This window comes from Kocuria sp. ChxB (assembly GCF_044359605.1).
Taxonomy (GTDB): Bacteria; Actinomycetota; Actinomycetes; order Actinomycetales; family Micrococcaceae; genus Kocuria; species Kocuria rhizophila.
In genome coordinates, this window is sequence record NZ_CP121123.1 from 2176485 (window position 1) to 2234155 (window position 57671).

Below are 57671 nucleotides of genomic sequence, written 5' to 3' on the forward strand. Positions count from 1 at the left end.
CATGGTCGACCTGCCGCAGCGTGTGGGGCATGGTGCGGGCGGTGTCGGCGATGATGAACGCGTCTCTGGCGTCGGTCTTCGATCTTCCCGGATACAGGTCTGCTGCTTTTCGCATAGCTAACCCGGGAAGATACGCCACAGCGCAGCCGGTGTCTCTGGCCACCGCGATCGGCAACGCCCCGATGGTGTTGGGCTGGTCCACGACCATCAGCACCTCACCACGCTCCTGCAGGCTGGTGAACAACTCCCGCAGCTGGGTCTCGTCCTGCGGGAGGGGTTTGTCGAACAGTTTGTGCCCGGTCGCATCCAGCGCGCACCCGTGGTGGGCGGTCTTGCCCACATCCAGGCCGATGATTACCGCGAAACGGTTCTCCATGATGAGCCTCCTTGGCGCACCATCGCTGGTCGCAGTCTTGACACCCGATGCCGGCACCCACGTTACGAAGAGACCTCGCCACCACGGCGGCGGGCCGTGTCCCTATCAGCGGTCAACGCGTGTCTCTCGACCGGGCGGCAACACCCCCCGGACCATCAATGGCAGGGCAACAAAGCCATACCCGGCCGAGCGACCAGACCCCCGACCATCGGAGGCACTCACAAGGTAACGGGGCACAGGCTTCGAGCGGATCTGATCCGCGCCGGTTGCCGGCGTGTGCGTCCGCTGCGCCCACACCGGCCCGTTCGGGGGAACGGGCCGGGGCGCAGCGGGCGCATCACGTTAAGGTGCGCCGCGCGCCCGCCATCTCCTCGCGACCGCTGCTCGACGCCGTGCCGTCGCCGCTCGTTGTGCGTGTCCGGACCCCCTGCGACACTGCAGCACATGACTCCGTCCGAGCCGTCCACCCCGTCCGATCTGCGAGCCCGTGCCCTGGGGCACCTGAGAGACCTCACGGGCAATCCGTCCGCGGACTTCCACCCGGGCCAGTTCGAGGCCGTCTCGGCGCTGGTGGAGGGGCACCGGCGGGCTCTCGTGGTGCAACGGACTGGTTGGGGAAAGTCCGCCGTCTACTTCCTCTCCGCGCTGCTCATGAGGACGCAGGGCTACGGGCCCACGCTGATCATCTCCCCGCTGCTCGCGCTCATGCGGGACCAGGTCTCGGCCGCCCAGCGTGCCGGGGTCCGAGCGGCCGCGATCTCCTCCGCCAATCCCACCGAGTGGGCGGAGATCTCCAGTGCCCTGGACCGCGGTGAGGTGGATGTCCTGCTGGTCTCGCCGGAGCGGCTCAACAACCCGCGGTTCCGGGACGAGCAGCTGCCTCAGCTCATGGACCGGCTGGGGCTGCTGGTCGTGGACGAGGCGCACTGCATCTCGGACTGGGGCCACGACTTCCGCCCGGACTACCGGCGGATCAAGGACATGCTGGCGCAGCTGCCGGACTCCGTGGCGGTGCTGGCCACCACGGCCACCGCGAACGAGCGCGTGATCGAGGACGTCAGGGAGCAGCTGGGGGTGGGCTCCGGGTACGGGGGCGAGGTGTTCACCCTGCGCGGTCCGCTGTCCCGCGCGTCGTTGCGGCTGGGGGTGCTGCGCCTGCCCTCCACCTCGGCGAGGCTGGCCTGGCTGCTGGCCCATCTGGACGAGCTGCCGGGCAGCGGGATCATCTACGCCCTGACCATCGGTGCGGCGGAGGACACCGCCCAGGCCCTCACGGACGCGGGTCACCGCGTGGCCGCCTACACGGGCCGCACCGACGCCGCGGAGCGGGAGGACCTCGAGGCGGCGCTGAAGGACAACCAGGTCAAGGCCCTCGTGGCCACCTCCGCGCTCGGCATGGGTTTCGACAAGCCCGATCTGGGCTTCGTGGTGCACCTCGGTGCGCCGTCGTCCCCCGTGGCCTACTACCAGCAGGTGGGGCGTGCCGGGCGCGCCACGGACACCGCGGACGTCCTGCTGCTCCCCGGGCGCGAGGACCGGGACATCTGGGAGTACTTCGCCACCGCGTCCATGCCCACCGAGGAGAAGGCCACCGCCGTCCTCACCGCACTTGCGGAGCACGGCGGGCCGCTGTCCGTCGCGGCGCTGGAGCCCCGCGTCAACATCAAGCGCTCGCCGCTGGAGCTGCTGCTCAAGGTGCTCGCCGTGGACGGAGCCGTGGAACGCGTGGGCGGGGGATGGCAGAGCACCGGCAGGCCGTGGCACTACGACGCTCCGCGGTACGACCGTGTGGGCCGCGCCAGGGAGGCCGAGCAGCGGGCCATGCTGGACTACCAGGTCACGGACGGGTGCCGCATGCAGTTCCTCACGCGCCAGCTCGACGACCCCTCGGGGGAACCGTGCGGGCGGTGCGACGTGTGCGCGGGGCCGTGGTACCCCACCGACGTCGATCCCGAGCTCTCCTCCGCGGCGGATGCCGCCCTGCACCGCGCCGGTGTCCCCCTCGAGCCGCGCGCCCAGTGGCCCACGGGAATGGAGCGTCTCGGCATCCGTGTGAAGGGCAAGATCCCGGAGACGGAGCGCGCGGAGCGCGGTCGCGCCGTGGCGCGCCTCACCGATCTCGGCTGGGGGGCCCGGCTGCGGGAGATCTTCCGCGCGGACGCGAACGGGCAGCCGGTGGACTCCCAGGTCACCAGGGACCTCGGACGGGCCGCCCTCACGGTGCTGTCGCAGTGGGACTGGCAGCAGCGGCCCACGGCCGTGGTGGCCATGCCGTCCCAGTCCCGACCGCAGCTGGTGGACTCCCTGGCACGGGGCATTGCGTCGGCGGGCCACCTCCCGTTCTGGGGCGCGCTGGAGCTGAATCCCGACGTCCCCCGGGGCAGCCACGGGGGCAACAGTGCCTACCGGCTTGCCGAGGTGTGGGACCGGTTCACCGTTCCGCCGGACGTGACGGAGCAGCTCAGCGCTTCGGGGCGTCCCGTGGTCCTGCTGGTGGACGACCTCGTGGACAGCCGCTGGAGCCTCACGGTCGCGGCGCAGCAGCTGCGGCTGGCCGGTGCTGAGGCCGTGCTGCCGTTCGTGCTCGCGGCACAGGGCTGAGCGGTTTGAGTGCCCGACCGGGCCGGGGCCGCCGCCCGTTACCTTGTGAGTGCCTCCGATGGTCGGGGGTCTGGTCGCTCGGCCGGGTATGGCTTTGTTGCCCTGCCATTGATGGTCCGGGGGGTGTTGCCGCCCGGTCGAGAGACACGCGTTGACCGCTGATAGGGACACGGCCCGCCGCCGTGGTGGCGAGGTCTCTTCGTAACGTGGGTGCCGGCATCGGGTGTCAAGACTGCGACCAGCGATGGTGCGCCAAGGAGGCTCATCATGGAGAACCGTTTCGCGGTAATCATCGGCCTGGATGTGGGCAAGACCGCCCACCACGGGTGCGCGCTGGATGCGACCGGGCACAAACTGTTCGACAAACCCCTCCCGCAGGACGAGACCCAGCTGCGGGAGTTGTTCACCAGCCTGCAGGAGCGTGGTGAGGTGCTGATGGTCGTGGACCAGCCCAACACCATCGGGGCGTTGCCGATCGCGGTGGCCAGAGACACCGGCTGCGCTGTGGCGTATCTTCCCGGGTTAGCTATGCGAAAAGCAGCAGACCTGTATCCGGGAAGATCGAAGACCGACGCCAGAGACGCGTTCATCATCGCCGACACCGCCCGCACCATGCCCCACACGCTGCGGCAGGTCGACCATGACAACGAGGTCCTCTCCGCGCTGAAAGTCCTCGCCGGGTTCGACGAGGACCTCGCCCACGAGACCACCAGGGCGTTGAACCGGATCCGTTCGCTGCTCACCCAGATCCACCCCGCACTAGAACGTGTCTTCCCCGGCGGGACCCTCTCCACCGACCTCGTGCTGGAGCTGCTAGAGAAGTTCGGAGGCCCCACCGGGTTCACGTCCGCTGGGCGGGCGGGTTTTGAGGTTCGCTCGTTCCCATTCTCGCCGCGATCCCTCTGCGCTGGTCGAGAAGATCTTCACGGCGCTGAGCGAGCAGACCGTGACAGTGCCGGCGACCGCGGCGGTCGAGCTCGTGATCCCCAGGGTGGCCGGGCAGGTCAAGGAGTTGAAAGCGCAACGGGCCACGGTCGCCCACGAAGTCGAGGCCATGCTGGAGGACTTCCCTCTCGCCTCGGTCTTGATGAGCATGCCGGGGATCGGCATCAAGACCGCAGCCCAGATCCTCCTCGCGATCGGCGATGGCACCGGGTTCGAGACCGCGGGCCACCTGGCCGCGTATGCGGGCATCGCCCCGATCACACGGCGATCAGGGACGTCGATCCGTGGTGAGTTCCCCGCTCGTTCGGGCAACAAACGATTGAAGAACGCACTGTTCTACTCCGCGTGGATCGCCTCGAATCGCGACCCGATCTCGAAGGCCTACTACGATCGCAAACGAGCCGAAGGAAAACGACACAACGCCGCCGTGATCTGCCTGGCCCGTCGTCGTTGCAACGTCATCTTCGCGATGCTCCGCAACGGCACCTACTACCAACCACCCACCGCCCCTACCCCCGAACCAACCGCTCTCGCGGCTTGACTCGGAACATAGGGACACCCCCCCCGGAGTGTCCCCAGCTCGGGTTCCGGATACTGAATTATCCTGACGGCATGGCCCAGCACTCAGGTGATCCGCTCGTGGAGATCGTCATTCCCGTCCACTCCACATCACGTCCCATCGAACGCGCCGTGTCCTCCGCGCTTCGTGCGAGCCGAGGAGCCCGCCCGGGGCAGTGCCGCGTGACGGTGGTGGCGCACCACGTGTCCGCTGACGAGGTCCGGGCCGTCCTGTCCGCTGAGCAGCGCGCAGCGGTCACGGTGATCGAGTGCGAGGACCGTGGGAGCACGGCGGCGGTGCCCCGCAACGAAGCCCTTCGCCGCACCAGGGCACGCTACATCAGCTTCCTCGACAGCGACGACACCCTCGACGCGGGCGCGGTGACCCGGTGGCTCGGGATCGCCGAGCGCAGGGGCAGCGACCTCGTGATCCCCTTCCAGCACCACACGGGCCATCGAGTGGACATCACCCCCATCCTCCGCCCGTTCCGCAGCTCCCGTCTGGACCCGGTGAAGGATCGGCTGAGCTACCGCAGCACCGCCTTCGGTCTGGTGAGGACCGCCGTGGTGCGAGAGTGCGGACTGGAGTTTGACGAGTCGGTCGCCACGGGGGAGGACCAGTCCTTCGTCGTCGGGCTCTACGCCACGGCGGAGCGCATCGACTACGCGCCGGGCGGGCCAGGACTGCTGATGCATGCGGATGCCGCAGACCGGGTCTCGGGCCAGGTGGTTCCGGTGCGCCGGAGCGTGGAGGCCACCCTGCGACTCGAAGCCCAGCCGTGGTTCGCGGCTGCGCCGTCACTGCGGAGGTCGTACATTCTCAAGTGCCTCCGCGTGAACTGCTGCCCCGCGGTGGAGTCTGCGGTGCGGTCGGAGGAGTGGGACGAAGCGCGTGCTGAGACCGTCCTCCGAACGGTGAACGACCTGCTGGCGCTCGCTCCCGGTGCGGAGGGGTGTCTCTCCCGCGCCGACGTCGAGGTGCTGCGTCTGCTGCGCCATGGAGCGGACCGCGTGGACCTGCTGGGTGCCCTGGCCGCCCGACGGCGGTTCGCAACCCCCGCTGCCCTGCTCACCGAGGACCCCCGGCGGGTGCTCGACCGGCAGGCTCCGATGCGTATCGCTGCGGCCAGTGCCGTGCAGATCCTGCGCTACCGAGCCGGACGACGTCGCGGTCCCATCGCCCGACAGCCACACCGGGGAATGCCCTGACAGGTGCTGAGGCCAGGAGACCTGAGCAACCGCGTCGAGCCTCGCCGACCGTCACCGGGGCTGCAGCTATTCCGCTCGTTGAAGGGTGCCCGGCGCGACTCAGGAGCGACGAGTCCTGCGGCGCAGCTGCGTGACGCGCGGAGCGAGGTCCCGCCAGGAGAGGGCACACCAGGCCGCGAGGAACAGGACGGTGACGAGCACGTGCGATGCCAGGCTCGCGTGGTCCTTCTCGAACCAGAGTCCCAGGAGAACCAGTGCGTAGCCCGACACCACGCGCAGCATGAGTCCCGTCCAGGACATGCGGTCGTGGATCCACACGATCACCAGAGGGCCCAGGGAGCTCACCAGGCAGCCCACCAGGTAGCCCAGGGCCGCGGCCATCACCCCCAGTTCGGGGCCCCACCACAGGATGGTTCCCACGCCCAGCAGCAGGCCCACGGCGTTGCACGCGGCGAGGGCGCGCACGCCCCAGTTTTCGCCGCCGTTGAGTCGCGAGTTGGAGGCGTTGAAACTCGTGGCGGAGACCGCGAAGAAGAGCACGATGAGCAGAGGAGCGGCCTGGGTGAACTCTGCGGCGCGCGCGCTGTAGAGCAGGTGGATGATGGGCTCCGCCCACAGGATTCCCACCCCGAACACGGGCAGGAACACGAGCACCATGATCCGCAGGATCGAATCCAGCTGCCGGCGCATGCCGGGGAAGTCCCCGGCCGTGAACATGCGTGCCACCGCCGGCGCGAGCGCCACCAGCATGGAGGAGGACAGCATGCTCGCGGGCGTGGCGATGCTGACTGCTGCGGAGTACTGACCCACGGCCGAGGCCGTGTCGTAGTGCTTGCCCATGATCATGGAGAGCTGCAGCAGCCCGGAGGCCGTGAGGATGTTGATGGCCGCCCACACGGTGAACGTGTTGATCTCCCGCTTGAGCGGTCGGGGCAGAGGCCCGCCGGAGGTGCGGGGCCAGCCGGGGATCGCGTAGATGAGGTACCCCAGGCTCAGTGGGAGCAGCAGCAGGGGAGTGAACCCTCCGAGCAGGACCAGCAGCAGCAGGGTGAGGGTGACACCCGAGCTGATGCAGTCCCACACGGCAGTGGTGACGAACTGGTTGTTGCCGGTACGCACTCCACGCACAAAGTTGTAGGCGGACAGTGCGACCACCAGCAGACCCGCCGAGACCGCGTAGGAGGGTGGCAGGTGCAGAGACCACGTGGCCACCCCAACCGCCACCACGGCCAGCACGGCGGTGGCCAGCGCGGCGGTCCGGGACGTGTAGACCGCCACGGAGAGCTGCTCCTCGCGGTGCTGCTGTCCGCGCGCCATGGCGATGAACTTGGAGGCGGCGTTGCCTGAGGCCTGTGGCCACAGCAGCACGAGGAACAGCGCCAGGGAGATCGCCAGGTTGACCTGACCGAGGATCTCGCTGCCCAGCATGTTGCCGATCAGCAGGCTGTAGCCGAACCGGGACAGCCCCTGGACGAACACCGCCACCACGGTCAGAGCGAAGGACGAACCGATGGGGTTGTCCCTGTTCTCGTGGTTGGGAGGAGGGAAGAGGATCTTCCGCCACCGCCCGGTGGGTCTGGGCTGTGCTGGGGGCGTGGTCATCACGGGGAGTCTAGTTCACGGGTGCGCGTGTGCCGGTGGTCGGGCGGGAACTGAGAGCGCGTGGATAGAGTGGGCGCATGCGAATTCTGGTGGTCTCCACGTGGTACCCCGATCGGGACGCGCCGTTCCGCACGCCGTTCGTTCCCAGGCACGTTGCCGCCATCGCGCGCGACCACGAGGTGCACGTGGTTCACATCCGGCTCCTCGACCACGGCGCCCCGTGCGAGGAGAGCTGGGACGGAGTGGGCGTCACCCGGGTGGGCCTGGATCCCCGCCACCCCATGAGCGTGCTCCGGACGCTGGGGGTGCTGAGGACCTGGGCGTCGCACGCGGACGTGGTGCACACCATGGCGCTGTCCTCCGCGCTTGTCGCCGCGTCCCTGGCATGGTCCAGGCCGTGGGTGCACACGGAGCACTGGAACGGCGTGATCTTCCCCGAGCACGTTCATCCGGTCTGGGAACGGGTGGCCTGGTTGCGCCACGTGCTGCGTCTCCCCGACGCAGTCACGGGGGTGAGTTCCCTCATGACCAGCACGTTGGAGCGTTTCGCGCGTCCCGGCACCGTCCAGCGCATCGGCAATGTGGTGGAGCACAGCGAACTGGTGCCGCCCAAAGCGGCTCAGCCCTTCGCGCTGATGGCAGTGGGAGCCGCCACGGAGCACAAGGGGGCCGAACTCGCGGTGGAGACGGTGGCCTGGTTGCGGGACCGCGGCCACGACGCCTCTCTGGTGTGGGCGGGAGACGGTCCTCGTCGTGCGGCGGCCCTGGAGCGGGCCGCGGAGCTGGGAGTCGCCGACCACGTGTCGTTCCCCGGATTCCGCAGCCCCGAGCAGCTCTGGCAGCACTTCGCGGAGTCGTCGGTGTTCGTGCTGCCCTCCAGATCAGAGACCTTCTGCGTGGCGGCCGCGGAGGCACTCGCGGCCGGCCGGCCGGTGGTGATGGGCGATCAGGGGGGTCAGCGCGACTTCATTCGCCCGTCCAACGGTCGAATGGTGCCCACGCGCAGCGCTGAGGCCTTCGGCTCCGCCGTTGTGGACCTCGTGTCGGACCCCGGCACCGAGCCCCCCCAGGCGCTGGCGGACACCATCCGCCGGGAGTACGGGCGCGATGCCGTCGCGGACCAGCTCACCGGGCTCTACCAGGAGGTCACGGACGGCACGGTCGGCCGCCGCCGCAATAGTCGTCGGGCTCGAGGACGTTGACGCTTTGACCCGGCACTCTCGGGCCCTATAGTCTTGACACCGTTGTTTTCCTGGACTCAGTCCAGGGTTGACAGCGTGGAGACGTGCCAGAGCGGCCGAATGGACTTCACTGCTAATGAAGGGCTCGGATTAACCCCGGGCCGGGGGTTCAAATCCCCCCGTCTCCGCATTACGAGAAGGCCCCTGCCTCTCCGGGAACACCCGGGGGAGCAGGGGCCTTTCGCATACCCGGGCCGGGCGGTGCGCTCAGGCGACGTCGCCCGTGCGGGAGAGCTCCCTGGGCTCGCCGCGGCGCATGAAGAACGTGAGCACCAGGACGAGGGCGCCGATCACCGTGGCCGTGACGAACGCGGCGTGCACGCCCGGGATGGAGTCCGTGACCGTGGTGCCGTCCGGGCGCTGAGAGACCACCGTGCCGGCCTGCAGCACGCCCACGAGCAGTGCGGTGCCGGCACCGCCGGCCACCTGCTGCAGCGTGGAGAGCATCGCCGAACCGTGGGAGTACAGGTGCGGCGGCAGCGGGTTCAGTCCGGAGGTGAAAGCCGGGGTGAAGATCAGTGCCAGCCCCACGGACATCGCGATCTGCAGCGTCACGATCCACCACACGGGGGTGTCCGCCTCCAGGCGGGAGAACCCGAACATCACGAGGGTCAGCAGAGCGGCACCCGGAACGGTCAGAGGGCGGGGTCCCCACGCGTCGAAGAGCCTGCCGACCACGGGGCCCAGCAGACCCATCACGAGGCCGCCGGGGAGCAGGATCAGCCCGGTCTCCAGGGTGTCCAGGCCACGGCCGGTCTGGAGGTAGAGGGGCAGCACGATGACCCCGCCGAACAGCGTCATCATGCCGAGGGCGAGGACAGCCACCGAGACAGTGAACTCCCGGTAGCGAAAGGTCCTCATGTCCAGGAACGGCTCGTTGCGCCGCTGCAGGCGCGTCTGGCGCCACACGAACAGACCCACCAGCACCACGCCCAGCGCAAGTACGGTGGCGCCGCCCGCGGCGGACGAGAACCAGCTCGGGTCGGACCCGGTCTCGGAACCGGCCGCGCCCACGGCGGAGAGCCCCTGCACCAGGGAGCCGAAACCCAGCACGGACAGCACCACCGACGGCAGGTCCAGGCGAAGGGTGCCGCGCTCGCTCACGTCCTTGAGCCGCAGCAGCCCGATCGCCAGGGCCAGCAGGGCGATGGGGAGCACGAACCAGAAGATGGTGCGCCACGGGAAGTGGGCCAGGATCAGGCCCGAGAGCGTGGGCCCGAGGGCCGGAGCCACGGAGATCACGATCGACACGTTGCCCATGACCACACCGCGGCGCTGACGGGGCACGAGCATCAGGATGGTGGTCATCAGCAGGGGCAGCATGATGGCGGAGCCGAAGGCCTGGACCACGCGGGCGAGGATCAGCACCCCGAAGCTGGGGGTCACCGCCGCCAGCAGGGTGCCCAGGGCGAAGCTGCCCATGGCCAGGGCGAACACGGCGCGGGTGCTGAAGCGTTGCAGCAGGAACCCGGTGGTGGGGATGACCACCGCCATGGTGAGCATGAAGGACGTGGTGACCCACTGGACCGTGGCGGCGCTCACGGACATGTCCTCCATGATGTGCGGCAGCGCCACGTTGAGAACGGTCTCGTTGAGGATCACCACGAACGCGGCCACGAGCAGCACCGCGATGGTCGCGGTGGCTCCGGCGGCTGACTGCGGTCGTTCTTCGGCCTGTGCGGCAGAGGACATGGGGGAGCTCCGAACGGTCTGGGGAGGTGGTGCCCGTCCGCAGGGGAGACCGGCGGGGGCCGCGCAAGCATAGCGGCGTGTCCGCGCAGCGGCAAGGCTGTCACACGTTCACGGGAGAACGCGAGCCGCCGGGCGCTGCGCACCGTCCGGGGGTCACGAGCGGGGCGTCGTGCGCGGTCTGGTGGGCGGCGTGCCGCCCGCCCCCCCGTCACAATTCGGACGGCACCGTGTTTGCTCCCGCATATCGATGCACATGGATACACTCCAAAACAGCACCAGGTCCACTCCCGCCCGCTCGGGTCCGCGGCGTACCGGACCCGGGCCGGAGCAGGAGGAACGGGCATGGGCAGTGCACGAGTGCGGGGTTGGATCGCGGCGGGAGTGTCGCTGGCAGTGATCGCCGCGGCAGTACCGGCGGCTGCGGCGCCCCCGGATGGAGCGGCGTCGTCGGGAGAGCAGGCCGCGCAGGCGCAGCCGGCGGTGACCGGGGGAGTGGCCACCCTGGGCCGGGGGTCGGCAGGGCAGGGCCGTGTGCTCCCCGAGACGGACCGGTTCGTGGTGGAGTACAAGGAGGGCGTGCCCCGGGAGCACCGCAGTGCCGCGCTCGCTCAAGCCTCGCAGACCGCTGACGTCCCGCGGGCGGAGACGGTCCGGGCCACGGGCAGCGGTGAGGATGTCGTGGAGACGGACACCATGCTCTCCCCTGCGGAGCAGAAGGACATGGTGGCCGCTATCGAGGCCAACCCTGCCGTGGAGTCCGCGGAGCCCGACCAGATCGTGGTGGGGGCGCTCGCCGCGACACCTCCCGCCACCCCGAACGACACGAACTGGAACTACCAGTGGGGCCCGCGCAACATCGGCGTGCCGAACGCGTGGTGGCAGGGCACCGGTCAGGGCGTGGTGATCGGCATTGCGGACACTGGCCAGATCAACCACCCGGACCTCAACGCCAAGACGGTGCCCGGCTACGACTTCCTCTCCGACACCTACCACTCGCGGGACGGCAACGGGCGTGACGCGAACCCGCAGGACCAGGGGGACTGGAGCCCGGGGCGGCCGTCCTGGTGGCACGGTTCGCACGTGGCGGGCATCGCCGCCGCGCAGACGAACAACAGGATGGGCATCGCCGGTGTGGCCCCCGACGCGAAGGTCCAGCATGCCCGCGTTCTCGGGGCGGACGGCCGCGGGTACGTATCGGACATCGCGGACGGCGTGATGTGGTCTGCGGGCATTCCCATCCCGGGAGTGCCCCGGAACACGAACCCGGCCAAGGTGGTCAACCTGTCGGAGGCGTGGGACTCCGGTAGCTGTCCCGCGGTGATGCAGAACGCGATCAACCGGATGCACAAGATCAACGTGCCGCTCGTGGTGGCGGCCGGCAACGCGGCCAAGAGCGCGAACCTGGCCGCGCCCGCCAACTGCGGGGGCGCCATCGTGGTGGGGGCCACGAATTCCCACAACCAGCTCACCGGATACTCCAACTGGGGGCCGATGCTCGACGTCGTGGCTCCGGGGGGAGACGCGGGCGCCCCCATCTGGTCCACGGTCAACACGGGCACCTACTCGATCGGCAAGCCGAGCTACGGAGACCTCAGTGGAACCTCCATGGCGGCCCCGCACGTGGCCGGGGTGATCGCGATCATGAAGGAGCGGAACCCGGATCTGGGCGTCGAGGCCATCCGGAGCACTCTTCGCAGCACCGGCACCCCCGTGAACGGCTACCGGAAGGTGAACGGCTATGCGGCGGCGCGAGCCGTGCCCAAGGCCAAGCCCACGGTGCGCGGCGCCATTGCCACCTATTACAACGCCCACGGCGGCGCTGCTGCCATGGGTGCACCCACCACGGGGGAGCAGAGCACGGGAACGGGCGGGGTGGTCCAAAGTTTCGTGAAGAACGGCCGCACCACGCGGATCTACTGGTCTCCCGGCACAGGAGCGCACAGGGTGGACACCTGGACGGGGATTGGTGCGCGCTACGTGAAGCTGGGCGGACACGCAGCACTCGGGCTGCCGCACAAGGACGAGCAGCCCACCGCCACGGGCGGGGCCTACCAGAGCTTCGTGGACCCGCAGACCCGGCGTGCCACCAAGATGATGTGGAGCAAGGCCACCGGCGCGCAGCCCGTGGTGGAGACGTCAGCCATCGGGCAGCGGTGGTCCCGCGACGGCTACGAGGCCGGTGCCGGCTACCCCACCTCACCCGAGGTGAAGACCTCAACGGGTGCGTACCAGCGCTTCCGCAACGTGAAGACCGGTGAGACCACGCAGTACACCTGGACACGGAGCACGGGGAAGGTGGTCCGCATCGCCGTCCGCTGACCGCCCGCAGAACGGCCCGGGGTGCGGCTCGGGCGCCTGACTCCGGGATGAACCTGCCCCGCCCTGCCCGTCGATATCCTGGACGGCATGGGTATACAGCAGCGCGTGGTGGTGGTGGGGGCCGGTCCCCGTGGTCTGTCGGTCGTGGAACGGCTCGTGGCCCGTTCGGCGCACACGGGGGACCGCGTCCACATCGACCTGGTGGATCCCTTCCCTCCTGGCCCGGGGCACGTGTGGCGCACGGACCAGTCGGACGTGTTCCTCATGAACACACCCTCCCTGTTCCCCACCGTCATCGCGGCACCCGGGGCCCTGGAGGTGCCCTCGCCGGAACCGCTGCGGGGGATGAGCTTCGAGCGGTGGCGCCGCGGCGTCGTCGCCGGGGAGATCACGCCCGTGACGCCGCTCTCGCCGGAGCAGAGCGCGGCGCTCGCGGAGCTCACCCCCCAGGGCTACCCGCCGCGCGCCGTCTACGGGCGCTACCTCGAGTGGGTGTTCGCCACGCTGCAGGAGAACCTCCCGGACACGGTGCGCCTGCAGGTGCACCGCGGAGAGGCCGTGGACGCGTGGGTCCGTTCCGAGGGCCGGCACCGCTACGCGGTGGAGCTGTCGGGCGGGCTCGTGCTCCCGGCGGACGCGGTGGTGCTCGCCCTGGGCCACCTGGACGCGCACCTGCGCCCGGCGCAGAAGGACCTGGTGGACGGGGCCGCCGAGCACGGCCTCACGTACTGGCCGCCCACCGTGCCCGCGGACGCCTTCTGGTCCGAGCTGCCGAGCGGTGAGACGGTCCTGGTGCGCGGCATGGGTCTGAACTTCTGCGACGCGCTGGCGCGGTTCACCGAGGGCCGTGGTGGCTCGTTCGACACCGACCCGAACAACCCCGAACGGTTGGTCTACCACCCCTCGGGGCGCGAGCCGAAGATCGTGGCCGGGTCCCGGCGGGGCACCCCCTACCGCGCGAAGCCCGTGCTGCAGGGCTACTACGCGCAGTCCCTCCAGACCCGGTTCTTCACCCTGGACGCCGTGCAGGAGCTGGCGGAGGACTCGCAGCGGGCCCTGTCCTTCGAACGGCAGCTGTGGCCGCTGATCCGCAAGGACGTGATCTGGAACTACTACACGGTCCTGGCCCGCACCGCGCCCGAGGCCTTCCAGTCCGATCCGCAGCAGTTCCTGCGGGAGCTCGACGAGATCCTCCTGGACACCACCGACCCCGGCTGGTCGCACCACAGTGACGCCCTGATCTCCGACGCCGTGGTCCCCGGCCGGCAGCTGCAGCAGGCACGGCTGGCCCGTCCGTTCGAGGACGTTAGCTTCGCGAGCCACGACGAGTACGCTGCGGCGGTCGTGCACTACCTGGACCGCGATGTCCACGGCTCGTTGCGCGGCGAGGACGACCCCGTGAAGATGGCGATCGCGTCCCTCAACGCCGCGCGCACGGTGCTCAAGTGCGTCCTCGCGGAGATCGGGATCTCGGACTCCTCGTGGGTCCACGAGCTGCGCCGCCAGTTCGAGCCCCTCGTGGAAGGCCTCGCCTCGGGCCCGCCCGTGCTGCGGATCCAGCAGCTCGCGGCGCTCACCCGGGCGGGCGTGGTCCGCTTCCTCGGCCCCGAGCCCCGTTTCGTGGTGGACCGCACCGAGGGGTGCTTCGTGGCGGCCTCTCCGTGGGTCGAGGACGCACCGGTGCGCTCGCGGTGGCTCATCGAGGCGATGTCCCCCACCAACGACGTCCACCGCAACATCTCGCCGCTGCTCACCCACATGCACGAGCGCGGGCTGGTGCGCGCCCGCCTCATGGAGACCCAGGACGGCGCGAGCCCCGAGTCCAGCTCGGGTCTGGACGTGAGCATCGAGCGCGCCCGCGGCACCCGGGACGACGACGCCGCGTCCCGGTCCTTCGTCTACCGCGCCGTGGGCGCCGGAGACCAGGCGGAGGAGGGGATCTACGTAATCGGCCTGCAGCTGTCCTCGGTGCAGTGGGGCGTGTCCATCGCCGCGGAGGCCGAGGCTCCGGCTCACCTTGGCTCCCGCACGATCGCGGACGCGGACCAGATCGCGCAGGACGTCTTCGCGGGGGCGCGGCGCGAACCGTGAGCGGGGCGCCCGGGGCGCGGGCGGCGTCGTCGTCGTGGGGCGGTGTGCTCAGCCGAGGACGGCGCGGGCGGTCCGCTCGTCCGTGACCAGGTGGGAGACGAAACCCGCCTGCAGGACTGCGCGCAGCACGGGCACCTTGGCGGCCCCTCCGGCCACGCAGATCCGGATCTCCTTGCGGCGCAGCGCCTCCAGGGGGATGGACACGGTGCGTTCGTCCAGCTCGGGGACGGCCACCCGGCCGTGCTCGTCGATGAAGTGTGAGCACAGGTCGCCCACGGCGTCGCGCGTGACCCCGGCGCGTTCGGAGGGTGACAGGACGTCCCTCATGAGCAGGGGAGAGTCCTCCGGCACCGATCCCACGGTGAAGATCGCGGTGCGTGCGCTGCGGCCCAGGTCCAGGACGTACTTGATGCTCCGGTCCTGCTCCACCACCTGCCTGACCTCGTGGCTGTCGAAGAGCATGGGCAGCGGCAGGGTGTGGGGGTAGGCGGAAAACGCGGCGCACAGCAGCCGGATCGTCTCGTGGTGGCCCACGAGCGGTGAGGCCAGGCTGCTGCCGCCCTTGAGCTGGACCATGTGCACCCCGCTGCGCGGCTGGGGCGTCAGTGCCTGGGCCACCGCCCGCATGGTCCGGCCCCACGTGATGCCCACGAGATCGCCGTCGGCCACGTTCTCCTCGAGCACCTGGGCACCCATGCCGCCGAGCTCGTGCAGCAGCTCCTCGTCCGTGTCCGCCGCGGCCACCACGCGCGCCTGCGCGAGGCCGAAGCGCTCGCACAGCTGCCGGCCCACGTCCGAGGACACGGCGCGGGGATCGCGGATCTCGATGCTCACGAACCCCCGGTCCTTGGCGTGCTGCAGCAGCTTGGAAACCGTGGGCCGGGAGATCGACAGCTTCCGGGCGATGTCCGCCTGGGGCAGGCCGCGCTGGTAGTACAGCCGCGCCACGTCCAGGGACTGGGCGTCCCGTGAGCTCAGCTCCACGCGCCGAGCTCCCGTCCGGGGAGGGAGCCGGTCACAGGCCCATGATCACGCCGACGAGCGCGGCGTTGAGCATGTTGGTGAGGAAGCCGGCGAACAGGGCGAACATGCCCAGCTGGGCCACGTCCGCGCGCCGGTCCGGTGCCAGCCCGCCGAACGAGCCGATCTGGATGGCGATCGACGACAGGTTGGCGAAGCCCGCCAGGGCGAACGTGGTGATCAGCACCGACTGGGGCTGCAGGTCCGGGATGGCCGGGCCGAAGGACGTGTAGCCCACGAACTCGTTGAGGATGGTCTTCTGGCCGATGAAGTTGCCCACCTGTGCGGCGTCCTCCCACGGCACGCCGATGGCCCAGGCGAGCGGTGCGAAGAGGATCCCGAACAGGCCCTCGAGGGACCAGCCCTCGAAGCCGAAGAGCGAGCCGAACCACTCCAGACCGCCGGACACCATGGCGATCAGGGCGATGAAGGCGATGAGCAGGCAGCCCACGATCACCGCGATCCTGCCGCCGCTCAGGGCGCCGTTGCCGATGGCGTCGATGAGGTTCTTGGACTCGGTGTCCTTCACCTTGAGCGTGTTGACAGACGCCACGGACTCCTCGGTCTCCGGCATGAGGGCCTTGGCGATCAGCAGGGAGCCGGGAGCGTTCATCACGGAGGCCGCGAGCAGGTAGGGCAGCGGCGCGCCCAGCAGCGAGTAGCCCACCAGGGTGGAGCCCGCCGCGGCGGCGAAGCCACCGGTCATGCACGTGAACAGCTCTGAGCGGGTCAGCTTGCTCAGGTAGGGCTTGATCACCAGCGGAGCCTCGCTCTGCCCCAGGAAGATCACCGTGGCCGCGAACACGGACTCCACCTTGGAGGTTCCCATGATCTTGTTCAGCGCCGTGCCCACGACGTGGACGAAAACCTGGATCACCCGCAGGTAGTACAGGCCACCGATGAGCGCGCCCAGGAAGATGATCACGGGCAGGACGCTCAGCGCGAAGACGAAGCCGTTGTCCTCGCTGACCAGCCCGCCGAAGACGAACATGACGCCCTCGTTGGTGAAGCTAATGAGCTTCTGGATCAGGTCCGAGACCCACTTCAACGCCGCGTAGCCGGCTTCCCACTTGAGGATCAGCAGCGCGACCCCCGCCTGCAGGGCGAGCCCCACGCCTAGCGTGCGCCACTTGATGGCGTGCCGGTGGCGGGAGAACAGGATGATGATGCCCAGGATGAGCGCAATGCCCACCAGGCCCTGGAAACGGCCCACGGTGACCCCAGCTTTCGTTGTCCGGCACGGCGGCGACGGTGCCGCAGCGTGCACATTTGTCAAAACTATAAGTGCCAGAATTTCCGAATCGACGCATAGGATGGAGAACGAGTCGTGTCGCGGGCGCGCACCCGCACCAGCACGGCGCCGCATCTACACGAGGGAGTGAGCACGATGGTCGAATCGTTCGACGCCGTTGACGTGATCCGCATGAAGAGGGATCGCCAGACGCTGTCCCCGGAGGCCATCAACTGGGTGATCGACGCCTACACCCGCGGTGTGGTGGCGGACGAGCAGATGTCCGCCCTGGCCATGGCCATCTTCCTCAACGGCATGGACCGCACCGAGATCTCCCGGTGGACGCAGGCCATGATCGACTCCGGCGAGCGCATGAACTTCCAGGCGCTGTCCCGGCCCACCGCGGACAAGCACTCGACCGGGGGCGTGGGGGACAAAATCACGCTGCCGCTCGCCCCGCTGGTTGCGAGCTTCGGGGTGGCGGTGCCGCAGCTCTCGGGCCGCGGGCTGGGCCACACGGGCGGCACCCTGGACAAGATGGAGGCCATCCCCGGGTGGCAGGCGGATCTGTCCAACGAGCGCATGATGGAGATCCTGGACACGGTGGGCGCGGTGATCTGCGCGGCCGGCAGCGGCCTGGCACCCGCGGACAAGAAGCTCTACGCGCTGCGCGACACCACCTCCACGGTGGAGTGCATCCCCCTGATCGCGTCCTCGATCATGTCCAAGAAGATCGCCGAGGGCACGGGTGCCCTGGTGCTGGACGTCAAGACCGGCCCGGGCGCGTTCATGAAGCTCGAGCAGGACGCCCGCGAGCTCGCGCGCACCATGGTGGACCTGGGCAAGGACCACGGCGTGAACACCGTCGCCCTGCTCACGGACATGTCCCGCCCGCTCGGACGCACGGTGGGCAACGCCCTGGAGGTGCGCGAGTCCGTGGAGGTGCTCGCCGGGGGCGGGCCCAGCGACGTCGTGCGCCTGACCGTGGCGCTCGCGCAGGAGATGCTCGCCGCGGCCGGTGTGAAGGACGCGGACGTGGAGGCCGTGCTGCGGGACGGCCGGGCCATGGACTCCTGGAAGAAGATGGTGGCCGCTCAGGGTGGCGACCCGGAGGCTCCGCTGCCCGTGGCGAAGCACACGCAGGACGTGCTGGCCGAGACGGACGGCGTGCTCACCGAGATGGACGCGATGTCCGTGGGCGTGGCGTCGTGGCGCCTCGGCGCGGGCCGCGCCCGGCAGGGGGACCCCGTGCAGGCCGGTGCCGGTGTGGAGATCCACGCGGTGCCCGGCGAGCGGGTCACCCGTGGGCAGAAGCTGTTTACCCTGCACACGGACACCCCGGAGCGCTTCGAGCGCGCGCTGGAGTCCCTGACCGGCGGCGCGACCATCGACCCCGACGCCGCGGACGGCACCGGCGCCCGCGAAGACGTCGTCATCGACAGGATCGACTGAGTCAGCGCCCCGCACTGCCGTGCCCGCGGCGTGCTCCACGACCGTTGCCGGTGCGGACCGCACGGCAGCCCGAAACCACTGAGGAGAACCACATGATCACCCGCGCAGAGCTGGCCGCCATGGTCGACCACACCCTGCTCAAGCCCGAGTCCACCGCCCAGCAGGTCGCGGACCTCGCCCGCGAGGCCGCTGACCTGGGGGCCTACTCCATCTGCGTCTCGCCGTCCCGTCTGGACGTGGAGCTTCCCGAGGGCGTGAAGCTGGCCACCGTGTGCGGCTTCCCCTCCGGCGCCCACCCCTCCGAGGTCAAGGCCGTGGAGGCCGCGGACTCCGTGGCCCAGGGCGCGGACGAGGTGGACATGGTCATCAACCTCGGTCTCGCGATGGACGGCGACTGGGACGGCGTGCAGGAGGACATCGAGGCCGTGCGTGCCGCGTGCCCCGAGCCCACCGTCCTGAAGGTCATCATCGAGTCCGCGGCGCTGGACGACGAGCAGATCGTGGCCGCGTGCCGGGCTGCCGAGGCCGCCGGGGCGGACTTCGTGAAGACGTCCACGGGCTTCCACCCCGCCGGCGGCGCGAGCGTGGAGGCCGTGCGGCTCATGGCCGAGACGGTCGGCGGCCGCCTGGGTGTGAAAGCTTCGGGTGGCATCCGCACCACGGAGGCCGCACTGGCCATGATCGACGCCGGGGCCACCCGCCTGGGGCTCTCCGGCACGGCTTCTGTACTGGAAGGACTGGATTCCTGATGAACACGCAGCTGGCAGATCGCGTCCAGCAGTGGCTGGAGCACGACCCCGACGAGCGCACGCGCGCCGAGCTGAGCGCGCTGCTGGAGAAAGCACGGGGCGGGGACGACGCCGCCGCGGCGGACCTCGAGTCCCGCTTCGAGGGGCCCCTCATGTTCGGCACCGCCGGGCTGCGCGCCGCGGTCGGTGCGGGGGAGTCCCGCATGAACCGCGCCGTGGTGATCCGCGCGAGCGCCGGGCTGGCCTCGTTCCTCGTGGACCGCGTGGGCTCCGAGCCCCTCGTGGTGGTGGGCTGCGACGCCCGGCACGGTTCCGAGGACTTCGCCGCCGATGCCGCCGCGGTGTTCGCCGCGGCCGGCTGCCGGGCGGTGCGCCTGCCCGCCCAGCTGCCCACGCCGCTCGTGGCCTACGCCGTGCGTGAGCTCGGCGCGGACGCCGGTGTGATGGTCACGGCCTCCCACAACCCGCCCGCGGACAACGGCTACAAGGTGTACCTCGGTGCCCGCGCCGTGGCCGGCGACGACGAGATGGGCGTGCAGATCGTGCCGCCGGACGACGCCCGGATCGCCGAGCGCATCGCGGCCGCCCCTTTCGCGGACGAGGTCCCCCGCGACCCCGAGTCCGTGACCAGCGCCGAGGACTCGGTGCTGGACGGCTACGTCCGCCGCGCCGCCTCCCTGCGGGCCGGCGCGGGCGAGGGCCAGGAGATCCGGATCGCCCTGACGCCCATGCACGGCGTGGGTCTGGGCACCGCCCTGCGCGTCCTGGACGAGGCCGGCTTCCCGAACGTCTCGGTGGTGGCCGAGCAGGCCGAGCCGGACCCCGACTTCCCCACCGTGGCGTTCCCCAACCCGGAGGAGCCCGGCGCCATGGACCTGCTCATGGCGCTCGCGGCCCAGGAGGACGCGGACGTGGCCATCGCCATGGACCCGGACGCCGACCGCTGCGCGGTGGCCATCCCCACCGGCGCAGGCACCGGGGACCCGCTGCGCGACTGGCGCCGTCTGAGCGGCGACGAGATCGGGGCCCTGCTCGGCGAGGACGCGGCCTCCGACCCCGACCGCGCGGGGGACACCCTGGCGTGCTCGATCGTCTCCGGTCGGCTGCTGGGGCGCATTGCCGAGAACCACGGGCTCTCCTTCCGCCAGACCCTCACGGGCTTCAAGTGGATCGCCCGCACCCCCGGGCTGCGCTTCGGCTACGAGGAGGCGATCGGCTACTGCACCGACCCCACCGCCGTGCGCGACAAGGACGGGGTGTCCACCGCGGTGCGCGTCGCCTCGCTGGTCGCCCGGCTCAAGGAGCGCGGCACCACGGTCCAGGACGAGCTGGACCGGCTGGCCCACATGCACGGGCTCTTCGCCACGGCACCGCTGACGTTCCGCGTGGCGGACCTCTCGCTCATCACCCGCGGCATGCAGCGGCTGCGCGAGAACCCGCCCACGGAGCTCGCGGGGTCCCCGATCGCGGAGTTCGTGGACCTGGCCAAGGGCAGCCCCGAGCTGCTGCCCACCGAGGGGATCCTCATGCGCACCGAGGCCGACGACCGCGTGATCGTGCGACCCTCCGGCACGGAGCCCAAGCTCAAGTGCTACCTGGAGGTCGTGCTCCCGGTGCTGGACGACGCCGTGGTCCCGCGGGAGGACGCCGCCCACCGGCTGCAGCAGATCAGCACGCAGCTGCGGGAGGTCGTGGGTCTGTGAGTTCCGGGCCCGGCGCCGCCTCCCCGGGGCGGTGACCGCAGCCCACGACGAAGCCCCTGTCACCTGGCGATCCAGGGGACAGGGGCTTCGTGCTGCGCGGAAGGTAAGGGATTTGAACCCTTGGTACGGGTTTACCGCACACTGGTTTTCAAGACCAGCTCCTTAGGCCGCTCGGACAACCTTCCTTCGCCCGGTCCCGCACGGGGCGGTCTCGGACAAGTGGCCATTATTCCACGCGGCGCGCACGGGGTGCCACCGTGCCGGCCCGGGGACGACGCCGCTCCGCCGCCTCCCACGGGGCGGTGCGGCTGTCCGCCAGGCGGGAACAGCGGCGTCGTCCCCTGGCGCGGGCGGCGGCACCGGCGGGAGGATGGGCACGAACGAGCCGACGAGCGAGAGGAAGCAACCATGCGAGCCGTACGAGATCTGCGGTCCGGTGGCCCCGAGGTCCTGGAGGTCACCGAGGTGGCGGAACCGGAGCTGACCCCCGGTGGGGTGCTGATCGAGGTGACCGCCGCCGGGCTGAACCGCGCGGACATGCTGCAGCGGCAGGGCCACTACCCGGTGCCCGAGGACGCCACGGACGTGTTCGGTCTGGAGGTCTCCGGGACCGTGCTGGAGCTCGGACAGGAGGTGCCGGAGACGCTGGGCTTCGCCGTGGGGGACCGCGTGGTCGCGCTGGTGGACTCCGGGGGCTACGCCGAGCGCGCGGTGGCTCCGTGGGAGCAGGTGCTCCCGCTGCCCGACGGCGTGGACCCGGTGGCTGCCGCGGGACTGCCGGAGGTTGCCGCCACGGTGTTCTCCAACGTGTTCATGGCCGCCGCCGCGCGCGAGGGGGAGACCCTCCTGGTGCACGGCGGTGCGGGTGGGATCGGCACGCACGCGATCCAGGTGGCGCGGGCCCTGGGCATGCGGGTGCTGGCCACCGTGGGCAGTGCGGAGAAGGCCCGGGTGGTGGAGGAACTGGGCGCCACCGCGATCAGCTACCGGGACGAGGACTTCGTGGTCCGCGCCCGGGAACTCACCGACGGTCGCGGGGTGGACGTGATCCTGGACGTCGTGGGCGCCAAGTACCTCGAGCCCAACCTGCGGGCGCTCGCCGCGAACGGGCGCATCGTGGTCATCGGGATGCAGGGCGGGGCCAAGGGTGAACTGGACGTGGGCCTGCTGCTGCAGAAGCGTGCCGCGCTCATCGGCACCACGCTGCGGGCACGCCCCGCCACGGAGAAGGCGGCGATCATGGCCGCGGTGCGTGAGCACGTCTGGCCGCTGCTGGCCTCCGGTGCCGTGCGGCCCCTCGTGTCCCGCACGTTCCCCCTCGACCAGGTGCGTGAGGCCCACGAGTACTTCGACAGCGGCTCCCACGTGGGCAAGGTGCTGCTGAGCATGTGACGCGCGCGGCGCCGGGCGGGGCCACCTGGGCGGGCGCGTGGCGCGGCTCGCATACAATCGTGCGCACCATCACACGCGTTTTCCAGCGTGCTGGCACGACGTTCGGAGCCTTCCCCATGAGCACCACACACCACCAGGCGGCGGGAGCACCCCGCCCGGCGGACGAGAGCCACGCCGGTCTTCCGCCCAACCACGTGGACCCCGAGGTCCTGGACCGCGAACAGACCCGGTGGACCCCGTTGCGGATCGCCCTGTGGGTGGGCGTGGCCCTGCTCGGTGGGGTGGCCTGGTCCATGATCGCGTTCGCGCGCGAGGAGTCCATCAACGCGATCTGGTTCGTGTTCGCGGCCGTGTGCAGCTACTTCATCGCGTACCGCTTCTACTCCAAGTTCATCGAGATGAAGCTGACCCGGCCGGACGACCGGCGCGCGACCCCCGCGGAGTACCACGCCAACGGCAAGGACTACATGCCCACGGACCGGCGGGTGCTCTACGGACACCACTTCGCCGCGATCGCGGGGGCGGGACCGCTCGTGGGACCCGTGCTGGCCGCGCAGATGGGCTACCTGCCGGGGACCATCTGGATCATCGTGGGCGTCATCCTGGCCGGCGCGGTCCAGGACTACCTGGTGCTGTTCTTCTCCATGCGCCGGGGCGGGCGCTCCCTCGGGCAGATGGCCCGTGAGGAGCTGGGCGTGGTCGGTGGCTACGCCGCGATCGTGGCCACGCTCGCGATCATGGTCATCATCGTGGCCATCCTGGCCCTCGTGGTGGTCAACTCGCTGGGCGAGTCCCCGTGGGGTGTGTTCTCGGTGGGGATGACCATCCCCATCGCCCTGTTCATGGGCGTGTACCTGCGCTACCTGCGCCCCGGCAAGGTCATGGAGATCTCCGTGATCGGCTTCGTGCTCCTCATGGCGGCCATTGTGGGCGGCGGCTGGGTGGCGAACACCGAGCTGGGCGTCCAGCTGTTCACCCTGGACCGGGTCACCCTCGCGTGGTGCGTGATCGGCTACGGCTTCGTGGCCGCCGTGCTGCCCGTGTGGCTGCTGCTCTCCCCGCGCGACTACCTGTCCACCTTCATGAAGGTGGGCACCATCGCGCTGCTCGCCGTGGCCATCGTGGTCGTTCGGCCCGAGATCACCACGCCGGCCGTCAGCGAGTTCGCGAGCCGCACGGACGGGCCGGCCTTCACGGGCTCGCTGTTCCCGTTCCTGTTCGTGACCATTGCGTGCGGAGCGCTGTCCGGCTTCCACGCCCTGATCGCCTCCGGAACGACCCCCAAGATGATCGAGAAGGAGCGCCAGGCGCGGTTCGTGGGCTACGGCGGCATGCTCATGGAGTCCTTTGTGGCCATCATGGCGCTCGTGGCCGCGGTGTCGATCGACCGCGGCATCTACTTCGCCATGAACGCCTCTCCCGCCGCCACCATGGGCACCGTGGAGGGCGCGGCGGCCTACGTGAACTCCCTCGGGCTCTCCGGCGTGCACGTGACCCCCGAGATGCTCCAGGGGACGGCGGACGCGGTGGGCGAGGAGTCCATCGTCTCCCGCACGGGCGGCGCCCCCACCCTCGCGGTGGGACTGGCCCACATCATGAACCAGTGGTTCGGCGGAGCCTCCATGATGAGCTTCTGGTACCACTTCGCCATCATGTTCGAGGCGCTGTTCATCCTCACGGCGGTAGACGCCGGGACCCGCGTGGCCCGGTTCATGCTCACCGACACCCTGGGCAACTTCTTCCCCAGGTTCCGGGACGCGAACTGGCGCGCCGGAGCGTGGCTCACCACCGCGGTCATGGTCGCGGGCTGGGGTTCCATCCTGATCCTGGGCGTCACCGACCCCCTCGGCGGGATCAACACGTTCTTCCCGCTGTTCGGCATCGCCAACCAGCTCCTGGCGGCCATCGCCCTGGCCGTGTGCCTCGCGATCGCCGCGAACATGGGGCGGTTCAAGTACCTCTGGATCATCCTGCTGCCGCTCGCGTTCGACGTGGTGGTCACGGTGACCGGTTCGTGGCTGAAGATCTTCTCCTCGGACCCCAAGGTGGGGTACTGGGCCAGTCACTTCGCGGTCAAGGACGCCCTGGAGCAGGGCAGGACCAGCTTCGGGGCGGCCAAGGACGTCGCGGCCATGGAGGCGGTGGTCCGCAACACGTTCGTGCAGGGCAGCCTGTCCATCCTGTTCGTGGTGCTCACGATCATCGTGGTGGTGATGGCCGTGGTGGAGACGGTAAAGGCCCTGCGGGGCCACCAGCGCCGCACGCGCGAGGACCCCTTCGTCGAGTCGCGGATCTACGCGCCGTCGGGGCTGATCGCCACCCCGTCCGAGAAGGCGCTCGAGAAGCAGTGGGCGGCCCTTCCGCTCGAGCTGCGCACCCCCACGGGCGGAGGCCACCACTGATGCCCGGGGCCGAGGAGGCGGAGCTCACCACGCGCGGTGTGCTCGTGTCCTGGTGGCAGCGCGCGCTGCGCTTCGGCAACGGTGTGCTGGGCGCGGACAAGTACGAGCGCTACCTCGAGTACCACCGGGCCACCGGGAGTGCTGCGGCTCCCATGACGGAGCGGGAGTTCTGGCGCGACTACCAGGACTGGCAGGATGCGCACCCCGAGGGGCGGTGCTGCTGAGGGGATAGCATGGACCGCTGCCGGCGGACACGGGAAAGAGGCTTCGGTGGGATTCTTCGGTGAGTACAGGGCCACGCGCCGTGACGAGCGCGAGCTCGGGGAGGGCGTATGGCGCCGCGCGCACGACCGCTTCAAGCGGGGCCTGGACCGGTACCACCAGATCCTCGAGTCCGTGCGGGACCCCGAGCTGCGGGAGGCCGCGGTCCCGGTGGCGAACGACCTCGCGGACCTGCTGCCGCGGGTGCGTGCCGTGTGCACGGAGGCCCACCTCCGTGCCCCGTCCCAGACCCAGGACATTCCGCACTCCTCGTCCGGCTACCTCTCGGACGTCCACCGCCAGCTCTCCCGTGCCGGCAACGCCATGGCACAGACCGCGGAGGCTCTAACCATGGCGCGTTTCGCCGCCCAGGGCACTCAGCGCTCCGGGGCTCCCGACTCCGCGGAGGGTGACCGGGGTCCCGGAGCTGCCGGCTCTGCGGAGGGCGCGCGGGTCCCCCGGCAGGGGCTGTCCGCGGGGGGCGACGCCGCCGGGGCCATGCGGCGACCCGACGCGCCGAGCCCGGGGGTCGGCTCCGTCCAGCGCCGCTTCGCGGTGGTACAAGAGCACGTGGATTCGGCGGAGTCCCTCTTGGCGGCCCACCAGGGAGATCGAGCCGCACGCTGAGCGGGCGGCCGCCGAGGGCATCCCTGGACTGCGGTGAGCCGAACGACCGGTCGGGCAGAGACGCGCCGAGCGGCGTTGGGCGGGCGGGCACTCCAGGTGCTGGCCAGGGGCCGTGGAGAGGTCTGCCGGGTTGTGTCCGGGCGGTGCCCCGGGACCCCTCCAGCCCTCGACCGTCTCCGGTCACCGGAAGCGTCTCCGGGGCACCGGTGTGTCCCCTGTGGTGGACCTTGCGGCCGCCTGAGCCGCACCGTCCTGGTCGCAAGTTTATAAAACACCGTTGTGCCACGGTAGGCCTGAGCGGGATTGTTGCCGCCCCCGGTGCGTTCGCGGTGCTCATAGACTGAAGGGTGTAGCGGTGCCGACCCGAGGAGAACCATGCCCCAGCGGACGCAGAGCCCGTCGCCCAAGCCGGCCACTGTCGACGACGGCGTCCTCGTCCGCCAGGGTCTCAGCTCGGACGCCGTTGCCGAGCGGATCGCCCTCGGACTGACCAACGCGTCCTCCAGCACCACGTCCCGCAGCGTGTGGGCCATCGTCCGCACCCACGTGTTCACCCTCTTCAACCTGGTGCTGGGGCTGTGCGCGGCGGTCATCATCGCACTGGGCCGGTGGCTGGACCTGCTGTTCTGCCTGGCTGCGGTGAGCAACGTGGTGATCGGCTTCGTCCAGGAGTACTCCGCCAAGCGGCAGCTGGACAGGATCGCCCTGCTGCGCCGGGACCCCGCGCGGGTGCTCCGCGACGGTGCCACCGTTCGGATCCCCCTCGAGGAGATCGTGCTGGACGACGTCCTGCTGCTCTCCCGCGGGGACCAGGTCCCGGCGGACGCCGTGGTGCTCGAGGCGGACGGCCTGGACCTGGACGAGTCGCTGCTCACGGGGGAGAGCGACCCCGTGGTCAAGCGCCGGGGGGACCAGGTGTTCTCCGCCTCGAGCGTCACGGGCGGCGCGGGGAAAGTACGGGTCACGGCCGTGGGGGAGGCGTCCCACGCCTCCAGACTTGCCACCGAGGCCAGGCAGTTCGCCCCCATCAACTCGGAGCTGCGGGCCTCGCTGGCTCGCGTGGTGCGGTGGCTCACCATCGCGCTGCTGCCGATCGTGGCCGTGGTGCTCAACGGGCAGATGCTGGCCGCCGGCGGGTGGCAGCACGCGTTCACCTCGGGGGGCTGGGCGGACGCCCTGGTCGCGGCCGTCTCCTCCGTGGCGTCCATGATCCCGCAGGGTCTGGCGCTCATGACCACCATCAGCTTCGCGGTGGCGGCCGTGAAGCTCGCCCGTGACGAGGTGCTGATCCAGGAGCAGCCCGCGGTCGAGGTGCTCGCCCGCGTGGACACCGTGTGCTTCGACAAGACCGGCACGCTCACGGAGGGCGGGGTCTCGTTCGACGCCGCCCGCAGCCTGATGGCCGGGGCGCGCCCGTCTCCCGGCGGCGTCGGCGAGCGCACCGCCGCCACGCCGGACCGTGGCCGCGCTGACCGTGCTCCCGGGCGGAGCGCCGCCTGCGAGGCGACCACCACAGCCTGCACCGCGGCGTCGACGTCTGCCGGGGACAGGCCCGACGGCGTCACGGGACGAGAGGCCACCGACGTGGTGACGCCCGAGCCCGACGCCGCGGCCGCGCTCGCGTGGTTCGGAGCGGACCCGCACGCGAACCCCACGGCGGCCGCGCTCGCCGAAGGCTTCGAGCACCCGAACCCGCTGCCGCCGGTGGCCGTGCTCGCCTTCTCCTCCGCCAACAGGTTCTCCGGCGTGGAGTTCCCGGACAGCGGGGCCTGGATCCTGGGCGCCCCGGAGGTGCTGCTCGCGGCGCCGGAGCACGACGCGGCGCGGGGGCGCGCACACGCCCTGGCGGCCGCGGGAATGCGCACCATGGTGCTCTCCCACGCGCCCCACCTGGTGCTCGCGGACGAGGGTGGGACGGACGAGAAGCCGCGCGCGGCACAGGTGCTGCCCACCGACCACGAACCCCAGTTGCTGCTGACCTTCTCGGAACAGGTGCGCTCGGACGCCCGGCAGACCCTCGAGTACTTCCGGGAGCAGGGTGTGGACCTGAAGGTGCTCTCCGGGGACAACCCCGCCACGGTAGCGGCCGCGGCGGCCACGGCCGGGATGGACGTCTCCCGCGGGGCGGTGGACGCGAGCACGCTGCCGGAGGATGGCGAGGAGCTGCACCGTGCTGCGCTGGAGCACAGCGTCTTCGGCCGGGTGTCACCCCACCAGAAGAAGAACATGGTGCTGGGACTGCAGCAGAGCGGGCGCGTGGTGGCCATGACGGGCGACGGGATCAACGACGCCCTGGCCCTCAAGCACGCGGACCTGGGGATCGCGATGGGCAACGCCGCGCCGGCCACCAAGGCCGTTTCCCGCCTCGTGCTGCTGGACGGGCAGTTCTCCCGGCTGCCCTCGGTGCTGGGCGAGGGTCGGAAGATCATCGCGAACATCGAACGGGTCACCAACCTGTTCCTCACCAAGACGGGCTTCGCGGTCATGATGGGGCTCGCCCTCGGGCTGCTCGCCTGGACCTTCCCGTTCCTGCCGCGCCAGTACTCCACGGCGGACGCGCTGATGATCGGCATCCCGTCCTTCGTGCTCACGATGCTCCCGAACACCCGCCGCTACGTCCCCGGGTACCTGCGCCGGGCCCTGCACTTCGCGCTCCCGAGCGCGGCGATCGTGACGCTCTGCGTGGTGGGTCTGAACTTCTACGAGCGCACCGTGGACCCCGCGCACAGCACGGAGGCGTTCCAGACCGCCAGCTTCATGGTGCTTGTGCTCGTGGGGCTGTGGGTGCTGTGCGTGGGCTCCCGGCCGCTCACGCCCGTGCGTCTCGCACTCGTGCTGGCGATGTACGCGGGGCTCGTGCTGGTCCTGGTGGTGCCCATCTCCCTGGCGTACCACCAGTTCGAGCTGCCCCACGAGTCCCTGTTCTGGGCGTCGCTGGCCATTGCGGCGGCGGGTTCCGTGCTCGTGGAGATCAACTTCCGGGTGCACACGCGGTGGCTGCGGCGCACGCAGCGGGAGGCCTACCGGGAGGCGGAGAACGCGCAGCAGCAGTGACGGCTCCCGCCGGACACGCAGAACGGGCGGCCCCGAGGAATCCTCGGAACCGCCCGTTCTGTGGCCGCGGAACAGCTGCCCGGGGCCGTGCGGAGCCGCCTGCCGGAATCGAACCGGCGACCTATTCATTACGAGTGAATCGCTCTACCGACTGAGCTAAGGCGGCGTGACCGGGATGCGGACACCCCAGATGCACGCCGAAACAGTATCAGATGCCGGTCAGGCACCACCAATCACACCATCGCGGCGAGCTCAGCTCTGCTCGCACACGGCGCCCTCGTCCGGCAGCCGGCCCCGGAGGAAGTAGTCGTCCACGGCGTCCGTGATGCACGAGGAGCCGGAGGTGTAGGCCGTGTGGCCGTACCCCTCGTGGGTCAGCAGACGGGCGTCCCCCAGCTGATCGGTCAGGGACTCGGCCCAGGCGTGGGGCGTGGCCGGGTCGTGGGTCGTGCCGATGACCATGGCAGGGGTCTCCACGTCCGCACGGTAGTCCTCGAGCGGGGTGACGGGCTCGTCCGGCCAGCCCTGGCACGCCGCGGCGCCGTAGCCCAGGTAGGGGCCGAACGTGGGGGCCTGCTGCGCCATCTCACGGGCAGCCCGCTCCATCTGCTGGTCGGTCACGTCCGCCGAGGAGGTGTCCAGGCAGCTCACCGCGGTGAAGGCCATGGACACGTTGGAGGTGTACTCCCCGGATGGGCTGCGCCCGTGGTTGGAGTCGCTGGCCGCCATCAGGGCGTCGTAGTTCCCGTCGAAGGCATCCTGCAGCGCCGAGTTCAGCTGGGAGTAGCCGGTGGTGGAGTACAGGGGCACCAGGATCCCCTCGATCGCGTTCGTGGCGGTGACCGTGCGCCCGTCCGAGGTCCTGGCGTGCCCCTCGGAGACCGTGGCCAGCATGTCCTGGATCTTGGACATCCCGGCGTCCACGTCCGCGCCGGCCACCGCACAGTCCTTGGTGGTCTCCTGGCAGTCGGCCACGAAGTGGCGCAGGTTGTCCTCGAATCCCTTCGCCTGCGCGAGCGCTGCGGACTGCTCGTCCAGGGTGGGGTCCACCGCGCCGTCCAGCACCATGCGTCCGGTGCGGGCGGGGAAGAGGTGGGCGTACGTGGCACCGATCTCCGTGCCGTACGAGAAGCCCAGGTAGTGCGTGGTGGGCTGCTGGAGCACGGCCCGCAGGACGTCGAGGTCCCGGGCCACGCTCTGGGTGTCCATGTGGGACACCACGGCCGAGGAGTTCTGGTGGCACTTCTCCCCGACCTCTCGGGAGCTCGCCCGCAGCTCGTCGAGAGACTGCTTCTCGGGGTCGAACGCGGGTTCGGAGCGCCACGCATCCATCTCACGGTCCGTGAGGCACTCGATGCCGTCCGAGCGGTCCACCCCGCGCGGGTCGAAGCCCACGAGGTCGTACTCCCTGCGCATGTCCTTGGAGGAGAAGTAGTCCGCGGACGCCATCATGTCCACGCCCGAGCCACCGGGGCCACCGGGGTTGAGGAACAGGGTCCCGGCGGCGTCCCCGTCAGAGGCCTTCAGCCGCGCGATCTCCACGGTGGTGTCGCCGGCGTCCGGGTGCTCGTAGTCCACGGGCACCGTGACGCCGGCGCACTCCAGGCCCCGGGGGAACTCCTGCTGCTCGGAGGTCTTCTCGCACTCGCCCCACTGCGGGGTCTGCGTGTAGAACCGTGCCAGCGCCGGATCCGTGCCTGCCGTGACCTCAGGGTCGGCGCTGCCGGCGGCGTCGGTCGCCCCGGTGCTCCCGCTCGAGCACGCGGACAGGGACAGCGCGGCCGCGCACAGCAGGACGAGCGCACGGTGGGGGAGTCTGCGGTTCACGGGGTCCTCTCGGCGGGTCAGACGATGGAGACCATCATGGCCTCGAACGCCAGCTGCGCGCTCACGTTCGTGCGGATCCTCCGGCGCGTCTCACTGATCACGTCGATGGTGTGCAGCGTCTGCTCCGCGGCTGTGTTGGTGGCGTAGCCGCGGATCTGATCACTCAGGTGCACGTTGATCAGGGGCATCCCGGTGTCCAGCTGCACGCTCAGCACGTCCCGGTAGAACGTGGTGAGGTCGATCAGGAACCGGTCCAGGGTGTCGGTCTGGATCCGGCGGGAGCGGCGCTTCTGATCCGCCTCCAGCCGGTTGAGGGCCCCCCGGATGGCGGGAGGAACCCGACCCGTCTCGGGGGCGCCCAGGGACACGAGCAGCTGGGCCCGCTCCTCGTCGTTGCGGGCCTCCGCGTCCGCCGCGGACTCGTCCACGGCGAGGCGGTGCAACCGGTCCGCCGCGCGGACGGCCTGGGTGACCCCGCGCATGGACAGCGGGAGGGAGACGACCTCCTGCCGGCGGGTGCGGGCGTCGTCGTACAGGGCGAGGCGCGTGGCCACGCCCACGTGGCACTGGGCGAGCCGCGCGCACTCCACGGCCCGCTCCTCGGTGACGCCGTGGCGGGCCACGAGCAGCCGGGCGACGTCCTCGGGGGAGGGGACCTTGAGGGTCACGGCGCGGCACCGGGAGCGGATGGTCACGAGCACGTCCATGGGGGAGGGTGCGCACAGCAGCCAGATGGTGTGCGGGGGCGGCTCCTCGATGCTCTTGAGCATCACGTTGGAGGTGCGCTCCGTCATGCGGTCGGCGTCCTCCACGATCATGATGCGCCAGGAGCCCACGGACGGCCGGTCCTGAGCCCGCACCACGAGCTCACGGGCCTCCTCGATGCTGATCTGGGGGTTCTCCGTGACGAAGTTGGTGACGTCCGCGTGGGTGCCGGCGAACGCCGTGCGGCACGCGTGGCACTGCCCGCACCCGGTGCCGTGCTCGCACAGCAGCGCGGCCGCCAGCGCGCGTGCTGCGGTGGAGCGGCCCGAACCGGGTGGGCCCGTGAACAGCCAGGCGTGGGTGGGCTCGTTGTCCCGCGCGGCGCGCTGCAGCTGCTCCACCACGCGGGGCTGCCCCACGACCTCGTCCCACACGCTCACAGTGCGCCTCCCGGGGTTCCGGGCAGCAGCGGCGCCACGCGAGCTGCCACCGCGCGCGTGATCGCCTCGACGGGCTCGGCCGCGTCCAGCACCAGGTACCGCTCGGGGCTGCGGGCGGCCAGCTCGAGGAACGCCGCGTTCACGGCGTGGTGGAAGGCGCGGTCCTCGGCCTCCATGCGGTCCACGGCCACGCCGCGGTGGAGGCGTCGGGACTCGGCGGTGGCCGGGGCCACGGCCAGGACCACCGTGAGCTGCGGAACCAGTCCCTGCAGGGCCCAGTGGTTCAGCTCGAGCACGTGCTCGGTGCCCAGACCCCGCCCCGCCCCCTGGTACGCCACGGAGGAGTCCACGAACCGGTCGCACAGCACGATCTCGCCGCGCGCCAGGGCGGGCCGGATCATGCGGGACACGTGGTCCGCGCGGGCGGACGCGAACAGCAGGGCCTCCGTGGCGGCGTCGACCGGTGCGTGGGAGGGGTCCAGCACGAGAGCCCGCACGGCCTCGGCGAGCGGCGTGCCCCCGGGCTCGCGCGTGCACGTGACCGTGTGCCCGGCACTGCGCAGGGCCGCGGCGAGGGCACTGACCTGGGTGGACTTCCCGGCGCCGTCACCGCCTTCGAACACGATGAGCGCCCCGCGCGTTGAATCCTTCACGCGCACCACTCTAGCCAGCGCCCCCGACACCCTCGGGTCCCGCCCGGGGCTGGGCAGGCAGCACAGCACGGGCCCACGGTCGTAGGCTGACGGGCATGCACAAGGACACCCTGGTGGTGACGGGCGGCCGCCCCGAGCCCCTGCACGACGCCCCCGTGAACCCTCCCATGGTGCTGAGCTCCACGTACCGGGGGACAGGGGACGTCGCGGACGGCGACCGCTCCTACGCGCGCTCCGCCAATCCCACGTGGGAGGCCTTCGAGGAGGTCCTGGGGCAGCTCGAGGGTGCGCCCTGTCCGGCGTTGTCCCACGCATCGGGGATGGCCTCAATCGCTGCGGCGCTGAGCCTCGTGCCGGTGGGCGGCACGGTGGTGGTGCCGCGGCACAGCTACCAGGGCACCCTGCAGCTGGCCCGGCGCCTGCAGGACCGCGGGATCCTCACCGTGCGTGCCGTGGACATCGCGGACACCACCGCCGTGCTCCGCGCCCTGCCCGGCGCGGACCTGCTGTGGATCGAGAGCCCCACCAATCCCATGCTGGAGGTCGCCGACCTCCCCGTACTGCTCACGGGCGCCCGTGCGCGGGGCGTGCTCACGTGCGTGGACAACACGTTCGCCACGCCGCTGCTGCAGCAGCCGCTCTCACTCGGTGCGGACCTCGTGGTGCACTCGGCCACCAAGTACCTGTCGGGGCACTCGGACGTCCTCATGGGTGCCGTGGTGTGCGCGTCACCCGAGCTGCGGAGTCGACTCCACACCCAGCGCACCCTGGAGGGCGGCATCCCGGGCCCCTTCGAGTCGTGGCTCGCCCTGCGGGGGCTGCGCACGCTCGCTGTGCGCCTCGAACGCGCCGTGGCGAGCGCGGCGGTGCTCGCCCGGAGGCTCCAGGAGCACCCCGCCGTGGCCCAGGTGCGCTACCCCGGCCTGCCGGGCGACCCCGGGCACCAGCGCGCGGCCGCGCAGCTGACGGGCGGCTTCGGCGCGGTGCTCTCGGTGGTGCTGCACGACGACGCCGCCGCGGCCGAGCGCCTCGTCTCCGGCCTGCGCGTGTGGACCCCCGCCACGTCGCTCGGCGGTGTGGAGTCCCTCGTGGAGAGACGGCGCCGGCACCCGGAGGAGCCGACCACCGTTCCCGAGAACCTGCTGCGGCTGTCGGTGGGGATCGAGAACGTGGAGGACCTGTGGAGCGACCTCGCCGCGGGGCTCGACGCGCTCGCCGATCGGTAGACTGCTGCCGTGACTTCTTACCCGTGGGCCCTCACTCTGGCGAACTACCTGGACTACGCCATCACTGTGGTGGTGGCGGTGCTCGCCCTCCTCGCGGCACTCGACTGCGTGCGGCGCTCCCCGGTGCAGTTCGAACGGGCTTGGAAGCGCACCAAGTCCTTCTGGCTCGCCCTCACGGGTGGTGCCGCGGTGGTCACCGTGTTCAGCGCGGTCTTCTCCACCCTGTCGATCCTGCGGGTGGGCATCCCGGGGACCGGGTCGCTGATCCTCATGCTCATTGCGGCCACGATCGCCGGTGTGTACTTCGCAGACGTGCGCCCCGCCGTGGCGGGGGAGTCCAAGAACCCCGGGTCCTGGTGACGCGGACGAACACACTGCGCTGAGCGCCCGGACAGCGTGGTCCGTCGGGCCCGCTGGGATCCAGCGGGGTCCACGCTCGGAACAGTGCCGCGCACGGCTCAGTGCGGCGCCACCGCATCCCACGGCACCGTGAGCTCGCCGAGTCGCCACCGCGCGGGTCCGTGCAGCACGGGCCATCCGGTGGCCTTCAGATCGCGGCACATCGCGTTCCAGCGCTGCCGCGGCCCGAACGGTGACAGTGCGGCGTTCGCCAGCCAGGCGGCGTCGGCGGCGGCCAGGAGGTCGTGGACGCGCTCACCCGGCACGTTGCGGTGGATCAGGACCTTGGGCAGCCGGGCGGCCACGTCCGAGGGCAGCGCGAAGGCGCCCGGGCGCATGCTGACGGTGAAGGTCTGCGGCCCCTGGGCGGTGCAGCACAGCCACGTGGCCAGCCGCCCCAGCTCGTCGCACGTGCCGTCCATGAGCACACCGCCCGGTGCCAGGCGGGAGCACGCGAGCTCCCACGCCGCCGGCACGTCCTCCACCGGGTACTGGCGCAGCACGTTGAACGCGCGCACGAAGACCGGCGACCGTGCGCCGGTGGGAATCTCGAAACCGCCGCGCTGGAACGACAACCCCGGGCGGGCGTGGGACTGCGCGCCGGCCACGCGGGCCGGGTCGATCTCGATCCCCGTGAGCTCCACGTCCGGCCGGACGGTGCGGGCGCGCTCCCACAGCTCCACCGTGGTCACAGGCGCGGCCCCGAAGCCCAGGTCCACCAGCAGGGGATCGGTGGCGCCGCGGAGCACGGGGGCCAGCACGCCCGTGAGGTAGCGGTCCGCGCGGCGCAGCCGGTTGGGGTTGGTGGTGCCCCTGGTGACGGATCCAACGGGGCGCTGCTGAAGGGGCACACGGCCACTGTACGTCCGGTGCGCGTCGCCCGTTCCCCCGCGTGGTCAGGGGTGGAACAATGGAGCCATGGCTAACGAATCAGCGACTTACAAGCTCATCCTCCTGCGCCACGGCCAGTCCGAGTGGAACGAGAAGAACCTCTTCACCGGCTGGGTGGACGTCCCCCTCACGGAGAAGGGGCGCGCCGAGGCCACCCGGGGCGGCGAGCTCATGGCCGAGAACCAGCTGCTGCCGGACGTGGTCCACACGTCCCTGCTGCGCCGCGCGATGAACACCGCCAACCTCTCGCTGGACGCCGCGGACCGGCTGTGGATCCCCGTGAAGCGCTCGTGGCGTCTCAACGAGCGCCACTACGGTGCGCTGCAGGGCAAGAACAAGGCCGAGATCCGCGAGGAGTACGGCGAGGAGCAGTTCATGACCTGGCGCCGCTCCTACGACACCCCGCCGCCCGAGCTGGACGACTCCTCCGAGTGGTCGCAGGCCGGGGACCCCCGCTACGCGGACGTGGCCAACCTGCCCCGCACCGAGTGCCTCAAGGACGTGCTGGAGCGGTTCATGTCGTACTGGGAGGAGCAGGTCATCCCCGACCTCAAGGCCGGGAAGACCGTCCTGGTGGCCGCGCACGGCAACTCCCTGCGCGCCCTGGTCAAGCACCTGGACGGGATCTCGGACGAGGAGATCGCCGGGCTCAACATCCCCACGGGCATCCCGCTGTACTACGAGCTGGACCAGAACCTCAAGCCCGTGACCCCGGGCGGTCGGTACCTCGATCCGGACGCCGCCGCGGAGTCCATCAAGGCCGTGGCCAACCAGGGCAAGAAGTAGGGGTCACCACCCCATGACGAAGGCCCCGCCCGAAAGGGCGGGGCCTTCGTCGAGAACGGGCCGGGGCCCGCAGGATCACTCCCCGGCGTCGGTGCCGTAGTGGCCGTGGCCCGTGGGGTGGGTGTCCGTGGCGGGCGCCCAGTCCCCGGTCACCAAGTAGGACACCTTACGAGCCACCGAGACGCCGTGGTCGCCGATGCGCTCGAGGTAGCGGGAGGCCAGGGTCACGTCCACCGCGGTGGGCACGGAGGAGTCCCACTCCGGGGCGGCGAGCATCTCGAAGACCTGCTGGTGCTTGAGGTTCAGCTCCGACTTCAGCGCGAAGATCTCGTCCGACTGGCTGATGTCGCGGTTGCCCAGCACGGAGATCACGCGGGAGATCAGCTTGAGGTCGATCTCGAACATCTCGTCGAAGTGGGCGCGCATGGCCTCGGGCAGGACGGGCTCGGGGAAGCGCAACCGGGCCAGCTGGGCCAGGTGGCGGGCCAGGTCCCCCATGCGCTCCAGGGAGGCGCTCATGCGCAGGGCACCCACGATCATGCGCAGGTCGGAGGCCACGGGGGCCTGCAGGGCCAGGATGTCGATGGAGCGCTCGTCCAGGTCGTTCTGCAGGAAGTCGATGCGGGCGTCGTTGGAGATGACCTCCTCGGCCACCTGGATGTCGGCGTCGAGGAAGGCGGTTCGGGCGCTGGCCAGTGCCTGCTGCACGAGCGTGGCGATCTGGATCAGTTCTTCACCGACCTGGTGGAGCTCGGCCTGGAAAACCTTGCGCACAGGGGCGTCCTTTCATTCACGGCAGTTCTTGGTCCCGTAGCCTACGCGTCTCGAGCGGGTCGGGTGCCACCGGGGGATCGGTGCGACGACGTCGCACACGTCTCACCAGGTTCACAGGCGGTCGTGAACGCGCCGCCATCCCCAGGTGAACGTTGGCTGAACCGGGTGGCCGGACCGGTCGATCGGGGGCTCCGCGCCAGCCCGGGAGTCTAAGCTGACACCGTGAGCGAGACGACGATTGCCCTGCTGGCCGGGTTCATCGGCTTCCTGCTCGGCATCAGCGGACTGATCGCCGTGCGGGTGAGCCAGCGCCGTCGTCATGCTTATGCGGACGTCCAGGAGCCCACCCTGCCGGAGGGCACCGCGGAGATCCTCGCGGCACTCGGACTCGCCTACGTGGTGGTGGACGGCGTGGACGGCGTGGTCCGGGCCTCTCCTGCGGCGTACGCGTACGGCATCGTGCGCGGCCACACCGTGGTGCACCAGGAGCTCCTGGACATGGTCCGCAGCACCCGGCGCAACGGCGTGGTGGAGGAGAAGCGGCTGGAGCTGACCCGCGGCCAGCTGCAGCGGGGCGTGATCGTGCTCGACATCCGGGTGGTGACCATTGCGGACGAGTACATCCTGCTGCTCGCGGACGACCAGACCGAGATCGTGCGCGCGCAGTCCATCCGCAACGACTTCGTGGCCAACGTCTCCCACGAGCTCAAGACCCCCGTGGGCGCCGTCAGCCTGCTGTCCGAGGCCATCGAGGACGCGGCGGCGGACCAGGACTCCGTGCGGCACTTCGCCGCGAGCCTGCAGCGGGAGTCACGGCGGCTGAGCGCGCTCGTGCAGGACATCATCGAGCTCTCCCGGCTGCAGGGCACGGACGTGGTGTCCAAGGGCACCGCGGTGGCCCTGAACCGCACCGTGGGCGAGGCCGTGGACCGCAACCGGCTGGCGGCGGAGACCAAGCACATCGAGGTCAAGGTGGGCGGGCGGATCGACACCCCGGTGTTCGGGGACCCGGACATGCTGGTCACGGCCGTGCGCAACCTCATCGACAACGCCGTGCGGTACTCCCCGGAGCACACCCGGGTGGGCGTGGGGCTGCGGGAGCGCGACGGCATGGCGCAGATCACGGTCACGGACCAGGGGCCGGGGATCTCGGAGACCGAGCAGGACCGGATCTTCGAGCGCTTCTACAGGGTGGATAGCGCACGATCGCGCCAGACCGGGGGCACCGGACTGGGGCTGAGCATCGTCAAGCACGTGATGGCGCAGCACGGCGGGGAGGTCTCCGTGTGGTCCCAGCCGGGCAGGGGCTCCACGTTCACCCTGCAGATCCCGCTCATGGAGGATCCCGACGAACAGCACGGGCCGCCACCGTCCGGTGGCGCGCACCGCAGACACCGAGTGGAGGAACGCGCGTGACCCAGATTCTGATGGTGGAGGACGAGGAGTCCCTGAGCGACCCCCTGGCCTATCTCCTGGGCCGTGAGGGCTTCGACGTCACGGTCGTGGCGGACGGCGTCCGCGCCGTGGCGGAGTTCGACCGGTCGGGCGCGGACCTCGTGCTCCTGGACCTCATGCTCCCGGGCCAGTCCGGGACCGAGGTCTGCAAGCAGATCCGGCAGCGCTCCACGGTGCCGATCATCATGCTCACGGCCAAGGACGCGGAGATCGACAAGGTGCTCGGTCTGGAGCTCGGCGCGGACGACTACGTCACCAAGCCGTACTCCTCCCGCGAGCTGGTGGCCCGCATCCGGGCGGTGCTGCGGCGCCGCTCCGAGCCCGAGGAGCTGATCACCGCCACGGTGGCGGCGGGTCCCGTGCGGATGGACGTGGAGCGGCACGTGGTGCACGTGGGCGGCGAGCCGGTGGCCATGCCGCTCAAGGAGTTCGAGCTGCTGGAGATGCTGCTGCGCAATGCGGGCAGGGTGCTGACCCGCGGGCAGCTGATCGACCGGGTGTGGGGCTCCGACTACGTGGGGGACACCAAGACCCTGGACGTGCACATCAAGCGGTTGCGCTCCAAGGTGGAGCCGGACCCGTCCGCACCGCAGCACATCGTGACCGTGCGGGGGCTGGGCTACAAGTTCGAGGCCTGAGCGCGGCGCGGGTCCGCACGGGCTCCGGGCACGACGGGGCTGCGGAAGGACGGGGCTCCGGAAGGACGGAGCCCGCGCGCGCCCACCGGACACGCACAGAGGGGTCGCACCCGCGCGGGTGCGACCCCTCTGGTGGTCACGGCAGCACTGCCGTCACGGGTGGGTCAGTGACCGGCCTCGGAGTGGCCCTCCGGGGCCTTGGTGTTGGATGGGTTGGCCGGGGTGGTGGGAGCGCCACCCGGAACGAAGGATGCGTAGCGCGGGTAGGTGTGGTCCAGCACGGGCACGGAGGCGTTGCTGTCCTGGCCGTCCGCGGTGAACGAGGTCTCCACCATCAGGCCGGGGTCCGCGCCGGCCTTGTCCAGCATCACGGGCTTGGACTTCTCCAGGACGACCTCCTGGTTGGCGGGGACCTCGATCTTGGCCGTGGCGCCGTCCGCGTCCATGGTGACGGTCTGGGCGGTGCCGCCGTTGTTGATCACGGTGCCGAGCACACGGCCCTGGGAGTCCGCGTCCTCCGCGACCACGAGCACGTTGCGCAGCTGGACGTCGCCCAGGTCCATCTGGACACCGTCCGCCGGGGCGTAGGTGTCTGCGGTGGCCTGAGGGCTGATGTACGCGCATCCGCTCACGCCGGTCAGGACGGCAAGCGCTGCCGCGCCCAGTCCGAGCTGCTGCAACTTCTTGTGGGCGGCGTTCTTCACGGCACGAACTCCTCGGGCTCTCTGACGGTGGGACTCAATCTCCGGTCAGTCTATCGGTTTGGCCACGGATCGTCTGCAACCCCGCGTCGCTCGTGGCGCGGTCTCCAGGCGCCGCCTGACGCCCCGCGGGCGGCCGGGATCGAGGAATCGGGCATCATACACCGTGGTAGACTTGGCGGGCTGAAAGGGGTTTGTGCATGGTTTTCGAGGTTGGCGAAACGGTCGTCTATCCGCACCACGGTGCGGCGACCATCGAGGAGATCAAGACTCGCACCGTCAAGGGTGAAGAGAAGATGTATCTCCGGCTCAAGGTGACCCAGGGGGATCTCATGATCGAGGTCCCGGCGGAGAACGTGGACCTCGTGGGCGTCCGTGACGTCGTGGACGAGGACGGTCTCAAGCAGGTCATCGCGGTACTCCAGGCGCAGGACGCGGAGGAGGCCTCCAACTGGTCCCGCCGCTACAAGGCCAACCTCGAGAAGCTCGCCTCCGGTGACGTCCTCAAGGTCGCCGAGGTCGTGCGCGACCTCTGGCGCCGGGACCGCGGCAAGGGCCTCTCCGCCGGCGAGAAGCGCATGCTGACCAAGGCCCGCCAGATCCTGACCTCCGAGCTGGCCCTGGCCAAGAAGATCGACGAGGAAGAGGCGGAGAAGCGCCTGGACGACATCCTGTCCGCGGCCTGATCCCCGCCCTTCCGTGACGCACCACCACGACCTCGCGAGCCCGTCCGTACCGGACGGGCTCGCTGTCGTTGTCGTGGCCGCCGGTTCCGGCACGCGGCTCGGGTACGGCATGCCCAAGGCGCTCGTGCCCGTGGCCGGCCGCCCGCTGCTGGAGCACGCGCTCGCCACGGTGCGCGAGGCGCTTCCCGAGGCCGCGCTGCTCGTGACAGTTCCTGCGGGCGACACCGAGCTCACCGCGGTGGCGTCAGCGTGCGGTGCGCGCGCGGTCACGGGCGGTGCCACGCGCGCCCAGTCGGTGGCCCGTGCCCTCGCGGAGCTGCCCCCCGGAGCCACACGGGTCCTGGTGCACGACGCCGCTCGCTGCCTCACCCCGCCCGCCGTGTTCGAGCGGGTGGTCGCCACCCTGCAGAACGGCGCGGAGGCCGTGGTGCCGGTGGTCGAGGTGACGGACACCGTGCGCGGCGTGGACTCCCACGGGTGCAGCACCGGCACAGTGGACCGGGCGGGACTGCGGGCCGTCCAGACGCCCCAGGGGTTCGACCGCGCACTGCTGGAGCGCGTGAACGAGGCCGCGGGACTGCTGCCGGACCGCGGAGCGGAGGATCCCGCGGGCATCACGGACGACGCCAGCCTGGTGGAGCGGTTCGCCCCGGAGCACCCCGTGGTCCTCGTGGCCGGGGACGTCGAGTCTTTCAAGGTCACCCGCCCCCTGGACCTGCTGCTGGCACGCGCCGTCGTGGACTCGCGGGGCTGAGGCCGAGCCGAGCCCCCTCCTGTGGTCACCCGCCCTCGGCGCGCGCCCCCTGGTGCTCGTCGGCCGCGGCGTTCGACGTCGGGACGTGAGGCCACCGGCTCCTCTGCTTCCCGGTTCATCCGCGACAATGGGCGCATGGCTCTCGAACCCCACCAGTCCGCCGCACCCGCCTCAGAGACCGGCGCAGGCCTCCCGTACCCCCTGCCCCTCGTGGGGGTGGGCGTGGACGTGCACGCCTTCGGGCCGGAGGGCACCCCGCTGTGGATCGGGGGTCTGCACTGGCCCGGGGAACGCGGACTGAGCGGCCACTCGGACGGGGACGTGGTGGCCCACGCCGCCGCGGACGCCGTGTTCTCGGCCGCGGGGGTGGGAGATCTCGGGGCGCACTTCGGCACGGACCGCCCGGAGTTCGCCGGGGCCTCCGGGTGCCGGATCCTCGCGGAGGCCGTGCGGATCGTGGCGGAGGCCGGGTTCACGGTGGGCAACATCTCGGTGCAGCTGGTGGGCAACCGCCCCAAGTTCTCGCCCCGCCGGGAGGAGGCGGCCGCGGTGCTCTCCGAAGCCGCGGGCGCACCCGTGCACCTCAGTGCCACCACCACGGACACCCTTGGGCTCACCGGCCGCGGGGAGGGCATCGCCGCGATCGCCACGGCCCTGGTGGTGCGCACCTCCTGAGCGCCGGAGCGCCGTCGTGCGCGTTGGGTGCCCCGCTAGACTGGTCCGGTGACTCTGCGCTTTTACGACACCGCGTCCGCGACCATCAAGGACTTCGTCCCCGTCCACCCCGGGGAGGCCCGGCTGTACTACTGCGGGGCCACGGTGCAGGGGGCGCCGCACATCGGCCACGTGCGCTCCGCCCTGGTGTTCGACGTGCTCGCGCGCTGGCTGCGCTTCCGCGGCCTGGAGGTCACCACGGTCCGCAACGTCACGGACATCGACGACAAGATCCTGGTGAACTCCCGCGCGTCCTACGAGCAGGACTACCGCGGCGAGCACGCCCGGGAGCCGTGGTGGGCGCTGGCCTACCGCTTCGAGGGCGTGTTCGGGGAGGCGTACGCGGCGCTCGGCATCGACCGCCCCACGTACGAGCCGCGCGCCACGGGCCACGTGCCCGAGATGCACGCCCTGATCCAGGAGCTGATCGACGCCGGGCATGCCTACCCGGCCACGGACGGCTCCGGGGACGTGTACTTCGACGTCCGCTCGTGGCCGCGCTACGGGGAGCTGACCCGGCAGCGGGTCGAGGACATGCAGGACGCGCCGGACGCCGATCCCCGCGGCAAGCGGGATCCCCGGGACTTCGCCCTGTGGAAGGGCCACAAGGAGGGTGAGCCGCTCACGGCCTCCTGGGACTCCCCGTGGGGCCGCGGCCGCCCGGGCTGGCACCTGGAGTGCTCCGCTATGGCAGACAAGTACCTGGGGGCGCACTTCGACATCCACGGCGGCGGGCTGGACCTGCGCTTCCCGCACCACGAGAACGAGCTCGCCCAGTCCGCGGCCGCCGGCCGGGAGTTCGCCAACTTCTGGCTGCACAACGGCCTGGTCACGTACCAGGGCGAGAAGATGTCCAAGTCGATCGGCAACACGGTCTCCCCGCAGGACATGCTGCGCGAGGCGCGTCCGCTCGCGGTGCGCTACTACCTGGGCCAGGCCCACTACCGCTCCGTGCTGGACTACCGGCCCACCTCCCTGAAGGAGGCCACCGCCGCGGTGGAGCGCGTGGAGTCCGTGCTGCGTTCGGCCCGCGCCGCAGGGCTCGGCCTGGACTGGGACGCGCAGGACGTGCCCGAGGAGTTCGTGGCCGTGATGGACGACGACCTCAACGTCCCGCGCGCGCTCGCCGTGCTGCACGAGACGGTGCGCGCGGCCAACTCGGCACTCGCCGCGGGGGAGCACCGCGCGGCGCAGCCGCTCGCCGCGGCGGTCGCCGGGATGTCGGACGTCCTCGGGCTGCTGCCGCTCATGGCGCTCGACGCCGCCGGGGACGCGAGCGGCGCGGAGCAGCGTGCACTGGACGCCCTCGTGCAGGACCTGCTGGCGCGCCGGGCCGCGGCACGCGAAGCCCGGGACTGGGCCCTCGCGGACACCATCCGGGACCAGCTGGCGGCCGCGGGCGTCGTCGTCAAGGACGGTGCGCAGGGCTCCGCGTGGTCCGTGGAATCCTGACGCTGACCTAAACTGGACCCAGATCGCCGACCACCCCGGGGCGGCCCTCTGGCCGTGACCCGTGACAGACACGGAAGTGATGACCATGGCCCAGAACAGCCGCCCCGGAGCAGTCCGCAAGAAGAAGAAGGGCCCGGTCGTGGGAAGCGGCGGGCAGCGCCGCAAGGGCCTCGAGGGCCGCGGTCCCACGCCCAAGGCGGAGGACCGGGTCTACCACAAGGCCTACAAGGCCAAGCAGGCCGCGGCCCGCAAGCAGCAGAACCAACCGCGCCGCCCCCAGCGCTCGGGCACGGGTCCCATCAAGGAGGATCTCGTCACGGGCCGCAACTCGGTGCTCGAGGCGCTGCGCGGGGGTGTCCCCGCCAAGACGCTGTTCATCGCGTCCAAGATCGAGGTGGACGACCGCGTCAAGGACATCCTGCAGCTGTGCGCCGAGCGCCAGGTGCCCACCCTGGAGGCCTCCCGCGGTGAGCTGGACCGGCTCTCGGCGGACGCGATCCACCAGGGCGTGGTGCTGCAGGTGCCGCCGTACGAGTACCAGGACGCGGACGAGCTCGCGGCCTCCCTCATGCGGGACGCGGACCAGGGACACCCGCCCCTGCTGGTCGCGGCGGACGGAATCACCGATCCTCGCAACCTGGGTGCGATCATCCGCAGCGTCTCCGCGTTCGCCGGGGACGGCGTGGTCCTGCCCGAGCGCCGCTCCGCCGGGGTCACCGCCACCGCGTGGAAGACCAGCTCGGGCGCCGCGGCGCGCGTGCCCGTGGCCAAGGCCACCAACCTCACCCGGACCCTGGAGAACTGCAAGAAGCAGGGCTACTTCGTGGTGGGCCTGGACGGCGGCGGGGACATGTCCCTGCCGCAGCTCGAGCTGGCCACCGAACCTCTCGTGGTGGTCGTGGGCTCGGAGGGCAAGGGGCTCTCCCGGCTGGTGACCGAACACTGCGACGCGATCGTCTCCATCCCCATCGAGTCCGCCATGGAGTCGCTCAACGCGTCCATGGCCGTGGGGATCACGCTGTACGAGATCGCGCGCCGGCGTGCAGGCGCGTAGCCACCCGCTGGGGGTCCACCCCTCGCGCTCGGGGGACGGTACGGCGAACGTGGCTGTCCACGCGCCCGGGCTGGATGCGGTGGACCTCGTGTTCCAGCGCCCGGGGGAGACCTGGCAGCGGCTGCGGCTGGAGGGCGAGAACCACGGCACCCACTACGCCACCGTGCCGCGGCCGCGCAGCGTCCCCGCCCAGGAGATGACGCCCGAGGAGCTTGCCCGGGACGTGTGCCCGGCCATGCCCGAGGGCACCCGCTACGGGTTCGTCGCGGCGGAGCCGGCGGGGACCCCCGCGCCGGACCCGGCCGTGGAACCCGTGCTGCTGGACCCGTACGGGCGGGGGCTCGAGCGCGTGGCCCCGCCCAGCGGCGTCGTGAACCCCGGCCCGGACGCGTACGGCGGGATGTACGTCTCCGTGGTGACCGCCCAGAACCACGCGTGGCAGGACGAGTCCCGCCCCACCCCGCCGTGGCGGGACACCGTGGTCTACGAGGCGCACGTCAAGGGCCTCACCATGCTCCACCCCGAGATCCCGCACGACCTCCGGGGATCCTACGCGGGCCTGGCCCACCCCGTGATGCTGGAGCACCTGCGGAGCCTGGGGATCACCGCCGTGGAGCTGCTCCCCGTGCACGCGCACCTGGACGAGCAGCACCTCACGGCGAACGGGCTCACCAACTACTGGGGCTACAACACCCTGAGCTTCTTCGCCCCGCACGCCGGCTACGCCACGGCGGCCGCGCAGGCCGCCGGGCCCACGGCGGTGCTCGACGAGTTCAAAGCTGCGGTGGACGCACTGCACGGGGCCGGGCTGCAGGTGTTCCTGGACGTGGTCTACAACCACACGGCCGAGGGCGGCCCGGACCAGCGGGCCTACTGCTGGCGGGGGCTGGGGGACCGCGCGTACTACCGGCACGACCAGCACGGCGCGTACGTGGACGTCACGGGCTGCGGGAACTCCATGGACTTCTCCAACCCGCAGGTGGTGCGCATGGCACTGGACTCCTTGCGCTACTGGGTCACCGAGTGCCACGTGGACGGCTTCCGCTTCGACCTGGCGCCCGAGCTCGGGCGGGACGAGAAGCACCACTTCACGCGCAACCACCCGTTCTTCGTGGCCGTGGCCGCGGACCCCGTGCTGCAGGGTGTGCGGATGATCTCCGAGCCGTGGGACGTGGGCGCCGGCGGCTGGCAGACGGGGCGCTTCCCGGTGGGGTGGGCGGACTGGAACGACCACTACCGGGACACCGTGCGGGACTTCTGGCTCTCGGGCCAGCGCACCATGCGCCGCGGCGGGGGAGGGGGCACGGCGGCCCGCCTCGCGGGCGCGATGTCCGGTTCCGCGGAGCTGTTCGCCCCGCACGGGCGCAGCACCCTGGCGTCCGTCAACTTCGTCACGGCCCACGACGGGTTCACGCTCTACGACCTCACGGCGTACGACGCCAAGCACAACGAGGCCAACCTCGAGAACAACGCGGACGGCACCAACGACAACCACTCGTGGAACCACGACCACGAGGGGTTCGCCCCGGACGTCCGGGTCCGCGCCGCCCGGGCCGCCACGGCGCGGAACATGATGGCCACCCTGCTCTTCTCCCAGGGGATACCCATGATCACCGCGGGCGACGAGTTCCTGCGCACCCAGGACGGCAACAACAACGCGTACTGCCAGGACAACAGGCTCTCCTGGGTTGACTGGCGCCCCACACCCCTGGCGCGCTCGATGTTCCGCACCACCCAGCGACTGATCCGCGCCCGGCGCGCGTTCCTCGCGGGTCAGCCCCGGCAGTTCCCCACGCGTCCCGAGGACGTGGTGCTGCTCTGGTACGCGAGCACCGGGGAGCACATGACGGCGGAGCGGTGGCAGACCGACGGGGAGCGGGCGCTGCAGGTGGTCATCGCCGCGCGCGGGGGAGACCTCGCGGGGCTCTTCGTGCTCAACGGCACGCAGGCACCGGTGAACGCTGTGCTGCCCTTGCTCGAGTCCCCGCACGACGACGCCGCCGCGCTGCCGCCACGGGAGGCCACCTTCCGTCTCGTGCTCGCCACGGACCCCCAGCTGGACGAGCTCACGGGCAACCGCTGGCACACCGGGGACACGGTGGAGGTGCCCGCGCAGAGCGTCGCCATGTTCGCCGTCACCTGACGCGGCGGACGCACGTGCGAGAACGCCCCCTCCCGCCTAACCGGTGCTCCGGTGCGGAAGGGGGCGTTCTGCGTGCTGCGGGAGCTCAGTCCGCGGCGTTGCTCACGAGCGCCAGCTCGGCCGGATCGGCCAGCTCGTCGTGTCGGGGCAGCACCCGCACCGTGTAGCCGAACGGCCCGGAGCGGTCGATCGTGATGGGGCCGCTGAACTGCACGCGGCCCGCCCCGAGGTCCTTGACCGGGGCCAGCTCGGCGTAGGAGCGCTCGTGCAGGTGGTCGGTCTCGCTCACCCGGCCGTAGCCCACCTGGACGGTGACGTCCTCGGGGGACAGGGGGCCGAGGTCCACGTATGCGCTGATACCGAGCTCGTCCCCGATCTGCGGCTCCTGGTGCACGCCCTGCGCGTCCACGTGCTCCACGCGGACCCGGGGCCACGCCTCCCGCACCCGTTCGATCCAGTGGGCCGTGGCGCGTGCGGCGGCGCCGTCGTCCGCGGCCGCCCGGCGCCCGGACACGCTGGCCGGGACGTAGAGCTGCTCCACGTAGTCGGTGAGCATGCGCCGGGAGGACACCCGAGGACCGAGGGTCGCCAGCGTGTGCCGCACCATGGCGAGCCACTGGTGCGGAACGGCGGCGGAGGGGCTCTGCGCGGCGTCGGCCTCCGGCGTGGCGGTCGCGGTCCCGGACGTCTCGCCGTAGAAGCGCGGCGCCACGTGGCTCTCGATCAGCTCGTAGAGGGCCGCGGCCTCCACGTCGTCGCGCTCGTCCGTGCTGGCCTTGCCGTCCGCGGTGGGGATCGCCCAGCCGTTCTGGCCGTCGTACATCTCGTCCCACCAGCCGTCCAGCACGGAGAGGTTCAGTCCGCCGTTGATCGCGGCCTTCATGCCGGACGTGCCGCACGCCTCGAGGGGGCGCAGCGGGTTGTTGAGCCACACGTCGCACCCCGGGAAGAGCACCCGGGCCATGGCGATGTCGTAGTTGGGCAGGAAGACGATCCGGTGGCGCACCTCGGGATCGTCCGTGAAGCGCACGAGGTCCTGGATCATCCGCTTGCCCATCTCGTCCGCGGGGTGGGACTTGCCGGCCACCACCAGCTGCACCGGGCGCTGGGGGTCCAGCAGGATGCGCTTGAGCCGTTCGGGGTCCCGCAGCATGAGCGTGAGCCGCTTGTACGTGGGGACCCGGCGGGCGAAGCCGATGGTGAGCACGTCCGGGTCCAGCACGCTCTCCGTCCAGCCCAGCTCGGCGTCCGTGGCACCGCGCTTCTTCCAGGACGCGCGGAGCCGCTCGCGGACGTCTTGCACGAGGCGCTCGCGCAGCACGCGGCGGGCGGCCCACAGCTCGGTGTCGGGGACGTCGTAGATCTTCCGCCAGCGGGCCGCGGGATCCTGGTCGTTCTCCCCGGGCTCGAGGGTCAGCGCCGCCACCTCGGGGTCGATCCACGAGGGCACGTGCACCCCGTTGGTCACGGAGGAGATCGGCACCTCGTCGGCGTCGAAGCCCTGCCACAGTCCCTGGAACATGGACCGGGACACCGCGCCGTGCAGCTTGGCCACACCGTTGGCGCGCTGGGCGAGGCGCAGGCCCATGACGGCCATGTTGAACTTGCCCGGGTCACCGCCGGGGTAGGTCTCCGCGCCGAGGTCCAGCACGTGGTCCACGGGGACGTCCGGAGCCAGGCCCGCGGCGAAGAAGTGCTCCACCTGGGCGCGCTCGAAGCGGTCGATGCCCGCGGGCACCGGGGTGTGGGTCGTGAACACGGTGCTCGCGCGCACCTGGGCGAGGGCCTCGTCCCACGTCATGGGTGCGGCTCCGGCGCCGGGGTTCATGAGCTCCTGGACCCGCTCGATGCCCAGGAAGCCGGCGTGGCCCTCGTTGCAGTGGTACACCTCGGGCGCGGGTGCTCCGGTCAGGCGGCTGTGCAGACGCAGCGCGCGCACCCCACCCATGCCCAGCAGCAGCTCCTGCTGCAGGCGGTGGTCGCTGCCGCCGCCGTACAGCCGGTCGGTGACGTTGCGGGCGGCGTCGTCGTTGTCGGGGATGTTCGAGTCGAGCAGGAGCAGGGGGACCCTGCCCACGTCCGCGCGCCAGATCTGTGCGGACAGCGAGCGCCCGTCGGGCAGGGGAAGCGTCACGCGCGCGGGTGAGCCGTCGGCCTCGCGCAGCAGGGACAGGGGGAGCTCGTCGGGGTCCAGGACGGGATAGGTCTCCTCCTGCCAGCCGTCGCGGGACAGGGACTGCTTGAAGTAGCCCGCCTGGTAGAGCAGCCCCACCCCGACCACGGGTATCCCCATGTCGGAGGCGGTCTTGAGGTGGTCGCCGGCCAGGATGCCCAGCCCTCCCGAGTACTGCGGGAGAGCGGAGGTGATGCCGTACTCGGCGGAGAAGTACGCGATCGCCGCGGGTGCGTCGTCGCCCTGGGTGCGCTGGTACCAGTGCGGCTCGCTCAGATAGGTCTCCAGGTCGGCGTCGAGAGCCCGGATGCGCGCCACGAGATCGGGGTCCTGCGAGATCTGCTGGATCTCCTCGCGGGTCAGGGACCCCAGGAGCTTGACGGGGTCCCCGTGCACGGTCTCCCACGCGTGGGGACTGAGCTCGGCGAAGAGGTCTTCGGTGGGTTTGTGCCAGGACCAGCGGAGGTTCCTGGCCAGGCGCCCCAGCGGGGCGATGGACTCGGGGAGGACGGTGCGGACGGTGAACCTTCGGATGGCCTTCACCCTTGCGAGCTTATCGGCTGTGGCCCGCTGCCGCACGGGTGTCACCGGACGTCGCCGCGCCGTCGTGATGCTTCGCAGCCTTAAGAATCCCGGCGATAGTCGGTAACGTGGGCCACGTGTCGCAGCAGAACCAGCCCTCAGGCCGCCACCCGTTTCCCGAGACCACGCCGGACGCCCGCGCGGGGGGTGCGCTTCCTGATGTGGGATCGCGCCTGACGCCGCCCGTCCCCGCCTCCGGTGTTCCCGACGTCGCTCCCTCCGTCCACCGCGCCGGTCCCGCTCCGTCCGCCGAGCCGGAGGCGCACGAACCCTCCGCCGCGGCCGTCGCGGCCGATGTCGAGGAGGACGGCGCGGACTTCCCGTCCGAGGACCTCGTCTACGGCCGGATCCCCGTCTCCGACGTCAGCCCCGTGGTCGAGGGCGGGCGCTTCCCCGCGACCGCGATCCCCGGGGAGGACATCCGGGTGATGGCCACGGCGTTCCGCGAGGGGCACGACTCCCTGGGCGTGACCGCCGTCCTCTACGACCCGCAGGGGCGTGAGGCGCAGCGCCGGACCATGACGCTCGTGGAGACCGGCACGGACCGCTACCAGGCGTGGCTGCGGCCCGAGTACGAGGGCCGCTGGAGCTTCGCCGTGGAGGGCTGGTCCGACCTCTACGACACGTGGCACCACGCCGCAGAGATCAAGCTCGGGGTGGGGCAGGACGTGGAGCTCATGTTCCAGGAGGCCTCGCTGCTGTTCGACGCCGCGTCCAAGGAGTCCGACCGCGGCCAGGACGAGGTCCGTGCGTTCGAGGAGGCCGCCGAGGCCGTGCTGGACACCTCACTCAGCGTCGAGGAGCGCTGGCAGATCGCCACGTCCGACACGATCCGGGACCACGTGGCCGAGCGCCCCCTCCGCGACCTGCTGAGCAGCTCCGAGCACTACCCGATCGAGGTGGAGCGCGAGGCGGCCGGGCGCGGCTCCTGGTACGAGTTCTTCCCCCGTTCCGAGGGGGCCACCTTCGACCCCGAGACCGGCACCTGGAGCTCCGGCACGTTCCGCACGGCCACGGCGGCCCTGGACCGCGCCGCGCGCATGGGCTTCGACGTGGCGTACCTGCCCCCGATCCACCCGATCGGACGCAACCACCGCAAGGGCCCGAACAACACCCTCACCGCCGGCGAGCAGGATCCCGGTTCCCCGTGGGCGATCGGCGGCCCGGAGGGTGGGCACGACGCCATCCACCCGGACCTCGGCACGTTCGAGGACTTCGACGCGTTCGTGGCCCACGCCCACGAGCTGGGCCTCGAGGTGGCCCTGGACCTCGCACTGCAGGCCTCCCCGGACCACCCGTGGGTCACCGAGCACCCGCAGTGGTTCACCACCCGCGCGGACGGCAGCATCGCCTACGCCGAGAACCCGCCCAAGAAGTACCAGGACATCTACCCCCTGAACTTCGACAACGATCCCCAGGGGCTCGCCGCCGAGGTGCTGCGCGTCGTGGAGCTGTGGATCTCCCACGGCGTGGACATCTTCCGCGTGGACAACCCCCACACCAAGCCCCTGTGGTTCTGGGAGTGGCTGATCGCCCGAGTCCGCGAGGAGCACCCGGACACGGTGTTCCTGGCGGAGGCGTTCACACGACCGGCCATGATGCAGGGGCTGGCCAAGGCCGGTTTCCAGCAGTCCTACTCCTACTTCACGTGGCGCAACACCAAGGAGGAGATCGAGGAGTACCTCCAGGAGGTCTCCCACGAGACCTCCGGTTTCTACCGCCCCAACTTCTTCGTCAACACCCCGGACATCCTCACGGAGTACCTGCAGTTCGGCGGCCCCGCCGCGTTCAAGGTGCGCGCGGCGCTCGCGGCCACCGCGTCCCCGCTGTGGGGCGTGTACGCGGGGTACGAGCTGTTCGAGCACGTGGCCCGCCCCGGCGCGGAGGAGTACATCGACAACGAGAAGTTCCAGCTGCGCCCCCGCGACTTCGACGGCGCGGTGCAGCGCGGCGAGTCCCTCGCCCCGTACCTCACGCGGCTGAACCAGATCCGCCGGGACCACCCGGCGCTGGGAGACCTGCAGAACCTCACGCTGCAGAGCGCCTCGGACGACGCCATCGTGGCGTTCAGCAAGACCAAGACCGTGGACCGGGACGGTGCGCAGGTCAAGGACACCGTGGTCGTGGTGGTCAACACCGATCCCCACGCCACGCGCGAGGCCACCGTGTGGCTGGACCTGGACGCCCTGGACCTGCGGGACCAGGACTTCAACGAGGACGGCTCCTTCTGGGTGGACGACCTCATCACGGGTTCCAGCTGGAAGTGGGGCACCCACAACTACGTGCGGCTGGACCCGTACGTGGAGCCCGTGCACGTCCTGAGCATCCGCCGCGACGTGAAGTGAGTCCGCGCCGCCGCCGTGCGCACCCGCGCGGCGGCGGCCACCGAGCACCAGCCGTACGCCACAACGTCTCCTCGAGAGGGCAGCCCCGCCGACCATGAGCACCACTCCTTTCCACCTCAACGCTCCCGGGATCGCCCACGACCCCGACTGGTTCCGCAAGGCCGTGTTCTACGAAGTGCTCGTGCGGGCCTTCTCGGACGCGAACGGCGACGGCTCCGGGGACTTCACCGGTCTGATCGAGAAGCTCGACTACCTGCAGTGGCTGGGCATCGACTGCCTGTGGCTGCCGCCGTTCTACGAGTCCCCGCTGCGCGACGGCGGCTACGACATCTCGGACTACTACTCGGTCCTGGACGAGTTCGGCACCGTGAGCGACTTCAAGCGGCTCGTGGCGGAGGCCCACGCCCGCGGGCTGCGGGTCATCACGGACCTGCCCCTGAACCACACCTCGGACCAGCACTCGTGGTTCCAGGCGTCCCGCGAGGACCCGGAGGGCCCTTACGGGGACTTCTACGTGTGGTCGGACACGGACGAGAAGTACCAGGACGCCCGCATCATCTTCGTGGACACCGAGGTCTCCAACTGGACCTTCGACCCGGTGCGTCGGCAGTTCTTCTGGCACCGGTTCTTCTCGCACCAGCCGGACCTGAACTTCGAGAACCCCAAGGTCGTCGAGGCCGTGTTCGACGTGGTGAAGTTCTGGCTGGACATGGGCATCGACGGCTTCCGGGCGGACGCCATCCCGTACCTCATCGAGGAGGAGGGCACCAACTGCGAGAACCTCCCGGGCACCCACGACTTCCTGGTCAAGCTGCGCGAGATGGTGGACCGGGAGTACCCGGGCCGCGTGATCGTCGCGGAGGCCAACCAGATGCCCCACGAGGTCGTGGAGTACTTCGGCACGGAGGAGTCCCCGGAGTGCCACATGTGCTTCCACTTCCCGATCATGCCGCGGATCTACTACTCGCTGCGTGACCAGAAGGCCGCGCCGATCGTCTCCACCATGGCGAACACCCCGCAGATCCCGCGCGGCACGCAGTGGGGCACGTTCCTGCGCAACCACGACGAGCTCACGCTGGAGATGGTCACCAGCGAGGAGCGCCAGGCCATGCTCGGCTGGTACGCCCCGGACTCCCGGATGCGCGCGAACATCGGCATCCGGCGCCGCCTGGCCCCGCTGCTCGACAACTCCCGCGCGGAGCTCGAGCTCGCCCACGCCCTGCTGCTCTCCCTGCCGGGCTCCCCGTTCCTGTACTACGGGGACGAGATCGGCATGGGCGACAACATCTGGCTGGACGACCGGGACGCCTCCCGCACCCCCATGCAGTGGACCCCGGACCGCAACGCCGGGTTTTCCACGGCGGACCCGGGCAAGCTGTACCTGCCCGTGGTGCAGTCGCTGGTCTACAACTACACGCAGACCAACGTGGAGACCCAGCTGGCGTCGTCGTCATCGCTGCTGCACTGGATCCGCCAGATGCTCATGGTGCGCAAGGCCCACCCCGCGTTCGGGATGGGAGAGTACGTCAACGTGGACACGGACCACGAGTCGGTCCTGGCGTTCCTGCGCCGGCTGGCGCCCGAGGACGCCGAGGACGGCGTGGGGGAGACCGTGCTGTGCGTATTCAACCTCGCGCACACGCCCGCGAGCTGCTCCGTGCACCTCCCGGAGTACGCGGGGCGGGGCACGCGTGAGCTGTTCGGCGGCGAGCCGTTCGGGGAGTTCTCGGACACGGGTGACTACCGCGTGACCCTGGGCTCGCAGGACTTCTTCTGGCTGCGCCTGCGCCAGGCTCCGAGCACGGACGGCAACCACCCGGAGACGGTGGCCATGCCGATCATCAAGCCCGCGCGAGGCGAGTGAGCCCGCGCGGGTCCGCCCGCGCGAGCGCGACAGTGACTTCCAGACGAAAGCGGGGGATCCCCATGACGGATCAGCAGGTTCTCGACAGGTTGCGCGACTGGTTGCCGAGCCGGCGGTGGTTCCCGTTCACGGCCACCCCGGACCAGCTGCGGCTGAGCGTGGTGGGCCGTGCCGGGGTGGACGCCGGTGACAGGTGGGAGTCCCAGCCGGGGCGCGAGCGCATCGTGCTCCTGGTGGAGGTCACGGTGGGGGAGCGCAGCGAGCTGCTCAACATCCCCGTGCTCCTCTCGGAGGAGGCCGTGCCGGAGCTCGCGGACTTCGAGATCGGCTCCTACCGGACCGGCGGGGACGGTTCCGTTCCGGAGGGGACTGCCTCGGCCGCCGACGGAGCGTCGTCGTTCCTGCGCCGGGCCGTGTCCCAGGCGGGCGCGCTGCTGGACCGGCGCCGTTCGCAGGCCCGGGACACGCCCTCCGGGCAGCAGACGGGGGCCACCCGGGACGCCGCGCGGCCGGCGGACGGGAGCACGGTCCACGTCTACGACGCCGTGGGGGATCCGGTGTTCATGGACCGCGTGCTGCGGATGATGGACGCGCAGCTCACGGAGGGCGGCGTGCTGCGCCGCGGCATGGGCCTGCACGGTCGCCACACGGGCGCGCTGAACACCGACTACCGGATCGCCGGCGCGGAGCAGATCCACGTGATCACCTCCGAGCAGTCCAACACGTCCGTGATCCTGCGGCCCGCGGACCGCGGGGAGGACGAGTCGGCGCTGCGGGAGGACGCGGTGATCGTCAAGTTCTTCCGCGTGGTGGGCGAGGGGCGCAACCCGGACGTCGAGGTGGGCGTCAGGCTCACGGCGCACCGTTCTTCTGCGGTGCCCGCCACGGCGGGGTGGATCGACGCCCAGTGGCGTCAGGGCCTCGTGACCACCTCGGGGCAGCTGGCCGTGGCCGCGCAGTTCCTGGACCGTTCGCGCGACGCCTGGGAGATGACGGTGGCCGCGGCCACGGAGGGCCGCGACTTCACGGAGCTCGCCCGGGACCTCGGGGTCACCACCGCTCGCGTCCACGCGGACCTGCTGGCGGCCTTCGACCCCACGGAGGCGGACGACGACGCCCGGCGCCGCTTCCTGGAGGACCTCACCGGCCGCGTGAGGTGGGCCTGGGAGTCCTGCGGGGAGCGCTTCGAGCAGCTGCGCCCCGAGCTGGAACGTGTTCTGGAGGAGCTGGCGGAGATCCGCGAGATCCCCCCGCTGCAGCGGATCCACGGCGACTACCACCTGGGACAGGTGCTGCACAGCGACGCGCAGGGGTTCCGCATCCTGGACTTCGAGGGTGAGCCGCTGCGCCCCATCAAGGAGCGGGTCCGCCCGGACGTCGCCCTCCGGGACGTGGTGGGCATGCTGCGCTCGTTCGACTACGCGGGCGCCATGGCCGGCAGGGAGAACGGCCGGGACATGGGTGAGTGGACCAGGGCGGTGTCCGACGCCTTCCTGGAGGGCTACAGCTCGCGCAGCGGAGTCCCCGTGGACACGGACGGTGTCCTGTTCCGCGCCCTGTGGCTGGACAAGGCCCTGTACGAGGTCGTCTACGAGGAGCGCAACCGGCCCGACTGGGTCCGGGTGCCGGCGGACGCCGTGGTTCGTTCGCTTGAGCATGCCCGCTCCCGTACCGTGAACAGTGAGAACCACGAGAGCCCATCAACGCCGTCCAGAACCGAGGATTTCGTGACCACCGAGCACCCCCGTCCCTCAGATCCCCACGCCGCCTCCGACCGTGCGCCCGTGTCGCAGGACGCCGCCGACGCCGCCCGCCCGGCTGCGCGTCCGGACGGCGCCGTGCGCGCGGAGTCCACGCCCGTGGCCGACGGGAGTCCGGTGTCCGGCACCGCTGCCGCAGCGGGAACCGCCGGCGAGAGCACGGCCTCGGTCGACGCGGCGGACAGCGGTGCCGCGGCGAGGACCGGTGACGGTGCGGCGTCGACTCCCGGTGCCGGGAACGCAGCGCACACCACGGCCGGGGACGGCACGTCCTCAGGAACCGGGGCCGGGGCCGGCGATGCCGCCGACGCACGGGCCGGGGCGGTTCCTGCGGCTGCGCAGACCGGTGGGAACGGTGCGGCTGCGCGGGTCGGTGGGACGTCGTCGGGCACTGCGGCCGGTGGACCCGCGCCCGTGACCGAGGAGGTCCTCGCGGCCGTGGCCGAGGGGCGGCACCACGATCCGCACTCGGTGCTCGGAGCGCACCCCAACCCGGACGGCTCGGTGACCATCCGCACCCTGAGGCGCTTCGCCACGTCCGTGGCGGTGCGCACGCCGGACGGCATCTTCCCCCTGGAGCACGAGTGGGGCGGGATCTTCACCGGTGTGGTCCCCGCCCACGAGAAGGGCCGCATCCCCGACTACCGGGTCGAGGTGAGCTACGCGGGCAAGGAGCCCGAGCTCGTCGACGACCCCTACCGCTTTGCACCCACCCTGGGCGAGCTGGACCTCCACCTGATCGGGGAGGGACGGCACGAGACCCTGTGGGAGGTGCTCGGCGCCCACGTGCGCCGGTACCCCTCGCCGCTGGGCGACGTCACCGGCGTGAGCTTCGCCGTGTGGGCTCCCAATGCCCAGTCCGTGCGCGTGATCGGCGACTTCAACGGCTGGGACGGTTCCGAGCACGCAATGCGTTCGCTGGGCTCCAGCGGCGTCTGGGAGCTGTTCGTGCCCGGCATGAAGTCCGGGGACACCTACAAGTACCGCATCCAGGGTGCGGACGGGGCGTGGCGGGACAAGGCCGACCCCATGGCCTTCGGCACGGAGATCCCGCCGTCCACCGCGTCCCGGGTGTTCGAGTCCGACTACGAGTTCCGCGATGCCGAGTGGATGGCCGCGCGGGCGGCGACCGACCCGCACAACGCGCCCATGAGCGTGTACGAGATGCACCTCGGGTCGTGGCGGATGGGTCTCGGCTACGTGGACCTCGCCCGGGAGCTCGTGGAGTACCTCACGTGGCAGGGGTTCACCCACGTGGAGTTCATGCCCGTCGCGGAGCACCCCTTCGGCGGGTCGTGGGGCTACCAGGTGACGGGCTACTACGCGCCGTCCTCGCGCTTCGGCTCCCCGGACGAGTTCCGCTACCTGGTGGACCAGCTGCACCAGGCCGGGATCGGCGTGCTCGTGGACTGGGTGCCCGGGCACTTCCCCAAGGACGAGTGGGCGCTGGCCAACTTCGACGGCCAGCCGCTCTACGAGCACCCGGACCCCCGCCGTGGCGAGCACAAGGACTGGGGCACGCTCATCTTCGACTACGGCCGGCGTGAGGTGCGCAACTTCCTGGTGGCCAATGCCAACTACTGGCTCGAGGAGTTCCACGTGGACGGGCTCCGCGTGGACGCGGTGGCCTCCATGCTGTACCTGGACTACTCCCGCAACGACGGCGAGTGGGAACCCAACCAGTACGGCGGCCGGGAGAACCTCGAGGCCATCGCCTTCCTGCAGGAGGCGAATGCCACGGCCTACCGGCGCAACCCGGGCATCGTGATGATCGCGGAGGAGTCCACATCCTTCCCCGGCGTCACCAAGCCCACGAGCGCGGGCGGGCTGGGCTTCGGCATCAAGTGGAACATGGGCTGGATGCACGACAGCCTCGAGTACATGGCCGAGGACCCGATCAACCGGCACTACCACCACAACAAGGCCACGTTCTCCATGGTCTACGCGTTCTCGGAGAACTTCATCCTGCCGATCTCCCACGACGAGGTCGTCTACGGCAAGGGCTCCCTGCTCCGCAAGATGCCGGGTGACCGGTGGCAGCAGCTGGCCAACGTGCGCGCGTACCTCGCGTACATGTGGGCGCACCCCGGCAAGCAGCTGATCTTCATGGGCACGGAGTACGCCCAGGAGTCGGAGTGGTCGCAGGAGCACGGTCTGGACTGGTGGCTCTCCGAGACCCCGCCGCACCACGGTGTCCAGGAACTGGTCAAGTCCCTGAACGAGGTCTACCGGAACACTCCGGCGCTCTACTCGCGGGACAACGACCCCTCCGGTTTCGAGTGGATCGACGCGAACGACGCGCAGCGCAACACGCTGTCCTTCACCCGGTGGGACGACCAGGGCAACCCCCTGGTGTGCGTGGCCAACTTCGCGGGCAACACACACGAGGGGTTCCGGCTGGGTCTGCCCTGGGCCGGCGAGTGGGAAGAGGTGCTCAACACGGACGCCGAGCAGTTCGGTGGTTCGGGCGTCGGCAACCTGGGACGCGTGACCGCCACCGAGGGGGCGTACAACGACAAGCCGGCCTCCGCAGAACTGACCGTGCCGCCACTCGCAGTGCTGTTCCTCAAGCCGGCCGGCAACTCGGCCACCGCCGGAACCCGCACCGCCGAGCACGGGGACACCACTCCCTGACCTCACACCCCGGCAGGCCGCTGTGGCCTGTGCGGCAACAGGACGACGAACCCGCGGACGGCACCACGCCGACCGCGGGTTTGTCGTATCCCGGGGCCGCGTGTAATGTCTTCCGAGTTGCCGCGGCGACGGCCCAGCGGGCCGGAACGGGGCAACGGATCAGGGATCTCCCGCGGCGTCCGCTTCGACGTGGTCGAATCGTGTGCTAGGATGAATCCCCGCAAGTTACCGAGACAACGGCGACATCGAACGGCAACCTAGAGTTCACCTCAGGTTGCGTAAGATGGCGCCGGACGGTAACCTTGCAGATCGCAACCGACCGTGGTGGTCCTCGTGATGGGGAGTTGCGTTGTGGTGTGTTGTTTGTCAACTCAATAGTGTGTCTAGTTTGTTGATACCAGAAGTTTTATATTTTTGGTTGATGGCCCGATGCCTTTTCAGGTGTTTTCCCGTTTCCTGGGGGTGTTGGGTGTCAGCTGGGATCCCATCG

At 70.8% G+C, this 57671-nt stretch carries 39 protein-coding genes, 3 tRNA genes and 1 pseudogene (1 of these 43 only partly in view); 29 read left to right on the top strand and 14 right to left on the bottom strand.

Annotated features, from left to right (window positions below; translation table 11 throughout):
- On the bottom strand, positions 1-376 hold the beginning of the coding sequence (locus P8S73_RS09635; RefSeq protein ID WP_019311302.1) for an IS110 family transposase. The gene continues 845 nt to the left of window position 1, outside the view; the window shows 376 of its 1221 coding nt (coding positions 1-376); the start codon lies at positions 374-376; the stop codon falls past the left edge of the window.
- A gap of 444 nt (positions 377-820) precedes the next feature.
- On the opposite strand from P8S73_RS09635, the gene P8S73_RS09640 reads away from it, so the two are divergent.
- The 3 genes and pseudogenes from P8S73_RS09640 (at position 821) to P8S73_RS09650 (ending at position 5689) form a co-directional block, all read left to right on the top strand.
- A complete protein-coding gene (locus P8S73_RS09640) occupies positions 821-2977 on the top strand; it encodes a RecQ family ATP-dependent DNA helicase (RefSeq protein ID WP_191550737.1) in 2157 nt (718 codons plus the stop codon).
- A 267-nt stretch (positions 2978-3244) separates the two neighbouring features.
- Positions 3245-4463, top strand: a pseudogene (locus tag P8S73_RS09645) (IS110 family transposase).
- 71 nt (positions 4464-4534) lie between these two features.
- The gene (locus P8S73_RS09650; RefSeq protein WP_208546787.1) at positions 4535-5689 is read left to right on the top strand and encodes a glycosyltransferase; all 1155 of its coding nucleotides are present in this window, start codon (positions 4535-4537) and stop codon (positions 5687-5689) included.
- A gap of 99 nt (positions 5690-5788) precedes the next feature.
- On the opposite strand, the gene P8S73_RS09655 is transcribed toward P8S73_RS09650, so the two are convergent.
- Positions 5789-7291: a lipopolysaccharide biosynthesis protein gene (locus tag P8S73_RS09655; protein ID WP_070636674.1), complete on the bottom strand. Its 1503-nt coding sequence runs from the start codon at positions 7289-7291 to the stop codon at positions 5789-5791.
- Positions 7292-7368: 77 nt separating this feature from the next.
- Here P8S73_RS09655 and P8S73_RS09660 point away from each other — a divergent pair, with 77 nt between their 5' ends.
- Positions 7369-8493 (top strand): glycosyltransferase, encoded by a 1125-nt coding sequence (locus P8S73_RS09660; RefSeq protein WP_208546788.1) that lies wholly within the window; start codon positions 7369-7371, stop codon positions 8491-8493.
- 77 nt (positions 8494-8570) lie between these two features.
- A tRNA-Ser gene (locus P8S73_RS09665) sits at positions 8571-8660 on the top strand.
- 79 nt (positions 8661-8739) lie between these two features.
- On the opposite strand, the gene P8S73_RS09670 is transcribed toward P8S73_RS09665, so the two are convergent.
- Positions 8740-10224 (bottom strand): MDR family MFS transporter, encoded by a 1485-nt coding sequence (locus tag P8S73_RS09670; RefSeq protein WP_070636676.1) that lies wholly within the window; start codon positions 10222-10224, stop codon positions 8740-8742.
- Between the two features lie 342 nt (positions 10225-10566).
- On the opposite strand from P8S73_RS09670, the gene P8S73_RS09675 reads away from it, so the two are divergent.
- Together P8S73_RS09675 and P8S73_RS09680 are read left to right on the top strand one after the other, a co-directional pair.
- Positions 10567-12543 carry a S8 family serine peptidase gene (locus tag P8S73_RS09675; protein WP_208546789.1) on the top strand — a complete coding sequence of 659 codons (1977 nt, stop codon included), beginning with the start codon at positions 10567-10569 and terminating at the stop codon, positions 12541-12543.
- Positions 12544-12630: 87 nt separating this feature from the next.
- Entirely contained in the window at positions 12631-14634 is a 2004-nt protein-coding gene (locus tag P8S73_RS09680; RefSeq protein ID WP_208546791.1) for an FAD/NAD(P)-binding domain-containing protein, read from the top strand.
- 48 nt (positions 14635-14682) lie between these two features.
- On the opposite strand, the gene P8S73_RS09685 is transcribed toward P8S73_RS09680, so the two are convergent.
- Positions 14683-15618, bottom strand: coding sequence for a sugar-binding transcriptional regulator (locus P8S73_RS09685; RefSeq protein WP_070636678.1), 936 nt, complete (start codon positions 15616-15618; stop codon positions 14683-14685).
- Positions 15619-15649: 31 nt separating this feature from the next.
- Positions 15650-16867 (bottom strand): NupC/NupG family nucleoside CNT transporter, encoded by a 1218-nt coding sequence (locus P8S73_RS09690; protein WP_019310515.1) that lies wholly within the window; start codon positions 16865-16867, stop codon positions 15650-15652.
- A 174-nt stretch (positions 16868-17041) separates the two neighbouring features.
- On the opposite strand from P8S73_RS09690, the gene P8S73_RS09695 reads away from it, so the two are divergent.
- The 3 genes from P8S73_RS09695 to P8S73_RS09705 all read left to right on the top strand — a co-directional run bounded on the left by P8S73_RS09695 (position 17042) and on the right by P8S73_RS09705 (position 20789).
- Positions 17042-18337, top strand: coding sequence for a thymidine phosphorylase (locus P8S73_RS09695; protein WP_396350355.1), 1296 nt, complete (start codon positions 17042-17044; stop codon positions 18335-18337).
- Positions 18338-18429: 92 nt separating this feature from the next.
- On the top strand, positions 18430-19086 hold the full coding sequence (gene deoC, locus P8S73_RS09700; protein ID WP_039101062.1) for a deoxyribose-phosphate aldolase: 657 nt from the start codon (positions 18430-18432) through the stop codon (positions 19084-19086).
- A complete protein-coding gene (locus tag P8S73_RS09705) occupies positions 19086-20789 on the top strand; it encodes a phospho-sugar mutase (RefSeq protein WP_070636679.1) in 1704 nt (567 codons plus the stop codon). Before deoC ends, P8S73_RS09705 begins: the two co-directional genes overlap by 1 nt.
- Before the next feature lie 97 nt (positions 20790-20886).
- On the opposite strand, the gene P8S73_RS09710 is transcribed toward P8S73_RS09705, so the two are convergent.
- Positions 20887-20974, bottom strand: a tRNA-Ser gene (locus tag P8S73_RS09710).
- Between the two features lie 223 nt (positions 20975-21197).
- On the opposite strand from P8S73_RS09710, the gene P8S73_RS09715 reads away from it, so the two are divergent.
- From P8S73_RS09715 to P8S73_RS09735, 5 genes are all read left to right on the top strand, one after another.
- Entirely contained in the window at positions 21198-22181 is a 984-nt protein-coding gene (locus P8S73_RS09715) for an NAD(P)H-quinone oxidoreductase (RefSeq protein WP_070636680.1), read from the top strand.
- 116 nt (positions 22182-22297) lie between these two features.
- The gene (locus P8S73_RS09720) at positions 22298-24583 is read left to right on the top strand and encodes a carbon starvation CstA family protein (protein WP_039101065.1); all 2286 of its coding nucleotides are present in this window, start codon (positions 22298-22300) and stop codon (positions 24581-24583) included.
- Complete coding sequence (locus P8S73_RS09725; protein WP_039101066.1) at positions 24583-24807, top strand: YbdD/YjiX family protein; 225 nt, start codon at positions 24583-24585, stop codon at positions 24805-24807. Before P8S73_RS09720 ends, P8S73_RS09725 begins: the two co-directional genes overlap by 1 nt.
- Before the next feature lie 46 nt (positions 24808-24853).
- Positions 24854-25471: a hypothetical protein gene (locus P8S73_RS09730; RefSeq protein WP_039101067.1), complete on the top strand. Its 618-nt coding sequence runs from the start codon at positions 24854-24856 to the stop codon at positions 25469-25471.
- A gap of 375 nt (positions 25472-25846) precedes the next feature.
- Positions 25847-28525 (top strand): HAD-IC family P-type ATPase, encoded by a 2679-nt coding sequence (locus P8S73_RS09735; RefSeq protein ID WP_396350356.1) that lies wholly within the window; start codon positions 25847-25849, stop codon positions 28523-28525.
- Positions 28526-28618: 93 nt separating this feature from the next.
- On the opposite strand, the gene P8S73_RS09740 is transcribed toward P8S73_RS09735, so the two are convergent.
- From P8S73_RS09740 to tmk, 4 genes are all read right to left on the bottom strand, one after another.
- Positions 28619-28691, bottom strand: a tRNA-Thr gene (locus tag P8S73_RS09740).
- An 86-nt stretch (positions 28692-28777) separates the two neighbouring features.
- Complete coding sequence (locus P8S73_RS09745; protein ID WP_121242143.1) at positions 28778-30352, bottom strand: alpha/beta hydrolase; 1575 nt, start codon at positions 30350-30352, stop codon at positions 28778-28780.
- A 17-nt stretch (positions 30353-30369) separates the two neighbouring features.
- Positions 30370-31497, bottom strand: coding sequence for a DNA polymerase III subunit delta' (locus P8S73_RS09750; protein WP_121566292.1), 1128 nt, complete (start codon positions 31495-31497; stop codon positions 30370-30372).
- Positions 31494-32150 carry a dTMP kinase gene (gene tmk / locus P8S73_RS09755; RefSeq protein ID WP_208546796.1) on the bottom strand — a complete coding sequence of 219 codons (657 nt, stop codon included), beginning with the start codon at positions 32148-32150 and terminating at the stop codon, positions 31494-31496. Before tmk ends, P8S73_RS09750 begins: the two co-directional genes overlap by 4 nt.
- Before the next feature lie 95 nt (positions 32151-32245).
- On the opposite strand from tmk, the gene P8S73_RS09760 reads away from it, so the two are divergent.
- A complete protein-coding gene (locus P8S73_RS09760) occupies positions 32246-33376 on the top strand; it encodes a PLP-dependent aspartate aminotransferase family protein (RefSeq protein ID WP_208546797.1) in 1131 nt (376 codons plus the stop codon).
- Positions 33377-33385: 9 nt separating this feature from the next.
- Positions 33386-33736 carry a DUF2516 family protein gene (locus P8S73_RS09765; RefSeq protein ID WP_039101070.1) on the top strand — a complete coding sequence of 117 codons (351 nt, stop codon included), beginning with the start codon at positions 33386-33388 and terminating at the stop codon, positions 33734-33736.
- A 98-nt stretch (positions 33737-33834) separates the two neighbouring features.
- Here the strand turns inward: P8S73_RS09765 and P8S73_RS09770 are convergent, their stop codons facing one another.
- Positions 33835-34626, bottom strand: coding sequence for a class I SAM-dependent methyltransferase (locus P8S73_RS09770; protein WP_070636684.1), 792 nt, complete (start codon positions 34624-34626; stop codon positions 33835-33837).
- Positions 34627-34693: 67 nt separating this feature from the next.
- On the opposite strand from P8S73_RS09770, the gene P8S73_RS09775 reads away from it, so the two are divergent.
- Positions 34694-35452 carry a phosphoglyceromutase gene (locus P8S73_RS09775; RefSeq protein ID WP_249494291.1) on the top strand — a complete coding sequence of 253 codons (759 nt, stop codon included), beginning with the start codon at positions 34694-34696 and terminating at the stop codon, positions 35450-35452.
- A 75-nt stretch (positions 35453-35527) separates the two neighbouring features.
- On the opposite strand, the gene phoU is transcribed toward P8S73_RS09775, so the two are convergent.
- On the bottom strand, positions 35528-36226 hold the full coding sequence (gene phoU / locus P8S73_RS09780) for a phosphate signaling complex protein PhoU (RefSeq protein WP_019310499.1): 699 nt from the start codon (positions 36224-36226) through the stop codon (positions 35528-35530).
- A gap of 222 nt (positions 36227-36448) precedes the next feature.
- On the opposite strand from phoU, the gene P8S73_RS09785 reads away from it, so the two are divergent.
- Together P8S73_RS09785 and P8S73_RS09790 are read left to right on the top strand one after the other, a co-directional pair.
- Entirely contained in the window at positions 36449-37642 is a 1194-nt protein-coding gene (locus P8S73_RS09785) for a sensor histidine kinase (protein WP_396350357.1), read from the top strand.
- On the top strand, positions 37639-38319 hold the full coding sequence (locus P8S73_RS09790; protein ID WP_039101075.1) for a response regulator transcription factor: 681 nt from the start codon (positions 37639-37641) through the stop codon (positions 38317-38319). Before P8S73_RS09785 ends, P8S73_RS09790 begins: the two co-directional genes overlap by 4 nt.
- 164 nt (positions 38320-38483) lie before the next feature.
- On the opposite strand, the gene P8S73_RS09795 is transcribed toward P8S73_RS09790, so the two are convergent.
- Positions 38484-39023 (bottom strand): hypothetical protein, encoded by a 540-nt coding sequence (locus P8S73_RS09795; RefSeq protein ID WP_121242131.1) that lies wholly within the window; start codon positions 39021-39023, stop codon positions 38484-38486.
- A 197-nt stretch (positions 39024-39220) separates the two neighbouring features.
- On the opposite strand from P8S73_RS09795, the gene P8S73_RS09800 reads away from it, so the two are divergent.
- The 6 genes from P8S73_RS09800 (at position 39221) to glgX (ending at position 45823) form a co-directional block, all read left to right on the top strand.
- Positions 39221-39706: a CarD family transcriptional regulator gene (locus tag P8S73_RS09800; protein WP_012398940.1), complete on the top strand. Its 486-nt coding sequence runs from the start codon at positions 39221-39223 to the stop codon at positions 39704-39706.
- Positions 39707-39719: 13 nt separating this feature from the next.
- Entirely contained in the window at positions 39720-40460 is a 741-nt protein-coding gene (ispD, locus tag P8S73_RS09805) for a 2-C-methyl-D-erythritol 4-phosphate cytidylyltransferase (protein ID WP_121242129.1), read from the top strand.
- A gap of 135 nt (positions 40461-40595) precedes the next feature.
- Positions 40596-41135: a 2-C-methyl-D-erythritol 2,4-cyclodiphosphate synthase gene (gene ispF, locus P8S73_RS09810; protein ID WP_019310493.1), complete on the top strand. Its 540-nt coding sequence runs from the start codon at positions 40596-40598 to the stop codon at positions 41133-41135.
- A 48-nt stretch (positions 41136-41183) separates the two neighbouring features.
- The gene (cysS, locus tag P8S73_RS09815; RefSeq protein ID WP_059281588.1) at positions 41184-42626 is read left to right on the top strand and encodes a cysteine--tRNA ligase; all 1443 of its coding nucleotides are present in this window, start codon (positions 41184-41186) and stop codon (positions 42624-42626) included.
- An 85-nt stretch (positions 42627-42711) separates the two neighbouring features.
- Entirely contained in the window at positions 42712-43680 is a 969-nt protein-coding gene (gene rlmB / locus P8S73_RS09820) for a 23S rRNA (guanosine(2251)-2'-O)-methyltransferase RlmB (protein ID WP_039101102.1), read from the top strand.
- On the top strand, positions 43667-45823 hold the full coding sequence (gene glgX, locus P8S73_RS09825; RefSeq protein WP_059281589.1) for a glycogen debranching protein GlgX: 2157 nt from the start codon (positions 43667-43669) through the stop codon (positions 45821-45823). The genes rlmB and glgX overlap by 14 nt, the downstream gene beginning before the upstream one ends.
- Before the next feature lie 85 nt (positions 45824-45908).
- On the opposite strand, the gene glgP is transcribed toward glgX, so the two are convergent.
- Positions 45909-48539 (bottom strand): alpha-glucan family phosphorylase, encoded by a 2631-nt coding sequence (gene glgP / locus P8S73_RS09830; RefSeq protein ID WP_396350358.1) that lies wholly within the window; start codon positions 48537-48539, stop codon positions 45909-45911.
- Between the two features lie 200 nt (positions 48540-48739).
- Between glgP and P8S73_RS09835 the strand changes: the two genes are divergently transcribed.
- The 3 genes from P8S73_RS09835 to glgB all read left to right on the top strand — a co-directional run bounded on the left by P8S73_RS09835 (position 48740) and on the right by glgB (position 57181).
- Positions 48740-50923: an alpha-1,4-glucan--maltose-1-phosphate maltosyltransferase gene (locus P8S73_RS09835; RefSeq protein WP_121566719.1), complete on the top strand. Its 2184-nt coding sequence runs from the start codon at positions 48740-48742 to the stop codon at positions 50921-50923.
- A 94-nt stretch (positions 50924-51017) separates the two neighbouring features.
- Positions 51018-52787 carry a maltose alpha-D-glucosyltransferase gene (gene treS, locus P8S73_RS09840; RefSeq protein WP_396350359.1) on the top strand — a complete coding sequence of 590 codons (1770 nt, stop codon included), beginning with the start codon at positions 51018-51020 and terminating at the stop codon, positions 52785-52787.
- Between the two features lie 62 nt (positions 52788-52849).
- Complete coding sequence (gene glgB, locus P8S73_RS09845) at positions 52850-57181, top strand: 1,4-alpha-glucan branching protein GlgB (protein WP_396350360.1); 4332 nt, start codon at positions 52850-52852, stop codon at positions 57179-57181.
- The last annotated feature ends 490 nt before the right edge of the window (positions 57182-57671 follow it).

What these genes read in the sequence shown, in the direction of transcription:
- P8S73_RS09640 (WP_191550737.1), top strand. Translation starts at nt 821, where the DNA reads ATGACTCCGTCCGAGCCGTCCACCCCGTCCGATCTGCGAGCCCGTGCC.
- ispF (WP_019310493.1), top strand. Translation starts at nt 40,596, where the DNA reads ATGGCTCTCGAACCCCACCAGTCCGCCGCACCCGCCTCAGAGACCGGC.
- P8S73_RS09660 (WP_208546788.1), top strand. Translation starts at nt 7,369, where the DNA reads ATGCGAATTCTGGTGGTCTCCACGTGGTACCCCGATCGGGACGCGCCG.
- P8S73_RS09670 (WP_070636676.1), bottom strand. Translation starts at nt 10,224, where the DNA reads ATGTCCTCTGCCGCACAGGCCGAAGAACGACCGCAGTCAGCCGCCGGA.
- P8S73_RS09725 (WP_039101066.1), top strand. Translation starts at nt 24,583, where the DNA reads ATGCCCGGGGCCGAGGAGGCGGAGCTCACCACGCGCGGTGTGCTCGTG.
- treS (WP_396350359.1), top strand. Translation starts at nt 51,018, where the DNA reads ATGAGCACCACTCCTTTCCACCTCAACGCTCCCGGGATCGCCCACGAC.
- P8S73_RS09720 (WP_039101065.1), top strand. Translation starts at nt 22,298, where the DNA reads ATGAGCACCACACACCACCAGGCGGCGGGAGCACCCCGCCCGGCGGAC.
- glgB (WP_396350360.1), top strand. Translation starts at nt 52,850, where the DNA reads ATGACGGATCAGCAGGTTCTCGACAGGTTGCGCGACTGGTTGCCGAGC.
- P8S73_RS09715 (WP_070636680.1), top strand. Translation starts at nt 21,198, where the DNA reads ATGCGAGCCGTACGAGATCTGCGGTCCGGTGGCCCCGAGGTCCTGGAG.
- P8S73_RS09760 (WP_208546797.1), top strand. Translation starts at nt 32,246, where the DNA reads ATGCACAAGGACACCCTGGTGGTGACGGGCGGCCGCCCCGAGCCCCTG.
- P8S73_RS09655 (WP_070636674.1), bottom strand. Translation starts at nt 7,291, where the DNA reads ATGACCACGCCCCCAGCACAGCCCAGACCCACCGGGCGGTGGCGGAAG.
- P8S73_RS09695 (WP_396350355.1), top strand. Translation starts at nt 17,042, where the DNA reads ATGGTCGAATCGTTCGACGCCGTTGACGTGATCCGCATGAAGAGGGAT.
- P8S73_RS09680 (WP_208546791.1), top strand. Translation starts at nt 12,631, where the DNA reads ATGGGTATACAGCAGCGCGTGGTGGTGGTGGGGGCCGGTCCCCGTGGT.
- P8S73_RS09675 (WP_208546789.1), top strand. Translation starts at nt 10,567, where the DNA reads ATGGGCAGTGCACGAGTGCGGGGTTGGATCGCGGCGGGAGTGTCGCTG.
- P8S73_RS09650 (WP_208546787.1), top strand. Translation starts at nt 4,535, where the DNA reads ATGGCCCAGCACTCAGGTGATCCGCTCGTGGAGATCGTCATTCCCGTC.
- P8S73_RS09775 (WP_249494291.1), top strand. Translation starts at nt 34,694, where the DNA reads ATGGCTAACGAATCAGCGACTTACAAGCTCATCCTCCTGCGCCACGGC.
- rlmB (WP_039101102.1), top strand. Translation starts at nt 42,712, where the DNA reads ATGGCCCAGAACAGCCGCCCCGGAGCAGTCCGCAAGAAGAAGAAGGGC.
- P8S73_RS09800 (WP_012398940.1), top strand. Translation starts at nt 39,221, where the DNA reads ATGGTTTTCGAGGTTGGCGAAACGGTCGTCTATCCGCACCACGGTGCG.
- P8S73_RS09705 (WP_070636679.1), top strand. Translation starts at nt 19,086, where the DNA reads ATGAACACGCAGCTGGCAGATCGCGTCCAGCAGTGGCTGGAGCACGAC.
- P8S73_RS09735 (WP_396350356.1), top strand. Translation starts at nt 25,847, where the DNA reads ATGCCCCAGCGGACGCAGAGCCCGTCGCCCAAGCCGGCCACTGTCGAC.
- deoC (WP_039101062.1), top strand. Translation starts at nt 18,430, where the DNA reads ATGATCACCCGCGCAGAGCTGGCCGCCATGGTCGACCACACCCTGCTC.